The 57,671-nt window shown below is 71.2% G+C and carries 53 protein-coding genes (2 of these 53 cut by a window edge); 18 read left to right on the forward strand and 35 right to left on the reverse strand.

Annotation, left to right across the window (positions count from 1 at the left end; translation table 11 throughout):
- From cysD to BMZ18_RS01355, 3 genes are all read left to right on the forward strand, one after another.
- A protein-coding gene (gene cysD / locus BMZ18_RS01345; RefSeq protein WP_068361772.1) for a sulfate adenylyltransferase subunit CysD crosses the window boundary here: on the forward strand, window positions 1–468 show its 3' portion. Its footprint begins 465 nt before the window's first position; the window shows 468 of its 933 coding nt (coding positions 466–933); its start codon lies off the left edge, out of view; it ends in the stop codon at window positions 466–468.
- Complete coding sequence (locus BMZ18_RS01350; protein WP_068361770.1) at window positions 468–2,183, forward strand: GTP-binding protein; 1,716 nt, start codon at window positions 468–470, stop codon at window positions 2,181–2,183. Before cysD ends, BMZ18_RS01350 begins: the two co-directional genes overlap by 1 nt.
- Window positions 2,184–2,256: 73 nt before the next feature.
- Window positions 2,257–2,820 carry a hypothetical protein gene (locus tag BMZ18_RS01355; protein ID WP_074921683.1) on the forward strand — a complete coding sequence of 188 codons (564 nt, stop codon included), beginning with the start codon at window positions 2,257–2,259 and terminating at the stop codon, window positions 2,818–2,820.
- On the opposite strand, the gene BMZ18_RS01360 is transcribed toward BMZ18_RS01355, so the two are convergent.
- The 6 genes from BMZ18_RS01360 to BMZ18_RS01380 form a co-directional block, all read right to left on the reverse strand.
- A complete protein-coding gene (locus tag BMZ18_RS01360; RefSeq protein ID WP_068361870.1) occupies window positions 2,712–3,722 on the reverse strand; it encodes a sulfate/molybdate ABC transporter ATP-binding protein in 1,011 nt (336 codons plus the stop codon). The genes BMZ18_RS01355 and BMZ18_RS01360 overlap by 109 nt on opposite strands.
- A gap of 53 nt (window positions 3,723–3,775) precedes the next feature.
- Window positions 3,776–4,579: a sulfate ABC transporter permease subunit CysW gene (cysW, locus tag BMZ18_RS01365; protein ID WP_068100200.1), complete on the reverse strand. Its 804-nt coding sequence runs from the start codon at window positions 4,577–4,579 to the stop codon at window positions 3,776–3,778.
- The gene (gene cysT / locus BMZ18_RS01370) at window positions 4,576–5,475 is read right to left on the reverse strand and encodes a sulfate ABC transporter permease subunit CysT (RefSeq protein ID WP_074921684.1); all 900 of its coding nucleotides are present in this window, start codon (window positions 5,473–5,475) and stop codon (window positions 4,576–4,578) included. Before cysT ends, cysW begins: the two co-directional genes overlap by 4 nt.
- 2 nt (window positions 5,476–5,477) lie before the next feature.
- Window positions 5,478–6,503 (reverse strand): sulfate ABC transporter substrate-binding protein, encoded by a 1,026-nt coding sequence (locus BMZ18_RS01375; RefSeq protein ID WP_082894941.1) that lies wholly within the window; start codon window positions 6,501–6,503, stop codon window positions 5,478–5,480.
- Window positions 6,504–6,627: 124 nt separating this feature from the next.
- Entirely contained in the window at window positions 6,628–6,717 is a 90-nt protein-coding gene (locus tag BMZ18_RS20235) for an Ms4533A family Cys-rich leader peptide (RefSeq protein WP_315774172.1), read from the reverse strand.
- A gap of 148 nt (window positions 6,718–6,865) precedes the next feature.
- Window positions 6,866–7,171, reverse strand: a complete 306-nt coding sequence (locus BMZ18_RS01380; protein WP_068361767.1) for a hypothetical protein — start codon at window positions 7,169–7,171, stop codon at window positions 6,866–6,868.
- 146 nt (window positions 7,172–7,317) lie between these two features.
- Between BMZ18_RS01380 and BMZ18_RS01385 the strand changes: the two genes are divergently transcribed.
- Both BMZ18_RS01385 and BMZ18_RS01390 read left to right on the forward strand, forming a co-directional pair.
- Window positions 7,318–9,303 (forward strand): glycoside hydrolase family 15 protein, encoded by a 1,986-nt coding sequence (locus BMZ18_RS01385; RefSeq protein ID WP_308124853.1) that lies wholly within the window; start codon window positions 7,318–7,320, stop codon window positions 9,301–9,303.
- Between the two features lie 252 nt (window positions 9,304–9,555).
- Complete coding sequence (locus tag BMZ18_RS01390) at window positions 9,556–10,434, forward strand: type IV toxin-antitoxin system AbiEi family antitoxin (RefSeq protein WP_139203706.1); 879 nt, start codon at window positions 9,556–9,558, stop codon at window positions 10,432–10,434.
- A 61-nt stretch (window positions 10,435–10,495) separates the two neighbouring features.
- Here the strand turns inward: BMZ18_RS01390 and lepA are convergent, their stop codons facing one another.
- Together lepA and BMZ18_RS01400 are read right to left on the reverse strand one after the other, a co-directional pair.
- Window positions 10,496–12,385, reverse strand: coding sequence for a translation elongation factor 4 (lepA, locus tag BMZ18_RS01395; protein ID WP_139203764.1), 1,890 nt, complete (start codon window positions 12,383–12,385; stop codon window positions 10,496–10,498).
- Between the two features lie 93 nt (window positions 12,386–12,478).
- Window positions 12,479–13,507 (reverse strand): ABC transporter substrate-binding protein, encoded by a 1,029-nt coding sequence (locus tag BMZ18_RS01400; RefSeq protein WP_068361845.1) that lies wholly within the window; start codon window positions 13,505–13,507, stop codon window positions 12,479–12,481.
- Between the two features lie 113 nt (window positions 13,508–13,620).
- Between BMZ18_RS01400 and BMZ18_RS01405 the strand changes: the two genes are divergently transcribed.
- Window positions 13,621–14,178 carry a type II toxin-antitoxin system PemK/MazF family toxin gene (locus BMZ18_RS01405; RefSeq protein ID WP_068361761.1) on the forward strand — a complete coding sequence of 186 codons (558 nt, stop codon included), beginning with the start codon at window positions 13,621–13,623 and terminating at the stop codon, window positions 14,176–14,178.
- A 27-nt stretch (window positions 14,179–14,205) separates the two neighbouring features.
- Here the strand turns inward: BMZ18_RS01405 and BMZ18_RS01410 are convergent, their stop codons facing one another.
- The 3 genes from BMZ18_RS01410 to BMZ18_RS01420 are packed head-to-tail and all read right to left on the reverse strand — an operon-like array spanning window position 14,206 to window position 17,551.
- Entirely contained in the window at window positions 14,206–15,048 is an 843-nt protein-coding gene (locus BMZ18_RS01410; protein ID WP_068100182.1) for a transglutaminase family protein, read from the reverse strand.
- Window positions 15,045–16,016, reverse strand: a complete 972-nt coding sequence (locus BMZ18_RS01415; RefSeq protein ID WP_068361758.1) for an alpha-E domain-containing protein — start codon at window positions 16,014–16,016, stop codon at window positions 15,045–15,047. The genes BMZ18_RS01410 and BMZ18_RS01415 overlap by 4 nt, the downstream gene beginning before the upstream one ends.
- On the reverse strand, window positions 16,016–17,551 hold the full coding sequence (locus tag BMZ18_RS01420) for a circularly permuted type 2 ATP-grasp protein (protein ID WP_244516387.1): 1,536 nt from the start codon (window positions 17,549–17,551) through the stop codon (window positions 16,016–16,018). Before BMZ18_RS01420 ends, BMZ18_RS01415 begins: the two co-directional genes overlap by 1 nt.
- A gap of 454 nt (window positions 17,552–18,005) precedes the next feature.
- On the opposite strand from BMZ18_RS01420, the gene rpsT reads away from it, so the two are divergent.
- On the forward strand, window positions 18,006–18,266 hold the full coding sequence (gene rpsT, locus BMZ18_RS01425) for a 30S ribosomal protein S20 (protein WP_068100178.1): 261 nt from the start codon (window positions 18,006–18,008) through the stop codon (window positions 18,264–18,266).
- Between the two features lie 115 nt (window positions 18,267–18,381).
- On the opposite strand, the gene holA is transcribed toward rpsT, so the two are convergent.
- The 10 genes from holA to BMZ18_RS01475 form a co-directional block, all read right to left on the reverse strand.
- The gene (holA, locus tag BMZ18_RS01430; protein WP_068100176.1) at window positions 18,382–19,359 is read right to left on the reverse strand and encodes a DNA polymerase III subunit delta; all 978 of its coding nucleotides are present in this window, start codon (window positions 19,357–19,359) and stop codon (window positions 18,382–18,384) included.
- Window positions 19,313–20,947 carry a ComEC/Rec2 family competence protein gene (locus BMZ18_RS01435; RefSeq protein ID WP_074921686.1) on the reverse strand — a complete coding sequence of 545 codons (1,635 nt, stop codon included), beginning with the start codon at window positions 20,945–20,947 and terminating at the stop codon, window positions 19,313–19,315. The genes holA and BMZ18_RS01435 overlap by 47 nt, the downstream gene beginning before the upstream one ends.
- Entirely contained in the window at window positions 20,944–21,675 is a 732-nt protein-coding gene (locus BMZ18_RS19215) for a ComEA family DNA-binding protein (RefSeq protein ID WP_074921687.1), read from the reverse strand. The genes BMZ18_RS01435 and BMZ18_RS19215 overlap by 4 nt, the downstream gene beginning before the upstream one ends.
- 84 nt (window positions 21,676–21,759) lie before the next feature.
- A complete protein-coding gene (gene octT, locus BMZ18_RS19220; RefSeq protein ID WP_068365174.1) occupies window positions 21,760–22,467 on the reverse strand; it encodes a diglucosylglycerate octanoyltransferase in 708 nt (235 codons plus the stop codon).
- Window positions 22,464–23,111, reverse strand: coding sequence for a histidine phosphatase family protein (locus BMZ18_RS19225; RefSeq protein WP_068365171.1), 648 nt, complete (start codon window positions 23,109–23,111; stop codon window positions 22,464–22,466). The genes octT and BMZ18_RS19225 overlap by 4 nt, the downstream gene beginning before the upstream one ends.
- Window positions 23,108–23,539 carry a ribosome silencing factor gene (gene rsfS / locus BMZ18_RS01455; protein WP_068100168.1) on the reverse strand — a complete coding sequence of 144 codons (432 nt, stop codon included), beginning with the start codon at window positions 23,537–23,539 and terminating at the stop codon, window positions 23,108–23,110. The genes BMZ18_RS19225 and rsfS overlap by 4 nt, the downstream gene beginning before the upstream one ends.
- On the reverse strand, window positions 23,536–24,192 hold the full coding sequence (nadD, locus tag BMZ18_RS01460) for a nicotinate-nucleotide adenylyltransferase (RefSeq protein ID WP_068100166.1): 657 nt from the start codon (window positions 24,190–24,192) through the stop codon (window positions 23,536–23,538). The genes rsfS and nadD overlap by 4 nt, the downstream gene beginning before the upstream one ends.
- 89 nt (window positions 24,193–24,281) lie before the next feature.
- Window positions 24,282–25,718 carry a vWA domain-containing protein gene (locus tag BMZ18_RS01465; RefSeq protein ID WP_068365169.1) on the reverse strand — a complete coding sequence of 479 codons (1,437 nt, stop codon included), beginning with the start codon at window positions 25,716–25,718 and terminating at the stop codon, window positions 24,282–24,284.
- Window positions 25,718–26,614 (reverse strand): AAA family ATPase, encoded by an 897-nt coding sequence (locus BMZ18_RS01470; protein WP_139203710.1) that lies wholly within the window; start codon window positions 26,612–26,614, stop codon window positions 25,718–25,720. Before BMZ18_RS01470 ends, BMZ18_RS01465 begins: the two co-directional genes overlap by 1 nt.
- Before the next feature lie 35 nt (window positions 26,615–26,649).
- Window positions 26,650–27,939 (reverse strand): glutamate-5-semialdehyde dehydrogenase, encoded by a 1,290-nt coding sequence (locus BMZ18_RS01475; RefSeq protein WP_074921717.1) that lies wholly within the window; start codon window positions 27,937–27,939, stop codon window positions 26,650–26,652.
- A gap of 60 nt (window positions 27,940–27,999) precedes the next feature.
- On the opposite strand from BMZ18_RS01475, the gene BMZ18_RS01480 reads away from it, so the two are divergent.
- A complete protein-coding gene (locus BMZ18_RS01480; protein ID WP_068365163.1) occupies window positions 28,000–29,103 on the forward strand; it encodes an NADH:flavin oxidoreductase/NADH oxidase in 1,104 nt (367 codons plus the stop codon).
- Here the strand turns inward: BMZ18_RS01480 and BMZ18_RS01485 are convergent.
- Window positions 29,097–29,744, reverse strand: coding sequence for a TetR/AcrR family transcriptional regulator (locus BMZ18_RS01485; protein ID WP_068365160.1), 648 nt, complete (start codon window positions 29,742–29,744; stop codon window positions 29,097–29,099). The two genes, BMZ18_RS01480 and BMZ18_RS01485, sit on opposite strands and share 7 nt — an antisense overlap.
- Window positions 29,745–29,853: 109 nt before the next feature.
- Between BMZ18_RS01485 and BMZ18_RS01490 the strand changes: the two genes are divergently transcribed.
- The 4 genes from BMZ18_RS01490 to BMZ18_RS01505 are packed head-to-tail and all read left to right on the forward strand — an operon-like array spanning window position 29,854 to window position 35,879.
- On the forward strand, window positions 29,854–31,173 hold the full coding sequence (locus BMZ18_RS01490) for a DUF3533 domain-containing protein (RefSeq protein ID WP_068365157.1): 1,320 nt from the start codon (window positions 29,854–29,856) through the stop codon (window positions 31,171–31,173).
- Between the two features lie 10 nt (window positions 31,174–31,183).
- Entirely contained in the window at window positions 31,184–32,056 is an 873-nt protein-coding gene (locus BMZ18_RS01495; RefSeq protein ID WP_139203712.1) for a ribokinase, read from the forward strand.
- On the forward strand, window positions 32,053–34,137 hold the full coding sequence (locus tag BMZ18_RS01500; RefSeq protein ID WP_068365153.1) for a RecQ family ATP-dependent DNA helicase: 2,085 nt from the start codon (window positions 32,053–32,055) through the stop codon (window positions 34,135–34,137). Before BMZ18_RS01495 ends, BMZ18_RS01500 begins: the two co-directional genes overlap by 4 nt.
- A complete protein-coding gene (locus tag BMZ18_RS01505) occupies window positions 34,134–35,879 on the forward strand; it encodes an ABC transporter ATP-binding protein (RefSeq protein WP_280141902.1) in 1,746 nt (581 codons plus the stop codon). The genes BMZ18_RS01500 and BMZ18_RS01505 overlap by 4 nt, the downstream gene beginning before the upstream one ends.
- A gap of 15 nt (window positions 35,880–35,894) precedes the next feature.
- Here BMZ18_RS01505 and BMZ18_RS01510 read toward each other — a convergent pair whose 3' ends face one another.
- Both BMZ18_RS01510 and BMZ18_RS01515 read right to left on the reverse strand, forming a co-directional pair.
- Window positions 35,895–36,542, reverse strand: coding sequence for an SDR family NAD(P)-dependent oxidoreductase (locus BMZ18_RS01510; RefSeq protein WP_167322247.1), 648 nt, complete (start codon window positions 36,540–36,542; stop codon window positions 35,895–35,897).
- Window positions 36,543–36,593: 51 nt separating this feature from the next.
- On the reverse strand, window positions 36,594–38,120 hold the full coding sequence (locus tag BMZ18_RS01515; protein ID WP_068365147.1) for a hypothetical protein: 1,527 nt from the start codon (window positions 38,118–38,120) through the stop codon (window positions 36,594–36,596).
- Between the two features lie 200 nt (window positions 38,121–38,320).
- On the opposite strand from BMZ18_RS01515, the gene ectA reads away from it, so the two are divergent.
- The 6 genes from ectA to BMZ18_RS19040 all read left to right on the forward strand — a co-directional run bounded on the left by ectA (window position 38,321) and on the right by BMZ18_RS19040 (window position 42,685).
- Window positions 38,321–38,884, forward strand: coding sequence for a diaminobutyrate acetyltransferase (gene ectA, locus BMZ18_RS01520; protein WP_068365144.1), 564 nt, complete (start codon window positions 38,321–38,323; stop codon window positions 38,882–38,884).
- Window positions 38,881–40,146: a diaminobutyrate--2-oxoglutarate transaminase gene (ectB, locus tag BMZ18_RS01525; RefSeq protein WP_068365141.1), complete on the forward strand. Its 1,266-nt coding sequence runs from the start codon at window positions 38,881–38,883 to the stop codon at window positions 40,144–40,146. The genes ectA and ectB overlap by 4 nt, the downstream gene beginning before the upstream one ends.
- A 33-nt stretch (window positions 40,147–40,179) precedes the next feature.
- On the forward strand, window positions 40,180–40,578 hold the full coding sequence (locus BMZ18_RS01530; RefSeq protein WP_068100146.1) for an ectoine synthase: 399 nt from the start codon (window positions 40,180–40,182) through the stop codon (window positions 40,576–40,578).
- A 131-nt stretch (window positions 40,579–40,709) separates the two neighbouring features.
- On the forward strand, window positions 40,710–41,501 hold the full coding sequence (locus tag BMZ18_RS01535; protein ID WP_235606557.1) for a Sir2 family NAD-dependent protein deacetylase: 792 nt from the start codon (window positions 40,710–40,712) through the stop codon (window positions 41,499–41,501).
- Window positions 41,498–41,890, forward strand: a complete 393-nt coding sequence (locus BMZ18_RS19035) for an MFS transporter (RefSeq protein ID WP_082895143.1) — start codon at window positions 41,498–41,500, stop codon at window positions 41,888–41,890. The genes BMZ18_RS01535 and BMZ18_RS19035 overlap by 4 nt, the downstream gene beginning before the upstream one ends.
- A gap of 54 nt (window positions 41,891–41,944) precedes the next feature.
- On the forward strand, window positions 41,945–42,685 hold the full coding sequence (locus BMZ18_RS19040; RefSeq protein ID WP_139203714.1) for an MFS transporter: 741 nt from the start codon (window positions 41,945–41,947) through the stop codon (window positions 42,683–42,685).
- Here the strand turns inward: BMZ18_RS19040 and BMZ18_RS01545 are convergent.
- The 11 genes from BMZ18_RS01545 to BMZ18_RS01595 form a co-directional block, all read right to left on the reverse strand.
- On the reverse strand, window positions 42,662–43,990 hold the full coding sequence (locus tag BMZ18_RS01545) for an HNH endonuclease (protein WP_244516371.1): 1,329 nt from the start codon (window positions 43,988–43,990) through the stop codon (window positions 42,662–42,664). The genes BMZ18_RS19040 and BMZ18_RS01545 overlap by 24 nt on opposite strands.
- A gap of 82 nt (window positions 43,991–44,072) precedes the next feature.
- On the reverse strand, window positions 44,073–45,176 hold the full coding sequence (proB, locus tag BMZ18_RS01550) for a glutamate 5-kinase (protein WP_068362299.1): 1,104 nt from the start codon (window positions 45,174–45,176) through the stop codon (window positions 44,073–44,075).
- On the reverse strand, window positions 45,173–46,624 hold the full coding sequence (gene obgE, locus BMZ18_RS01555) for a GTPase ObgE (RefSeq protein WP_068100138.1): 1,452 nt from the start codon (window positions 46,622–46,624) through the stop codon (window positions 45,173–45,175). The genes proB and obgE overlap by 4 nt, the downstream gene beginning before the upstream one ends.
- Before the next feature lie 145 nt (window positions 46,625–46,769).
- The gene (rpmA, locus tag BMZ18_RS01560) at window positions 46,770–47,033 is read right to left on the reverse strand and encodes a 50S ribosomal protein L27 (RefSeq protein ID WP_068100135.1); all 264 of its coding nucleotides are present in this window, start codon (window positions 47,031–47,033) and stop codon (window positions 46,770–46,772) included.
- A gap of 46 nt (window positions 47,034–47,079) precedes the next feature.
- Window positions 47,080–47,391, reverse strand: coding sequence for a 50S ribosomal protein L21 (rplU, locus tag BMZ18_RS01565; protein ID WP_068362302.1), 312 nt, complete (start codon window positions 47,389–47,391; stop codon window positions 47,080–47,082).
- Between the two features lie 255 nt (window positions 47,392–47,646).
- Window positions 47,647–51,024: a translation initiation factor IF-2 N-terminal domain-containing protein gene (locus tag BMZ18_RS01570; protein ID WP_074921689.1), complete on the reverse strand. Its 3,378-nt coding sequence runs from the start codon at window positions 51,022–51,024 to the stop codon at window positions 47,647–47,649.
- A gap of 432 nt (window positions 51,025–51,456) precedes the next feature.
- Window positions 51,457–51,870, reverse strand: coding sequence for a nucleoside-diphosphate kinase (gene ndk / locus BMZ18_RS01575; protein WP_068100128.1), 414 nt, complete (start codon window positions 51,868–51,870; stop codon window positions 51,457–51,459).
- 22 nt (window positions 51,871–51,892) lie between these two features.
- Window positions 51,893–52,300, reverse strand: coding sequence for a DUF4233 domain-containing protein (locus tag BMZ18_RS01580; protein ID WP_068362307.1), 408 nt, complete (start codon window positions 52,298–52,300; stop codon window positions 51,893–51,895).
- Window positions 52,297–53,736: a bifunctional tetrahydrofolate synthase/dihydrofolate synthase gene (folC, locus tag BMZ18_RS01585; RefSeq protein WP_068362310.1), complete on the reverse strand. Its 1,440-nt coding sequence runs from the start codon at window positions 53,734–53,736 to the stop codon at window positions 52,297–52,299. Before folC ends, BMZ18_RS01580 begins: the two co-directional genes overlap by 4 nt.
- Window positions 53,733–56,417 carry a valine--tRNA ligase gene (locus BMZ18_RS01590; RefSeq protein WP_068362313.1) on the reverse strand — a complete coding sequence of 895 codons (2,685 nt, stop codon included), beginning with the start codon at window positions 56,415–56,417 and terminating at the stop codon, window positions 53,733–53,735. The genes folC and BMZ18_RS01590 overlap by 4 nt, the downstream gene beginning before the upstream one ends.
- 10 nt (window positions 56,418–56,427) lie before the next feature.
- On the reverse strand, window positions 56,428–57,671 hold the 3' portion of the coding sequence (locus BMZ18_RS01595) for a S9 family peptidase (protein WP_068362316.1). Its footprint extends 811 nt past the window's final position; the window shows 1,244 of its 2,055 coding nt (coding positions 812–2,055); its start codon lies off the right edge, out of view — the gene reads right to left on this strand; the stop codon is at window positions 56,428–56,430.

Genomic DNA, 57,671 nt, shown 5'->3' on the forward strand with positions numbered 1-57,671 from the left:
GTCCTCAGCTTCCGTGACGAGTTCGGGCAGTGGGATCCCCGCGCGCAGCGACCGGAACCGTGGTCGCTCTACAACGGCCGGATCAAGCGCGGCGAGCAGGTGCGAGTGTTCCCGCTGAGCAACTGGACCGAACTCGACATCTGGCGCTACATCGAGCTCGAGCAGCTGGAGCTGCCCTCCATCTACTTCGCGCACGAGCGCGAGGTCTTCGAGCGTGACGGCATCCTGCTCGCCACCTCGGAGCACACCTCCCCGACCGAGCACGAGCAGGCTCGTGTCGAGACCGTGCGCTACCGCACGGTGGGTGACCTGACCATCACCGGGGCGGTGCGGTCGCAGGCCACCGACATCGCGGGCGTGATCCGGGAGATCTCCGCCGCCACCGTCTCCGAGCGCGGGGAGACCCGCGCCGACGACCGCACGTCCAGCGCCGCCATGGAAGATCGCAAACGCGAGGGGTACTTCTGATGACCGTCACCGACGTTCGGCCCGGTGCCGACGCCTCCCCCGACTCCGGCGGCGTGGCCCCGCGCCAACTGCTGCGCATCGCCACCGCCGGGTCGGTCGACGACGGCAAGTCGACGCTCATCGGACGGCTGCTGCACGACACCGACAGCCTGCCGCTGGACCACCTCGAGTCCGTGACGGACGAGGACGGCGTCGCCGACCTCGCCGCGTTGTCGGACGGTCTGCGCGCCGAGCGCGAGCAGGGCATCACCATCGACGTGGCGTACCGGTTCTTCTCCACCCCCACGCGCAGCTACGTCCTCGCGGACACGCCGGGCCACGAGCGGTACACCCGCAACATGTTCACCGGCGCGTCCAACGCCAACGTCGCCATCCTGCTCGTCGACGCGCGCGCGGGAGTGCTACGCCAGACGCGGCGCCACGCCCGCATCGCGACGCTCGTCGGCGTGGACCGGCTGGTGGCCACCGTCAACAAGATGGACATCGTCGGCTATGACGAAGCCCGATTCCGCGCCGTCGAGGCCGAACTGGTCGCTCTCGGCGCGCGCCTGGGCACCGAGATCCTCGTCATCCCCATCGCCGCGAAGCCGGGCGACAACGTCGTCCACCGCTCGGCGGCGATGCCGTGGTACGACGGGCCGACGCTGCTCGATCATCTCGAGGGCATCGACCTGGCCGCCCCGGCTCCGGTGGCGACCGAACTGCGTCTGCCGGTGCAGTGGGTCTCGCGTCCCACGGTCGGTGAGCGCCGCCGCTACACCGGCCGCCTGTCCGCCGGAACGCTGCAGGTCGGCGACCCGGTCGTCGCGCTCCCGTCGGGCTCGCGCAGCGTGGTCACCGCGCTGGACACGCTGGACGAGAACCGCGACGTGGCGGTCGCTCCCCTGAGCGTGTCGGTAGAACTGGCCGACGACATCGACGTCGCGCGCGGCGACGTGCTGGTCAGCGGCCGTGAGGGCGCGCACCTGCCCGTCCTGGCCCGCGAGATCGACGCGACGGTGTGTTGGCTCGGTGAGCAGCCCGTCGCCGTCGGCGATCGCGTGGCTCTCAAACACACGACGACGACGGTGCGGGCCACCGTGCACCGCATCCACTCGCGTCTGGACCCGGAGACCCTCGACGAGACCGCGGGCCCGTCGGCGCTGTCCCTCAACGACATCGCCCGGGTCACGCTGCGCACCAGCGCGGTCGTCGTCAGCGACGACTACGTGGACAATCGCGATGCCGGGGCGTTCATCCTCGTCGACGAACACACCAACGACACCGTCGCCGCCGGCATCGTGGAAGGCGCGCGGGGCATCGCGGACCGAGGCGAGTCGGTCGCGTGGACGCCCTCGGCCCTGCCCGCCGACGACCGTGCCGCCCGTACGGGCCAACGCGGTGCCGTCCTGCTGCTGGTGAATCCGGACGGCGTCGCCGCGTCGGCCGCCGGCATCGAGGACGCGCTCACCGCGCGCGGACGCAACGCGTACGCACTCGACGGCGCAGCACTGCGCAGTGCGCTCGATCTGTCCCCCGACGCCCGCTCCGCGGCGATCCACCTCGCTCGGGTCGCGCGGCTGCTCGCCGACGCGGGCGTGGTGGCCGTGCTCGCCCTCGACGCCGCGGATCCGGCCGTCCTGGCGGCCGTCCACCAGGAGATCGACGCTGCGGGCGTGGAGCGGCACGACGTCACGGACGCGGACGCCGCGCTCCGGGTGCTCGGTCTGGCGTAGAGATCGGCCGCCCGGCCGTCAAGACCGCGTCAGCGCGGTGACGGCCGGGCTACCGAGCGGGCAGTCTCGCGGGGTGACCTTGCGTGAGACGCTCCCCTCGCTCCTGTCCGACACCGCGGACCTGTTGTGGCCCAGCGATGTTCACTACCGCTCCGGTGTCCTGGCCGCGCGGGGCTCGGACAGTGACCACCTGCTCCCGGACCTCGTCGACCGCGCCGGCGACGCCGCCGTGGTGCGGACCGCGTCGGGCACTCTGGTGGCGGTCGTCCGCGCGGTGGCCGTCGTGCACGACCACGGACTGCTGCGCGTGGTCACCACTGGAACCCCCAGCGGCAGTCGTCCCGCGCGTGCGCGGGTGGCGTCGCGCCACGCCCTCGCTCGGCCCGTTCCGGTCCGCCTCTGCACCGCGGGAGTCTGCCTGTGCCCCGCCGTCGACCTCGCCGCCGACGTGCGCGCCGGCGACGTCCTGGCTCTGGTGTCCGCCGCCGGCGGGGCCCCGATCGCGGGACCGGTGATCGATCTCGGTATTCAGCCGAGGGGCGCGGAACCGGTGATGGTCGGAACGCGCGTCGCTCGCACGTACACCGTCTCGCCGCTGGTCAGGCCGAGCGCCTCGTTGTCGCCGCGGGTGATCTGAGCGAAGAAGAGCTCACCCGTGGCCGCGTTGCGCAGCTCCACTCGTACCTCGAAACCGAGGTGGACGACGCGCTCGACGGTCGCCCGCAGCACGCCGGCGCTCTCCGCAGTGCCTTCCTCCTGAGCCCGAGCCAGATCCGGTGTCCGACCGACTCTGATGTCGTGGGGACGCACCATCTGACCGTTCACGCGGGAGACGTCGCCGAGGAAGGACATGACGAAGTCGTTGGCCGGCCGGTCGTACAGATCGCGGGGCGTCCCAACCTGCTCGATGCGCCCGGCGTTCATCACGGCGATCCGATCGGCGACGTCGAGCGCCTCTTGCTGGTCGTGGGTCACGAGCACCGTGGTGACGTGGACGTCGTCGTGCAACCGGCGCAGCCAGGTCCGTAGGTCCGCGCGGACCTTGGCATCGAGCGCTCCGAAGGGCTCGTCCAGCAGCAATACTCGGGGGTCGACGGCGAGCGCACGCGCGAGCGCCATGCGTTGGCGCTGCCCACCGGACAGCTGCGCCGGAAATCGCGTCTGAAAACCGGTGAGACCGACGATATCGAGCAGCTGGTCGACCCGGTCGTCGATCTCGGCCTTCGGGCGCTTGCGGATCTCCAGTCCGAAGGCCACGTTCTTGCGCACGGTGAGGTGCTTGAACGCGGCGTAGTGCTGGAAGACGAAGCCGATGTCGCGCTTCTGCGGGCTGACGCTGGTGACGTCGTCACCGGCGATCACCACCGCTCCGCCGTCCAGCTCCTCGAGCCCGGCAATGGACCGCAGTAGCGTCGACTTGCCCGACCCGGACGGGCCGAGCAGCGCGGTCAGCGAGCCGGACGGGATGTCCAGCGAGACGTCGTCGAGAGCGACGAAATCGCCGTACTGCTTCCGCGCGTCGCGGACGGAGATCTCGATGGCGGCGGCCGTGGTGGCCGTGGTGGACGTGGCCGAGTCTGAGCTCACGGTGGTCACTCCTTGGTTCGCTTCCGGTCCAGGACCGTCATCAAGAGCAGGACGACGACGGCGACGGCCATCAGCAGCGTCGACGCCGCGTAGGCGCCGGCCTGGTTGAAGTCCTCGTAGCGGGCGTTCACCAACAGGGTCAACGTCTGCGAGATGCCGGGCAGGTTGGTCGAGACGATGATGACGGCGCCGAACTCACCCAGCGCACGGGCGACGGTGAGGACGACGCCGTAGGTCAGGCCCCAGCGAATGGCCGGCAGGGTGATGCGCCAGAACGTCTGCCAGGACGTCGCGCCCAGCGTCGCGGCGGCTTCTTCCTGTTCCTGGCCGATCTCGTGCAGCACCGGTTCGACCTCGCGGACGACGAACGGCAGGGTGACGAAGATGGTGGCCAGCACCATGCCCGGCAGCGCGAAGATGACGGTGATGCCCCATCCGGCGAGTGCGCCGAACCATCCGCCCGCACCCCACAGCAGGATGAGGGCGACGCCCACGATGACCGGCGACACCGCGAACGGGAGATCCACCACGGCGTGCAGAAGTCCCTTGCCGCGGAAGTTGCCGCGGGCCAGGGCGAGCGCCGTGACCACCCCGAACACCACGTTCAGCGGAACGACGATCGCCACGATGAGCAGCGACAGCTGCAGGGCCGACTGCGCGGCGGGCGTGGTGATCAGCTGGAAGAACTCGACGACGCCGTTCTCGAACGTGCGGTAGAGGATCGCCGCGAGCGGGAAGACGACGAGGATGCCGAGGTAGAGCAGCGCGACCGTGCGCAGCCCGATGCGTGTCCCGGGTGCAAGCTTCATCGCTGCGCCTCCCGTCGAGCGAGGCGGTTGCCGGACACCCGCAACACGAACAACACCACGAACGCGATGGCCAGCAGCACCACCGAGATGGCGGCGGCGTCGACCGGCTGATCGGTCTCGATCTGTTCACGGATGAGCTGCGAGGCGATCTGTGTGTCGCCGGGGATGTTCCCGCCGATCAGCACCACGGAGCCGAACTCGCCGAGAGCGCGGGAGAACGCGAGCCCCGCACCCGAGAGGATCGACGGCAGCAGCACGGGCAGCACCACCCGCCGGAAGACGACGAGGTTGTTCGCCCCGAGGGACGCGGCTGCCTCCTCCACCTCGCGGTCGAGTTCGATCAGCACCGGCTGTACCGCCCGCACCACGAAGGGCAGCGTCACGAACGCGAGCGCCACGATCACGCCCGCCTTGGTGGCGTTCAGGGTGATGCCGACCGGGCTCATGGGTCCGTAGAGCGAGAGCAGGACGAGCGACGCGACGATGGTCGGCAAGGCGAACGGCAGGTCGATGAGGGCGTTGACGATGCCCTTGCCGGGGAAGTCGTCGCGCACGAGCACCCAGGCGATGAGGGTGCCCATCACGACGTTCACCGCCGTCGCGGCGACCGACACCTGCACCGTGACGCGCAACGTCGCCAGGGCTCGGGGGTCGGTCACCGCGTCGAGGAACGCGCCCGGTCCGTCGGAGAGCGAGCGGCTCGCCACCGCGGCGAGCGGGAGCAGAACGATGATCGAGAGCCAGAGGAGGACGGTGCCGAGCGTCAGGGGGCCACCGGGCAGGCCGGAGGCCGGTCGCTTCCTACCGGGCAGGCCGGAGGCCGGTCGCCTTCTCCCGGGCAGGCCGGAGGCCGGTTTTCTACGGCGTCCGACACTGGACCTCTCCGTGGTGCTCATGGTCAGCTCGACGCCTTGTAGATCGCGTTGATGGCACCGTTCTCGCCGAACAGGTCCGCGTCGACCGCGGTCCAGCCACCGAGCTGGTCGATGGTGTACAGCGTGCCGGGCGTCGGGAACTTGTCGGCGAATTCGGCGGCGACACCGGGATCGACCGGCCGGAAGCCGGACTCGGCCCAGATGCGCTGTCCCTCTTCGGTGTACAAGAACTCGTTGAGGGCGTTGGCCTGCTGCAGATTGGCACTCCCCTCGACGACGGCGACAGGGTTGTCGATGCGGAAGGTCTGCTCGGGCACGAAGTGCTCGACGGCCTGACCCTGGCTCTCGAGGAGCAGCGCCTCGTTCTCGTAGCTCAGGAGCACGTCGCCCTGACCCTGCAGGAAGGCTTCCGACGCGGAGCGTCCGGAGTCCGGCTGCACCGGGAAGCGCTCGACGAGCTGGGTGATGTAGTCGAGGCCGGCCTGCCGGTTCTGGCCGCCGTTGCTCACCGCGGCGTAGGGGGCGAGGAGGTTCCACTTGGCCGAGCCGGAGCTGAGAGGGCTGGGGCTGATGACCGACACGTCGGGCCGGATCAGGTCCTCCCAGGTGCGAATGTTCTTCGGGTTCCCCGGGCGCACGACGAACGAGACGACCGAACCGAACGGAACGCCGCCGGTGGCGCTCGCGTTCCAGTCCTCGCTCACCTTGCCCGCCTTGACCAGACGCGTGACGTCGGGCTCCACGGAGAAGTTGACGATGTCCGCGGGCGCGCCGTCGGCGACCTTGCGGGACTGGTTGCCCGAGGCGCCGTAGTCGGCGTTGATCGTGACGTTCTCGCCGGATTCGGTGGCGCGGAACGCTTCTCCGATCGCGTCCCACCCGTTCTTGGGGACGGCGTAGCCGACGAGCGTGAGCGACGGGCCGGAGGTGGTGGCGGCGGATTCACCGACGGTGTCCGACGAGCCGGTGGAGCACGCGGTGAGCGTGAGAGCGGCCACGGCGGCGGTGACGGTGACGGTGAGCAGGCGAACGCGACGAGATCGGAACACGGGGTGAGAACCTCTCGGGAACGGCACGGGGCGCGCGGGCGGCGACGACCGTGGGGCACGACGGGGAGGAAAGGCGAAGCGACCGAGGATGCGTCGGCACGGACACGGCCGAACGCGAAGAGTGTCAGCGACAGTCGACGTCGGCGACGGCCAGCATGCCGACAGCGATCAACGCCAACTGGTGGCGGATCGGTGCGGGCGCGGCGTCGAACACAGCCGAGAATCTAGCAGAGGACTCCGACGTGCCCGTTCTCGACGTGATGCAGACCACGCGGGCCATCACCGCGTGAGCAGCCACGCCACCAGGACGAGCAGCACCAACACGATCAGGGTCAACGTCACACGCGAGCGGGGCACGCTTCTCACTCTCGACTCTCGGTGGCCGCGGGGACGGCACCGGTGGGGCGATCCTCGCCGATCACGCGGCCGGGGTGATCCTTGCCGACCACGCGGCCGGGGTGATCCTTGCCGACCACGCGGCCGGGGCGATCCTTGCCGACCACGCGGCGGCGGGCGTCGAACAGCGCCGACAACACCACGTCGGCCACCACCGCGACCACGGCCGCGGCCGGAACCACCACGGCCAGCACGACGGCGACCTGGGGGACGAACGGCAGCCCGGCGATCCAGAGTTCCACTCCGTCCCACCACGAGGCCACCGCGTTCATCGGTCTGAGCCTAGCCCTCGTGGCACGACGACAGGATCGCCCCTGCGCGTCACCTGGACGCCCGGCCCCCTCGCACCGATGATGTGTCGATGAGCCCGTTCGACGAACAGTCCGCCGTTCCTCGCGTCGCGACGGCCGGAGAGGCGGTGTTCGGTCCGGCCAGTCCGGACGGCGGCGACGAGGGTGGGGCGCTCGACGCGGTCCCCCAGACCACGGCGGGGTGGGCGCCGCATCGCTCGGCCTTCCCGCCCATCGACGACTACGCGTTCCTCTCGGACTGCGAGACGACGTGCCTGATCGCCCGGAACGGGTCGGTGGAGTGGATGTGCGTGCCGCGCCCCGACTCCCCCAGCGTCTTCGGCGCGATCCTGGACCGCGGCGCCGGTCACTTCCGGATCGGCCCGTACGGACAGAACGTGCCGGCCGCGCGTCGCTACCTGCCCGGTGGCCTGATCGTCGAGACCACGTGGCAGACGGAGACGGGCTGGCTGATCGTGCGCGACGCCCTCCTCATGGGGCCCTGGCACAACACCGACGAGCGCTCCCGGACCCACAAGCGGGCGCCGTCGGACTGGGATGCCGAGCACTGCCTGCTGCGCAGCGTCAAATGCGTCAGCGGCACCGTGGAGCTCGAGATGAGCTGCGAGCCCGCCTTCGACTACCACCGCAAGCAGACCGTCTGGGAGTACACCGGCGACGTCTACGAGGAGGCCACCGCCACCGCCCGACCCGAGAATGGTGACCAGCCGACGCTCAAGCTGACGACGAACCTGCGCATCGGGATCGAGGGCCGGGAAGCTCGTGCTCGCACCCGCATGAGCGAGGGCGACAACGTCTTCGTCGCGCTGTCGTGGTCGAGCCTCGAGCCGCCGCGCACCTTCGACGAGGCCGCCGACAAGATGTGGCAGACCGCGGAGTGCTGGCGACAGTGGATCACCATCGGCCGCTTCCCGGACCATCCGTGGCGCGGATTCCTCCAGCGCAGCGCGCTGACTCTGAAAGGCCTGGCCTACGCACCCACCGGCGCGCTGCTCGCTGCCAGCACGACGTCGTTGCCGGAGACCCCCGGCGGTGCCCGTAACTGGGACTACCGGTACGCCTGGGTGCGGGATTCGACCTTCGCCCTCTGGGGTCTCTACACCCTCGGGCTCGATCGTGAGGCGAACGACTTCTTCTCCTTCATCTCCGACGTCACCGGCAACGCCGACGGAGAACCCGTTCCCCTGCAGGTGATGTACGGCATCGGCGGGGAGCGCACCCTCGAGGAGGAGGAACTGAACCACCTCTCGGGATACGACGGCGCGAGCCCCGTCCGCGTCGGCAACGGTGCGTACAACCAACGCCAGCACGACATCTGGGGCACCATGCTCGACTCGGTGTACCTCCACGTCCGCTCGCGTGAGCACGTTCCCGAGTCGCTGTGGCCCCTGCTGAAGCGTCAGGTGGACGAGGCGAAGAAGCACTGGCGGGAGCCCGACCGCGGCATCTGGGAGGTGCGCGGCGAACCCCAGCACTTCACGTCGTCGAAAGTGATGTGCTGGGTCGCCCTCGACCGCGGCGCGAAACTCGCTCTGCTGCACGGGGAGCGTGGGTACGCCGAGGAGTGGAGCGCCGTCGCCGACGAGATCAAGGCCGACATCCTCGAGCACGGCGTCGACGACCGCGGGGTCTTCACGCAGCGTTACGGCGACGACTCGCTGGACGCGTCGCTGCTCCTGGTCGTCCTGCTGCGATTCCTCCCCGCGGACGACGAGCGGGTCCGCGCGACCGTGCTCGCCATCGCCGACGAACTCACCCAGGACGGACTGGTCCTGCGCTACCGCGTCGACACCACCGACGACGGCCTGTCCGGCGAGGAAGGCACCTTCACCATCTGCTCGTTCTGGCTGGTGTCGGCGCTCGTGGAGATCGGGGAACTGCACCGCGCCAAGCGCCTGTGCGAGCGGCTGCTCGGGTACGCCAGCCCCCTCAAGCTCTACGCCGAGGAGATCGACACCACCACCGGCCGCCACCTGGGCAACTTCCCCCAGGCCTTCACCCACCTCGCGCTGATCAACGCGGTCGTGCACGTCATCCGGGCCGAGGAGGCGGCGCAGTCGGGGCAGTTCCAGCCCGCCCACGGCCACTCCTGACTCTTCCTCCGGCCTTCCCGCCGTTTCCGACCGGCCTCCGGCCTTCCCGCCGTTTCCGACCGGCCTCCGGCCTTCCCGCCGTTTCCGACCGGCCTCCGGCCTTCCCGCTGCCCCTTCCTGCGTTCGCGGACCGTGCACCGTCCGCGAACGCAGGAAACGCCCGCGGGAACGGGTGGGGACAGCGGCCCGGACTGTGGACAACCGCGGCTCGACGGACACGTCCGGGTTGGGGCTCGGGTCAGGATCGTGTTCGTGACCCTCTACCACCGCCGCACCGGCGACCACACCGACCGGCAACTGCACGGACTCGTCCGCGACGGCTCCTTGGCGCGGGTTCGGCGCGGCACCTACACCGACGGCAAACTGTGGCGCAGCGCATCCGACGCGGACCGGTACCGCCTCGCGGTCCACGCCGCGATGACCTGTCGCGCGCAGGCCGTCGCCAGCCACGACAGCGCAGCCGCACTGCTGGGTCTGCCGGTGCTCGCGCCCCGCCGCGACCGAGTGCACGTCACCGTCGACGGCCGTGGCGGCGGGAAGACGACGGCGGCGACCGTCGAACACCGGGTGCCCCTGTCCGACGTCGACGTGACCGTCGTCGACGGCGTTCGGGTCACGACGCCGGCCCGCACCGCCCTCGACCTCGCGTGCGTTCGGCCGGCCGTACACGGACTGTGCGCCGTCGAGTCGTCGCTCCGGCTCGGCGCCGAGGACCTACCGGGTGTCCTGAGGCGGATGGGTCGCCGCCACGGGATCCAACTCGCCCGCCGCGCCGTGGAACGGGCCAGTCCGCTCACCGAGAGTCTCGGCGAGTCCTTCTCCCGCGCACTCATACTGGGCTGGCCCGAGATCCCCGAGCCGCGACTGCAGCACGAGTTCCGCGACGAGCACGGACTTTTCGTGGCCCGCACCGACTTCGATTGGGACGGCAGACTGGTCGGCGAGTTCGACGGCGCCGTGAAGTACGAGGGCGGCGGCCTGACCGTGGTCCAGGAGAAGCTCCGCGAGGACGCGCTCCGGGCCCTCGGGGTTCACGTGGTTCGCTGGACCTGGCAGGACCTGCTGCACCCGGAGCGGCTGCGCGCGATCCTCACCAAAGCCCTCGCCCGAGCAATCCGGCCTTCCCGCTGACCCCTCCCGCGTTCGCTGACAGTGCACCGTCAGCACACGCAGGAACGGTCCGCGGGAAGGACTACTTCTTCGGCTTGTCCGACGCCGCGTCGGAGGACAGTGCTGCCACGAAGGCTTCCTGGGGGACGTCCACGCGACCGATGGTCTTCATGCGCTTCTTACCCTCCTTCTGCTTCTCGAGGAGCTTGCGCTTACGGCTGATGTCGCCGCCGTAGCACTTGGCCAGCACGTCCTTGCGAATGGCGCGGATGTTCTCGCGGGAGATGATCTTGGAGCCGATGGCCGCCTGGATGGGCACCTCGAACTGCTGACGCGGAATGAGGTCCTTGAGTTTGCCGGTCATCTTGTTGCCGTAGGCCGCGGCGGCGTCCTTGTGCACGATGGCGCTGAACGCGTCGACGGCCTCGCCCTGCAGGAGGATGTCCACCTTGACCAGGGCCGCGACCTGCTCACCGGACTCCTCGTAATCGAGGGAGGCGTAGCCGCGGGTGCGGGACTTCAGCGAGTCGAAGAAGTCGAAGATGATCTCCGCCATCGGCATCGTGTACCGCATCTCGACGCGCGTCTCGGACAGATAGTCCATGCCACCGAGCTCGCCGCGACGGCTCTGGCACAGCTCCATGATCGAACCGATGAACTCGCTCGGCGAGATGATCGTGCACTTGACGATCGGCTCGAAGATGTTGCGCGCCTTGCCCTCCGGCCAGTACGACGGGTTGGTGACGACGTGCTCGCTCCCGTCCTCGAGCTCCACGCGGTAGACCACGTTGGGCGAGGTGGAGATGAGGTCGAGGTCGAACTCCCGCTCGAGCCGCTCGCGGGTGATCTCCATGTGCAGCAGACCCAGGAACCCGCAGCGGAAGCCGAATCCGAGCGCGACGGACGTCTCCGGCTCGTACGTCAGCGCCGCATCGTTGAGCTGGAGCTTGTCCAGCGCATCGCGCAGATTGGGGTAGTCGGACCCGTCCACCGGGTAGAGCCCGGAGTAGACCATCGGCCGCGGCTCGCGGTACCCGGTCAGCGGGTCGGTCGCGCCGTGCCGGGCGGTGGTGACGGTGTCACCCACCTTCGACATACGGACGTCCTTGACGCCCGTGATGAGGTACCCCACCTCGCCGACGCCGAGGCCCGTCGTCGCCTTGGGCTCGGGCGAGACGATGCCCACCTCGAGCAGCTCGTGGGTGGTGCCCGTCGACATCATCTTGATCTTCTCGCGGGGGACGACACGGCCGTCGACCACACGCACGTACGTGACGACGCCGCGATACGTGTCGTAGACCGAGTCGAAGATCATGGCGCGCGCCGGGCCGTCGGCGTCGCCCACCGGGGCGGGCACGCGCTGAACGACACGATCGAGCAGCGCCTCGACGCCCTCGCCGGTCTTGCCGGAGACCCGCAGCACGTCGTCGGCGTCGCACCCGACGATGTGGGCGATCTCGGCGGCGTAGCGGTCCGGATCGGCGGCGGGCAGGTCGATCTTGTTCAGGACCGGGATGATCTCGAGGTCCTTGTCCAGCGCCAGGTACAGGTTGGCCAGGGTCTGCGCCTCGATGCCCTGCGCGGCGTCGACCAGCAGGACCGCTCCCTCGCACGCCTCGAGCGCGCGCGAGACCTCGTACGTGAAGTCGACGTGGCCTGGCGTGTCGATGAGGTGCAGCACGTGCTCGGTGTCGCCCACCTTCCACGGTAGCCGCACGTTCTGGGCCTTGATGGTGATGCCGCGTTCGCGCTCGATGTCCATGCGGTCGAGGTACTGCGCACGCATCGACCGGTCGTCGATCACCCCCGTGAGCTGCAGCATCCGGTCCGCCAACGTCGACTTGCCGTGGTCGATGTGGGCGATGATGCAGAAGTTACGGATGCGGGCGGGATCCGTGAACGTCGTGTCCGCGAAACTGGCGATGGGAAACTCCTCGAGACGAGCGTGGTCCGCAGGTGTCGGACGGCGCACCGCCCAGAATATCCGCACCCGCGACGCGCGGCGGACGTCGGTGGTCACCGACGCCCGCCACGCGAGCGAATCAGGCCGGCGCCGCTGTCACGATCAGGCCGGCCCGGCCGCGGTGGCGGGCCCGTCCCCCGCCAGCGTCGACGACAGCGCGGGCACCAGCGCGTCGAGCAGGTACGGCAGCGACAGCGGCGAGGTGAAGTAGATGGCGCCGGCGACGACACCGTCGGTGAAGACCACCCGGTTCTCGCGGACCTCCTGCAGCGACGCGTAGACGGGGTCCGCCTCGAGCGCCGTGCGGTCGTCCGTGTCCTCGGTGCCCCAGATCAGGACGTCGGCGGCGTCGAGGACGGACAGGTTCTCGAGCGGGATGTAGGCCTGGGCGTCCTGGGCGGTGACGAACGAATCGAGCTCGTCCGGGATGGTGAAGCCGAGCGAGGTGAGGAAGTCGGTGCTCAGCCCGTCCTGGTAGGCGATGGCGTTGCCGTCGTAGAACGCGTTCTGCAGAAACACCGCCTTGGTGTCCGCGAACTCGGGGTGCTGTGCGGCGGCGTCGCGGTAGCGGTCCTGCACACCGCGCACGAGCGCGTCGGCCTCGTCGGGCTTGCCGACGGCGGCGCCGATGGTGCGTACCTGCTGGTCCCAGGGCTCGAAGTACGGCAAGTCGGGGTCGCTGTGCGCGATGGTGGGCGCGATGGCGCTCAGGCGCGCGTAGTCGTCGGCGCTCATTCCGGCGTTGGTGCCGATGATGAGGTCCGGCTCGAGGGCGCTCACCTTCTCGAACTGGATGCCGTCGACCTGGCTCAGCACCTCCGGCGTGGCGTCCCCGAGCAGGTCGCGGGCCCACGGCCAAGTGGCGTACGGCTGATCGCCGTACCACTCGGTCACGCCGACCGGCACGATCCCGAGCGCGAGCAGGGTGTCCTGCTCGGTCAGCCCCACCGACACCACGCGCTGCGGGTTCGCCGGGACCACCGTGTCGCCGAACGCGTGCGTCACCGTCGTCTCCCCCACCGCGTCGCCTTCGCCGCCGGACGAGCACCCCGTCAGGACGAGCAGGCACGCAGCAGCGACGGCGACCAGCAGACGACTCCGTCGTCGCGGTCGATGTTCGGTGGTTCTCATCATCACTCCCTGGATCGCCCGGTTCGCCCGGTTCCTCCGGGACGGGGTGAGGGTAGCCGAACCTAATCTCGCGTGGGTGAGTCACGATCGTCGGACTCGGTAATCTGAATCCCATGCCAACGCTGGGACAGATCGGGAAGAAGCTGGGCCGCCTCGCCGTCGCGGAGGGGCCGCGCCTGTTCCGTCAGTTGCAGCGATCCGGCGCTCTCGACCGCGTCCAGGAACAGCTCGCGGGACGTCGCCCGAGCGCGCCGTCCGCACCCGCCGGGCGTCCGGTGAGCACCACGTCCGCCCCGACGGCGGCGCGTGCCCGCCGCATCGAGTACGCCCCCGCGCTCGACGGCGCCGCGGACCCCGGCGAGATCGTCTGGACCTGGGTCGCCTACGAGGAGGACCCGTCGCAGGGCAAGGACCGGCCGGTGCTCGTCGTCGGCCGCGACGGCGCGACGCTGCTCGGCCTCATGCTCTCCAGCAAGAACCACGACGGCGACCGTGACTGGCTCGCCGTCGGTTCCGGCCCCTGGGACGCGCAGGGTCGACCCAGCTGGCTGCGCCTGGACCGCGTCCTCGACGTGCCCGAGGCCGGCATCCGCCGCGAGGGCGCGATCTTCCCGCGCGAGAAGTTCGACGCCGTCGCCACCCGACTGAAGTCCCAGTTCTCCTGGCACTGAGCCGGATTCACGGCCACCCGGCCGCGGTCACGCCAGCCGGGTGATCTCCACGACCACGTCGAGCTCGGTGGATCCGCCGCCGGAGAAGATGCCCTTGAGCGGCGGCACGTCCGCGTAGTCACGCCCGATGCCCACCGAGACGTGCTGTTCGCGCACCGGCACGGCGTTGGTCGGGTCGTATCCCCACCATGATCCGGTCCAGGCCTCCACCCACGCGTGGGACTGCCCTTCCACCGACTCCCCCACCACCGCGTCGGCGGTCGGGTGCAGGTACCCGGACACGTACCGCGCCGGAATCCCGATGCTGCGCAGCATGAGCAGGGTCAGGTGGGCGTAGTCCTGGCAGACGCCCTTCTTCTCCGCGTACGCCTCGACGGCGGAGGTGTGCACACCCGTGGTGCCGGGAACGTAGGCCATCTCGGCGTGCACCCACTCGGCCACCGCGGTCACGGCCTCGTAGGGCGTGCGGTCCTTGGCCAGCTTCTTGGCGACGGACGCCAACTGGCGGTTGGCGGGCACGTAGGTGCTGGTCCCGAGCAGCTCGTCGAACCGGTCGGTCACCGAGTCCGCGTGCAGGTCACCCCACTCCGACGGCTCCGCGGGCGGGGTGAACGCGTCGGTCTCGACGACCGAGGAGCCCACCACCTCGAGCGACGTGTGCGGGGCATGGAGGTCGAACGCCGTGACCGCGGTGCCCCAGTAGTCCGTGTAGCGATAGGAGCGCGTCGCCGGATCCGTCTCGACGCGGTTCAGGATGACGTTCTGGCGATTGTCGCTCCGAGGGGTCAATCGCGCCTCGTTGTACGACGACGTCACCGGGGCGTCGTAGTTGTAGCCCGTGGTGTGCACCACGCGCAGTCGCCAGCTCACAGCTCTCCCCCCACCTGCGCGACGTCCGTGCGCGCTCCGGCATCCGTCCACGCCACCCAGGGCGCCGCGTGGAAGTACTGCGTCGAGATCGCGTCGCCGACGTCGCTGCACACGCTCTGCAGGGCCATCAGACGATCCTGCAGGTCCTCGAGCAGCGCTCCCGGCTGCAGGAACTCGAGTTCGCTGCGGGCGCGGCCGAGCAGACGCTGCGCCTCCGCGGTCGAGCCCACGCGACTGTCCGGCCGGTGGTCGAGCTCGTCGAGCGACGCCTCCGCCTGACTCAAGGCGTAGAAGATCGAACGCGGGAACAGTCGATCGAGAACCATGAACTCGAGCACCCGCTGGGCGTCCAGTGCGCCCCGATAGGTTCGCAGGTAGGTGTCGTGCGCTCCGGCCGAGCGCAGCACCGTGACCCACGCCGGCGACGACGGCCGGTCACCCGCGCGGGCGAGCAGGAGTCGGACCGTCATGTCCACCCGTTCGACGGACCGGCCCAACAGGAGGAAGCGGTACCCGTCGTCACGGCTGAGCGTGGAGTCCGCCAACCCGGCGAACATCGCGGCCCGCTCCTCGATGAAGCTGAAGAACTCGTGCGGTCCGAGCCGCTTCGAGGCGCGGATGCGATCGTTCAGCGCGTTGTAGGTGGTGTTGAGGCACTCCCACATCTCGCTGGACGTGACTTCCCGTGCGCCGCGGGCATTCTCGCGAGCGCTCGACAGCGAGTCGACGATCGATCCCGTCCCGTTGCGCGAGAAGGCGACCAGTTCGGTCAGCGACCACACGTCGAGTCGTTCGGTGGGAAGCTCGAAACCCAACACGCGCAACAGGACTCGGGACGCGTGGTCGGGATCGACCGTGGCGTCCTCGAGCAGCTGATGCACCGTGACGTCGAGAATCCGAGCGGTGTCGTCGGCACGCTCGACGTAGCGCCCGATCCAGTACAGCGATTCCGCGTTGCGCGCCAACATCACTCGGCCCCCGTTCCGGTGGTGTCCGTGCGGCCCTGCTGCTGCTGTTGGATCTGCGACGATGTCAGCTCGGGACCCTGCGGCGCGGTCGGTGACGACGGCGGTTCGCTCACGATCTCCTGACCGCCCAGTTCGCGTTCCTCGGACGAACTCCGGCTCGCGAGCACCCAGGTGTCCTTGCTGCCGCCGCCCTGGCTGGAGTTCACCACCAGCGACCCTTCGGGCAGCGCGACGCGCGTCAGTCCGCCGGGCAGCACCCACACGTCGTCGCCGTCGTTGACCGCGAACGGCCGCAGGTCCACGTGGCGAGGTACCAGCTGATCGCCGATCTTGGTGGGCACCGTCGACAGTTGCACCACCGGCTGGGCGATCCAGCCCCGCGGATCGGCCTTGATCTTGCGCGTGATCGCGTTCAGCTCCTTCGCACTGGCGTCGGGACCGAAGACGATGCCGTAGCCGCCGGATCCCTCGACCGGCTTGATCACCAACTCGTCCACGCGGTCGAGGACTTCCTCGCACTCCTCCGGGAGCCAGCAGCGGTAGGTGTCGACGTTGGCCAGCAGCGGCTTCTCGTGCAGGTAGTACTCGATGATCGTCGGCACGTACGTGTAGGTGAGTTTGTCGTCGCCGACGCCGTTGCCCACCGCGCTGGAGATGACGACGTTGCCGGCGCGCGCCGCGTTGACGAGCCCGGCCACTCCCAGCACCGAATCGGGCCGGAACTGCATGGGGTCCAGGTAATCGTCGTCGATGCGGCGGTAGATGACGTCGACCTGCCGCTCGCCCTCGGTGGTGCGCATGTAGACGACGTTGTCGCGGCAGAACAGGTCGCGGCCCTCGACGAGCTCGACGCCCATCAACCGGGCGAGCAGCGAGTGCTCGAAGTACGCGGAATTGGCGACGCCCGGAGTCAGGACGACGATGGTGGGGTCCGCCTCGTTGATGGCGGCCGCAGCGCGCAGGGCCCGCAACAGATGGGTCGCGTAGTCCCCCACCGCGCGCACCCGGTGACTCGCGAAGAGGTCGGGGAAGACCCGCGCCATGGTGCGCCGGTTCTCCATGACGTAGCTGACGCCGGACGGTGAGCGGAGGTTGTCCTCGAGCACGCGGAACGTGCCCTCCGCGTCGCGCACCAGGTCGATGCCGGCGACGTGGATGCGCACGCCGTTGGGAGGCACGATGCCGAACGCCTCGCGGTGGAAGTGCTCGCAGGAGGTCACCAGCCGCTTGGGCACGACACCGTCGCGCAGGATCTCCTGGTCGCCGTAGATGTCCGCCAGGAACATCTCCAGCGCCTTGACGCGCTGGGTGATGCCGCGCTCGAGCTTGTTCCACTCGGCCGCGGCGATGACGCGGGGCACCAGGTCCAGCGGGAACGGCCGCTCCTGACCGGACAGCGAGAAGGTGATGCCCTGGTCGACGAAGGCGCGGCCGAGCGCGTCCGAGCGGGCCTCGAGCTCACCGGCGTCGGAGGGAGCCAACGCCTTGTGGATGCCCTTGTACGGTCCGCGCAGGCCACCGTCGCCGTCGAACATCTCGTCGAACGCGAGCCCGTACCGGCCCACGTCGCTGTACCCGCCGAACACCCCGTCGGTCGTCGACGAGCGAGCGGTCGACCGGGACGACCGTGCCGTCGATTTCTGCGACTGCGCGGATTTCGACGTCGTCTTCGCCGGCTTGTCCGGCTTCTCCGTCGCGGTGGACCGTGGGCTCATGGCGTCATGGTGCCTCACCGGGTGCGTCCTGGCACGGGGGACACGACAATTATCGTCGGTCACAAGAGCCCCGGCCGTCACACTCGTCGGGCGACGGTGTCCCCCGGCGGCGGGCGAATTGGGTTCACGGTCCGTCGCTGGTAGTCTCGACCGTCGGGCGTGGGCACGTCATCCGTGCCCGCCGCATGCTTAGCACGAGCACAGCACGTCACGGCCAGGATCGTTCCCCGGAGCCAGCCGTCCCGGACCGAGTAGAAGCGAAGGATATTTCAGCGTGGCCAACATCAAGTCCCAGGTGAAGCGCATTGCCACCAACGAGCGTCAGCGTCTGCGCAATCAGTCGGTGAAGTCGTCGCTGCGCACCGCCGTCCGGTCGTTCCGTGAGGCTGCTGCCGCCGGCGACAAGGACAAGGCCGAGACCCTCCTGCAGTCGACCAGCCGTCAGCTCGACAAGGCTGCCAGCAAGGGCGTCATCCACAAGAACCAGGCCGCAAACAAGAAGTCGGCGCTCTCCCTGGCGTTCAACAAGCTCTGATTCGCGCCACGGTCCGCTTCCCTCGGGGAGCGACGCGCCGTGCCGTGCCCACCACACCCCGGTCGCCCTCGGCGGCCGGGGTGTGGTGCGTTCCCTGGGTCGAGCACCGGCCGACCTACCGCGCCGCGGCCAACCCCGCGACGACGGTGACCGCCCGCTCCACCGCGTAGTCCGCGTCGGCGGCCTGCCCCTTCACGTCCGCGTTCAGCGCGGCTACCACCTGCAGCGCCGCGGCGATGCGCTCGGGATCCCAGTGCCGGGCCTGCGCCTGCGCCTTCTTCACCTTCCACGGCGGCATCCCGAGTTCCGGCGCCATCCGGAACGGGTCGCCGCGGCCCGCCGACCCGACGCGGGCGACCGTGTGCACGGCGTCGGCCAGGGCGTCCGCCAGCAGGACGTGCGGCGCACCGCCCAGCATCGCCCATCGCAGCGCCTCGAGCGCCGCTGCCTTCTCCCCCGCGACCGCCTTGTCCGCGATGTCGAACCCCGTCACCTCGGCGCGGCCCGAGTAGTACCGCTTCACGGCGGCGACGTCGACCTTCCCGCCGGTGTCCGACACCAGCTGGGAACTCGCGGCGGCGAGCTCGCGCAGGTCCGAACCGACGGCGTCCACCAGGGCCGCGATGGCGTCCGGTGCCACCCGCACGTCGTGACGGCGGAACTCCCCGCGCACGAAGTCGATGCGGTCCGAGGCCTTGGTGATCTTGGCGCAGTCGTGCACCACCGCACCCGCCTTCTGCAGCACCCCGACCATCGACTTCGCCCGTCCCCCACCGGAATGCAGGATCACGAGCACCACCCCGTCGATCGGTGACGACGCCGCGTCCTGCAGCAGCGTGACCGCGTCCTTGCCCGCCTCGGCCGCGGCCTCGAAAATCACGGCCCGGTCCTCGGCGAACAGCGAGGGACTGAGCAGCTCCGCCAACTCGGCCGTGGTGGTGTCCCCGGCCCGGATGGTGTCGACGGGGAGATCCGCGCCCCCGCCGGCCGCCCGACGCAGCGCCGACACGATGGACGAGACGGCACGCTCGACGAGCAGCTCCTCGTCACCCAGGACGAGATGAAGGGGCTCGGGGCGGGTCGCTGCACTCACCGGACGATCGTGCCACGGGCGACCGACAGCCCCGACCCTCCCGACCCCCTCGCGCCCGGACCCACCACCACACGCCGATCGCACCCACCGCGATCGCGCCCACCACCAGCGCACCGGCGAGCCCGTCGGGGGTGGGAATCACCGCGCCGGGCGCCGACGCGCACACGCGCGCGACCTCGACGAGCCACGCGAGGGGAAGCCGCGTCACCCCCGCCACCAGTGCGCCGACGTCGACGTCGACCACGGCGATCAGGGCCGCCGCGGCGCCCACCACCGTGACCGGACCGACCACGGGCGCCGCGAGCACGTTCGCGACGACCGCGTAGAGGCTCGACCGGCCCGCCATCGCCGCCACGATCGGCGCGGTCACCAGATGGGCGGCCACCGCGACCACGACGGCGCCCCGCACCGGCGACCGCGCGGGCCGACCGTCCGGCGCATCGGGATCTCCGACCCACCAGCGCAGCAGCACGGGCGCCAGCAGCACCAGCGCCGCGGTCGCCGTGACCGACAACGCGAAACCCCACGACACCGCCAACGCCGGGTCCACCGCGAGCATCACGATCACAGCGGTGGCGAGCGCCGGCATCGCGTGGCGTCGTCGCCCCGTCAGCAGCGCGAGCAGGCCGAGCACCCCCATCACCGCCGCCCGCAGCACGCTCGGCGACGGACGGGCGATCACCACGAACGCCACCAGCGCGAGCCCGGCGAGCAGCACGGTCACGCGCGGACCCAGCGTGCACGCCCGCGCCAGCAGCACCACCGCACCCACGAGGAACGCGAAGTTGGCGCCCGACACCGCCGTCAGATGCGACATGCCGGCCTCGGTGAAGTCTTCCTCCACATCGGGCAGCAGCCCCGATCGGTCGCCCACCACGATGCCCGGCAGCAGACCTGCGGACTCGGGTGGCAACGCCCGCTCCGACGCGGCGGTCAGCGCGCCCCGGACGGCGGTGGCCGCCGCCGCCCACCACGGCGGGTCGCCCGGGCTCGGCGGGCCGGTCGGGCGTGCCACGGCGGCGACGAGGCCCGGTCGGTCCGGCACGGCCAGGCGGGCCCGGAACGTCACGGGCGTCCCGTACGCCACCCGCATCCACTCGGCTCCGGTGGCGAGAACGGTCAGATCCGCCGGGCCGGTCACCGCGTCGCGGCCCGACGCCACCCGATGCGCCCGCACGGACAGCACCACGAGAGACGCACCGGCGCCGTCGATTTCGCGGGGATCCTCGCTGACGGTGCCGTCGACGCCGACGAACCGTCCGGCCTCGGCGTAGGCGCGCACCGGCCCGGTGTCGACCGTGTCGACACGCAGCGCGGCCGTCCCAGCGAACGCGGCGGTCACCACGAGCGCGGCCGACGCCACCGTGACGATTCGCCGCCGGGAGCCCATGGCGGCGGTCCACAGACCACACCCGGCGGCCATCGTCACGCACGCGACCGCCAGGACCACCGCGGCGGACGCCCCCGCCCCGACCCCGAGTCCGCACGCGATCCACGCCCCCACCGCCGACGGCACCAGGCGCAGGTCCGGAACGGTCGAATCCTGCTGTTCCGCAGCGTCGTCGGCCCCGCCGGGGTCGTCCGTCACGGCACCACCAACTCCGTCAGCTTCTCCAGACGTGCCGGCCCGATGCCGGTCACCTCGGCCAGCTGCTCGACACTCGCGAAGGGGCCGTTCTCCTCCCGCCACGCCACGATCGCGGCCGCGGTGACGGGACCGACGCCCGGCAGGGCGTCGAGGTCGGCCTCGGTGGCGGAATTGAGCGAGACCCGTCCCGGTGCGGCAGCCTCGCCCAGAGCCCCGGCGGTCGGCGGCGCTCCGTCCGCGGTCAGCACCCCACCGACCGGGGCCGTACCGCCGACCCCCACCACCACCTGCTCGCCGTCGGCGACGGGCCGGGCCCAGTTCAGGGTGAGCATGTCGGCCTCGGGCCGATGACCGCCGGCCGCGGCCACGGCGTCGGCAACGCGGGAGCCGGCCGGCACGGTGACCAGTCCGGGCCGCAGCACGGCGCCGACCACGCTGACGACCATCGACCCGGGCGGGTCGGGCTCGGCAGAGGGAACCGACTCCACGGCCGGTCCCGCCACGGACGGGAGCGGCGGCACCGCGACCACCTCGGGCGCGTCGCGCATCAGCAACCCGGCCGTCCCGAGAACCAGCACGACCCCCACCACCACGAGCGCCCGCAATCCCCGCGAGCCGAGATCGAGCCGGACGCCCCGCAGGCGCGGCGTCGGTCGCTCGGGCCGCACCGGACGGTCGTCGAAGCCGGGCCCGTCGGCGAGATCGGACGCGAGGTCGGATGACGTCATGCCCGCGACGCTAGGGTCCGGCGTCGACGCGACCTCCGCATCGGAACGAACCCGGGGACAACCTCGGACCCGGGGATGGACGACTCAGGTGCCCCGCAGCACCCGCAGCATCGCCTCCGCGACCCGCTCGTGCGAGGCCCAACCCCAGTGGATGCCATCGGGATTGGTGGTGCCGGCGCGGAAGTCGTCGATCACCGCGGCCTTCAGATCGACCAGGGGAACGTTCGCCGAGCGAGCCCACGCGGTGGTCGCCCGCACGGCGGGCTCGCGGCCCGCGTGCACCCGTCCGTAGGCGTCGCACTCGTGGACGGACGGCAGGGTCGCCACCATCGGTAGGTCCGGCCGCACCGCGGCCACCGCACCCCGGATCTGCTCGAGGTAGTCGACGGACAGCGCGGGCGGCAGCGCCACCGGACGGCCGAGTCGCGACAACCGGGGTTGCGCCCATCCGTATCCCGCGCGGACGGCCCGTCGCAGCGCCGGCGGCCGGACGTACCGGATCTGCTCGCGGAGGGCGGTCGGCAGCGGCGAGGGCAACGAGTCCATGCCGCTCGTGCCCACCACCAGCGCCCCGGCACGAGGTATCGCCGCCCAGACCCGCGGATCCTGGGTGAGCGCCCACCACGCGTCGCGACAGGTCCAGCCGATGCGGGCGACCAGCTCGACGTCCCAGCCGAGTTGGCGGCCCACGAGCGACGGCCAGATGCGCGGATCGTCGGCGGGCAGCCCGCCCTCGGGCCCGTAGTACGACAGCGAGTCGGCCAGGACCAGCAGCACCGGCCGCTCGGTCACAGCACGTCTCCGGCGACGGCCGCGGTGGCGTTCCAGATGTCCAGGCGCCAGGGCGGCTCGGACTCGTAGCGGGAGAGCTGAACCCAGCTCGCGTTGCCGAGCCCGCCGAGCACGGGCCACGACTCCACCGGCAGCGCGAGCAACGACGCCGTGAGCGCGGCGATGGTGCCGCCGTGTGCGACGAGCACCACCGGGTCCGCGGTCCATGCCGCGTCGCTCAGCAACTCCTCGACGAGAGGCCGGGCGCGGGCGGCGACGTCCAGGCGCGATTCACCGCCGGGCGGACGGAACTCGGAGTCGCTGCGCCAGGTCTCCCGAATACCGGGCGACGACGCGTCGATGTCGGTGTGCGACAGGCCCTGCCAGTCCCCGAGGTGCGTCTCGCGCAACCGCGGATCGGTCTCGACCGGCACCTCGGCGTGCGTGCCCAGGGCGCGGGCGGTGTCGTGCGCACGGCGCAGATCGGAGGTGACGATGCGATGCGGACGCAGCGTCGCGAGCTCGCGCGCCGCGAGGTCGGCCTGCCGACGCCCGAGGTCGGTGAGGTCGGTGTCGAGGTGACCCTGCATGCGCCCGGCCGCGTTGTACTCGGTCTGACCGTGCCGGAGCAGCACCAGCCGACGCACCGGCAGCGGAGCACTCACGCCGTCGGGGCGCTTCCGTTCGGCTCGTCGTGGCCCTCGTCGGTGCCGTACGTGGTGCGCTCTTCGGACCGCACGCCCTCGATCTCGAGCACGGGGCAGTCCTTCCACAGCCGCTCGAGGGCGTAGAAGTGGCGCTCGTCGTTATGAAGGACGTGGACCACGACGTCGACGTAGTCGAGCAGCGCCCAGCGTCCCTCGCGGGTGCCCTCACGGCGCACCGGCTGGTGGCCCGCCTCGCGCAGCTTCTCCTCGATGTTCTCGACGATCGCGTTGACCTGACGCTCGTTGGGCGCCGACGCGATCACGAAGCAGTCGGTGATGACGAGCTGTTCCGAGACGTCGATGACCATGACGTCGGCGGCCAACTTGTCGTCGGCGGCGCGGGCGGCGACGGTCGCGATCGCGACGGCATCGGATGTGGCACTCACTGCGGAACTCCCGGGTGTTCGGTGGACGACGGTGCCGGTTCGGAGACGGTGTCTCGTCCCCCGGCTCCCGCCGAGCGATAGAGGTTGCGTTTGGAGATGTACTGCACGACGCCGTCGGGTACGAGATACCAGACGGGTCGCCCCTCGGCGGACCGCCGACGGCACTCCGTCGACGAGATGGCGAGGGCGGGGATCTCGACGAGCGTGAGCACGTCGCGGGGCAGCCGGGCGAGGTAGTCCGCCAGGTGGTCCGCCTCGAGCTCGTACCCCGGCCGGGACACCCCGACGAAGCGCGCCAGACCGAACAGTTCCTGCCAGTCCTGCCAACCGAGAATGCTGCCCAGCGCGTCCGCCCCGGTGATGAAGTAGAGCTCGTCCCCGGGGTGCTGGCGTGCGAGGTCACGCAGCGTGTCGACGGTGTACGTGGGCTTGCCCCGGTCGATGTCGACGCGGCTGACGGAGAACCGCGGGTTCGACGCCGTCGCGACGACGGTCATGAGGTACCGGTCCTCCGGCGGGCTCACGCTGCGGTCGTTCTTCTGCCACGGTCGACCCGTGGGCACGAAGATGACCTCGTCGAGATCGAACCGATCCGCCACCTCACTGGCCGCCACGAGGTGGCCGTGGTGGATCGGATCGAAGGTGCCGCCCATGACGCCGAGCCTGCGCGGACGCGGCTCGGACCCGGACGGCCGCGAGGGCCCGTCCGGAGAGGTCGGCGCTGGGTGCACGAGCGTCGACTCTACGTGGCCGGGAGCAGGCGCCCGACCACGTCCGCCAGTTGCGACGCCGAGCGGCACTCGTGCATGGGGATCACCCGGCGGTAGACCTCGGCCGCGGAGTCCCCGGTGCCCCACTGGGCCCGCGGTTCCGGGTTGAGCCAGTGCGCGTGCCGGGCGACGGCGACCGCGCGGGCGAGGGACTCGACCCGAGGGTCCCGGAAGTTGGTGCGGGCGTCGCCCAGGACGAGCACCGACGACCGCGGCGTCACGACGGACAGGTGCCGCATCGCGAACGATTCGAACGAGTGCCCGTAGTCCGAGTGGCCGTCGTAGGAGACGAGGTCGGCCTCGGCGATCATGCGGCTCACCGCGTCGGTCACCCCTGCCGACGCGGGCCCGGAGAAGAACCGGGTGACCTCATCGACGGTGTCGACGAACGCGAACACCCGCACGCGCGAGAACTGCTCGCGCAGGGTGTGGACCAGCGACAACGTGAACTGACTGAAGCCGGCGACGGACCCGGACACGTCGCAGAGAACGATCAGGTCGGGTCGGGCACGGCGCGGCGCCTTGGTCACCAGCGTCACCGGCACCCCGCCCGTCGACATGGACCGCCGCAGCGTGCGCCGCAGGTCGATCGACCCGGCGCGGGACCGACGACGACGCACGGCCAGCCGCCCGGCGAGAATGCGGGCGAGCGGGACCATCGATCGTCGCAACGCGGCGAGTTCCGCCTCCGACGCGCGCAGGAAGTCGACGTCCTCGGCGGCGCGGGGAACGCCGTACGACGCCACCCGCTCGCGGCCGAGCACCTCGGCCGTGCGGCGTCGTACCTCCTTCTCGATCATCGAGCGGAACTCCGCGACCCGCACCGCCGCGGTGCGGCGGACGAGCTCGCTCTCGAAGTCGCCCGACGTGGGCGCGCCGGGGTCGCTGGTGCGTCCGCGCAGGCCCTCGACGATGCGGGCGAGCAGCGTCTCCGGGGCGACCTCACGCAATGTCTGGTACTCGGAGAAGGAGTCGCCGCGGGCGGTGGAGTACTTGCCGTACGTCTCGACGACGTCGCCAACCAGGCGTCGCACCTCCGCCATCGCCTCGTCGGACCCGTCCGCGAGGAGATCGGCCAGCACGTGCTTGAGGGCGTCGAGATCGACGCTTCCGTTGTCCCGCCGCGGCGGGGTGACGACGGCATCCTCGTCGGCCGTGCGGGCCCCGATCGCGGCCGGGAACCACAGGTCGAAGAGGGCGTCGAACGCGGGCCGGTGCGACGGCCGTCGCACCAGGGAGCAGGCCAGTCCCTCGCGGACGGCCTCGCGGTCGAGCAGATCGAGCACCGCGAGCACGGCACCGGCGTCGACGGTCTCGGACGGGCCGACCGCGATGCCCCGACGGCGCAGAGCCTCGACGAAGCCGACCAGGTGCGCCGGAATTCCGGCGACGTCGGCGGCGGCCGTCATCAGCCCAGGCGCAGTTCGGCGACGGCCCGCTCGGTGTCGGAGCGGTGCTTGAGCACCACGCCCAACGTCGACTTCACGACGGAATCGTCGACCGAGTCGACCCCCAGCGCGAGCAGCGTGCGGCCCCAGTCGATGGTCTCGGCCACCGAGGGCACCTTCTGCAGCTGCATGTCCCGGAGCACCTGGACGATGCGGACGATCTGCTCGGCCATCGCGTCGGGCAGCTCGGGGACCCGGCTCGCGAGGATGCGGCGTTCGAGGGCCGCGTCGGGGAAGTCGAGGTGCAGGAACAGGCAGCGCCGCTTGAGCGCCTCGGTGAGCTCACGGGTCGCGTTGGACGTGAGGACGGTGAACGGCCGGCGCGTCGCGGTGACGGTACCGAGCTCGGGAACCGTGACGGCGAAATCGCTGAGCACCTCGAGGAGAAGCCCCTCGATCTCCACGTCCGCCTTGTCCGTCTCGTCGATGAGCAGAACCGTCGGGTCGCTGCGCCGGATCGCGGTGAGCAGCGGCCGCGGCAGGAGGAACTCCTCGGAGAACACGTCGTGCCGCGTGGCGTCCCACCCGGACCCCTGATCGGCCTGGATGCGCAGGATCTGCTTGGCGTGGTTCCACTCGTAGAGTGCGCGGGCCTCGTCGACGCCCTCGTAGCACTGCAGCCGCACCAGTTCCGCGCCGGTGGCCTGCGCGACGGCCCGCGCCAACTCGGTCTTGCCGACTCCGGCCGGCCCCTCGACCAGCAACGGCTTGCCGAGCCGGTCGGCGAGGAAGACCGCGGTGGCCGTCGCCTTGTCGGCGAGGTAGCCGGTGGTCGCGAGCCGGGCGACGACGTCGTCGACGTCGGTGAAGACGGGCACGATGTTCGCGGCAGCGGAGTTCGGCGGGGCAGAAGTCACCAGGAAGCCTCTTCGGTCGTTGTGGTGGAGGTCGGTCAGGACGGACGGACGTGTCCGTCGCCCCACACGATCCACTTGGACGAGGTGAGCTCCCGCAGGCCCATCGGTCCTCGGGCGTGGAGCTTCTGCGTGGAGATGCCGATCTCGGCGCCGAAACCGAACTGCTCGCCGTCGGTGAAGGCCGTCGAGGCGTTGACCATGACGGCCGCGGCGTCGACGCGCGCGGTGAACGTCCGCGCGGCCGCGACGTCGCGAGCGACGATGGCCTCGGTGTGGCCGGTGCCGTAGCGGTCGATGTGCTCGATCGCCCCGTCGACGCCGTCCACCACGGCGAGCGCGATGTCGTGCGAGAGGTACTCCTGCTCCCAGTCCGCCGCGGTGGCCGGGATCAGGCCGGGCAGGTCGCCGTGGACGCGGACGTCGTGCTCCTCCAGTGCTGCCACCAGCCGCGGGACGGCCGCGTCGGCGACCGCGCGGTCGATCAGGACGGTCTCGGCCGCGTTGCACACGCTGACGCGACGGGTCTTGGCGTTGAGGACGATGCGTTCGGCGACGTCGAGGTCCGCCGAGGCGTCGACGTACACGTGGCAGTTGCCGACGCCGGTCTCGATGGTCGGCACCGTCGCGTCCCGCACCACGGCGGAGATGAGGCCGGCTCCGCCGCGCGGAACGACGACGTCGACCAGCCCGCGCGCACGGATGAGATGCGTGACGGTGGCGCGGTCCTCCGACGAGAGCAACTGGACGGCGTCGGCGGGCAGCCCGACGGCGACCAGTGCGGCGCGCAGCACGTCCACCAACGCCGCGTTGGTGCGTGCGGCGGACGACGAGCCGCGCAGCAGCACGGCGTTGCCGGACTTCAGCGTGAGACCGAAGGCGTCGACCGTGACGTTGGGCCGCGCCTCGTAGATCATGCCGACGACGCCCAGCGGGACGCTCACCCGACGAGTCTCGAGTCCGTTGGGCAGGGTGGTGCCCTCGAGCGTCACGCCCACCGGGTCCGGCAGACCCGCCACCTGCCGCAGGCCCGAGGCGATGCCGTCGATGCGGTCGGACGTCAGGCGCAGCCGATCGAGCACCGAATCCGGAGTGCCGTCCGCCGCGGCGGCCGCGACGTCCTCGGCGTTCGCCGCCAGCACCGGGTCCGCCGCGGCGAGCAGCGCGTCGGCCGCGGCATGGAGCGCCCGGTCCTTGTCCGCCGTGGTGGTCTGTGCGAGGACGCGCGCCGCGAGCCGGGCGCGCCGGGCCGCCGCGTGGACGGCCTCCTCGAGGGAGACGGATGCGGGAGAGACAGCGGTCACGAGCCCAGGGTAAACGCCGGGAATAGTTCGCCGCCGAGCCGGTTGGCCACGAACGAGAAGCGAGTCGAGACGAGGAGTGGACCGATGAGCGTGCTGTTCGAGCCCCTGACCCTGCGGGAACTGACCGTCCCCAACCGCATCTGGATGTCGCCGATGTGCCAGTACTCGGCCGACGCCGAGGGGGCCGCGGTGGGCGCGATGACCGCCTGGCACCGGACGCACCTGATCTCGCGGGCCGTGGGCGGCGCCGGGCTGATCGTGACCGAGGCGACGTCGGTGTCCCCCGAAGGCCGGATCAGCCCGTGGGACCTTGGCCTGTGGACCGACGAGCAGGAGCGGGCGCTCACCGAGGTCGTCGCCGAGATCGTCGCGCACGGCAGCGTCCCGGCGGTCCAGCTGGCGCACGCCGGTCGTAAGGCGTCCACCGACGCACCGTGGCGCGGCGGCAAGCCGTTGCCGGCGGACAACCCGCTGCACTGGGAGACCCTCGGCCCGAGCGCGGTCCCGTTCGGCCACTACCCGGCTCCGCGGGAGATGTCGGCCGACGACATCGATGCGGTCGTCGACGACTTCCGGGCAGCGGCGACGCGCGCCCACCGCGCCGGCGTCGAGGTGGTCGAGATCCATGCGGCGCACGGCTACCTCCTGCACCAGTTCCTCTCCCCCGCGAGCAACCACCGCACCGACGAGTACGGCGGCGACTTCGACGGTCGTGCCCGGTTCCTGCTGCGCGTCGTCGACGCCGTGCGCGAGGTCTGGCCGGCCGACCGCCCCGTGTTCGTGCGCGTCAGCGCGACCGACTGGACCGGCGAGGACCGCGGCGTCGATTCCGACGCTTGGACCCCGGATCAGACGATCCTGCTGACAGAACGGCTGCAGGATCACGGGGTCGACCTGATCGACGTCTCCACCGGCGGCAACGTCGCCAAGGCGGAGATTCCGGTCGCGCCGGGCTACCAGGTGCCGTTCGCGCGGCGGATCCAGAGCGAGACCACCGTTCCCGCCGCCGCCGTCGGGCTGATCGACGAGGCCAAGCAGGCCGAGGACGTCGTCGCCTCCGGGGACGCGGTCGCCGTCCTGCTCGGCCGCGCGCTGCTGCGCGATCCGTACTGGCCGCGCCGAGCCGCGCAGGAGCTCGGGGTCACGATGACGCCGGCGACGCCGCCGCAGTACGAGCGGGCCTACTGACCTCGCACCGGGCGTGAGCGATCCCAGACGATCGCCGCGACGAGCTCGAGCGCGAGCCGTCGCGGCGTCGGGTCGTCGGGCTCGATCATCGCCTGCGACATGGCGCCGTCGTACACGGCCACGACGCTGCGACCCAGGGTGTCCTCGTCGACGGCGGGTTCGCGCCCGAACGCGGCCAGCACGCGCACGATCATGGGCAGCAACGCGTGGCGCAGCGCCGCGCGGTGCTCGACGATCACCGCGGCGACCTCGGGACGGCGGGCGGCGTACGCGGAGAACTCGGCCGTGAGGACGTGCCAGGAGACGTCGGCGGTGAGTCCCGACAGCCCGTCGACGACGGTCGCGGTGAAGGCGCGGTCGACGGACGTGCCGGCGGGGGCCGTCACCTGCACGTCGTCGACCGCCGCGCGCAGTCTCTGGACGAGGGCGTTCGCCTGACGTTGCCAGAGGGCGAGGAACACCTCGTCCATCGAGCCGAAGTTCGAGTAGAAGGCACCGCGGGTGAAGCCGGCGCGCTCGCAGATCTGCTCCGGGGTCGAGCGTCCGAAACCGCGTTCGGCGAAGACGGCCAGGGCGCCGTCCAGTACACGTTCGCGCGTCGCGGCGCGGCTGCGTTTCGGCCGGGCTGTCTCGGTGGTCACGGAAGTCGGTCCTTGTCGGTCGGGAGTTCGATGCACTACTGTATCGAACTGCCACTCGATACAGTAGTGAATCGAGCACGGCCACCGACTCCGTCGAGAGGGACCTGCCATGTCCACCGAGATCGCACCACGTCCGTCGGCGTTCCGCCGCCCCCTCACCTGGGCCGTGCCGGTCGTCGTCGTGTCGGTGCTGATGTCGCTGCTCGCCGCGCTCTATCTCGGCGGGGTGGCGGACCCGCAGAAGAACCTGCGCCACTTCCCCCTCGCGCTCGTCCAGAACGACGAAGGCGACCTCCTGCCGAACGGACAGCAGGCGAACCTCGGCGCCTCCATCGCCGACGGCATCGAGAAGGGCCTCGACGCCGACCGGTTCGACCTCCGCGTGGTCGGCATCGCACAGGCTCAGGAAATGCTCGCGAACGGTGACGTCTACGCCGCCGTGGTGATCCCCAGCGATTTCACCAAGCGCGTCACCGTGCTCGCCGAGGCCGCGGCCGTGCCAGGCGACGTCGAGAAACCGATCGTCACCGTCATGACCAACCCCCGCGCCGGCACCCTGGGGTCGACGCTGGCGAGCACCGTCGCCGATCGCGCACTCGCGGAGGCGAATTCGACGGTCGGGTCACAGCTCGTCGACCAGGTCACCGCCGGTCTACCGGAGGGAACGGTCCTGACCGGTACCGCCGCGATCACCCTCGCCCAGCCCATCGACGTCGTGGTCGCGCCGTACGACCCCCTGCCCGACGGTACCGGACTCGGCCTGTCCGCCTTCTACTACGCGCTGCTGCTCGTCCTCGCCGGCTTCACCGGCGCCACCATCGCCAACGCGCTCGTCGACGGGGCCATCGGCTACCTGCCGCTCGAGTACGGACCGTTCTTCCGGCAGAAGCCGGCGGTCCCGGTGAGCCGCCTGCGCACCCTGGTGGCGAAGTGGCTGACCATGGTCGTCGTCGGTGCCGTCGTGTCCGGGCTGTACCTGGCCATCGCCGCCGCACTGGGGATGCCCACCCCGCACGCCCTGCTGCTCTGGCTCTACGGTGCGCTCGCGATCAGCGCCGTCGGCATCACGGCCATGTCCGTCGTGGCGGTCCTCGGCACACCGGGTCTGGTGATCAACCTCGTGCTCTTCGTCATCCTCGGACTGCCGTCCGCCGGCGCCACCATCCCCCTCGAGGCCACTCCCCGACTGTTCGGATTTCTCGCGACGTTCGAGCCGATGCACCAGGTCTACCTCGCCGTCCGCGCGATCCTCTACTTCGACGGACGGTGGTCGGCCGGCCTCGCACACGGGCTGACGATGACCTTGATCGGTCTCGCCCTGGGGCTCGTGGTCGGCGCCGCGGTCGCCGCGCTGTACGACCGGCGTGGCCGTCGACGTGCCGTCACCGCTCCGTCCGCACGAGGCGAGGCTGTCGGTACCGACGATTAGTGTCGGCGTCGTGGCCCCTCCGGAACCCCCGCGCATCACCGTCGTCGGCAGCATCAACATGGACGTCTCGGCGCGGACGCCGTCGCTGCCCGCCCCCGGTGAGACGGTCGCCGGCACCGACCTGGTCCTCGGCCGCGGCGGCAAGGGCGCCAATCAGGCGGTGGCCGCCGCGCGCGCCGGCGGACACGTGCGCTTCGTCGGCGCGGTGGGTGACGACGCGTTCGCGCCGGACCTGCGGACGAGCCTGCGGACCGAGGGTGTCGACGTCGCCACCCTGCGGACTGCGCCCGGGGCCAGCGGCGTCGCCGTGGTCACGGTGGACGACGCGGCCGAGAACACCATCGTCGTCGTCGCCGGGGCGAACGACGCCCTGACCGAGCTGGGAGCGGACGACGTCGCGGCGATCGAGGGTGCCGACGTCCTGCTGCTGCAACTGGAGATTCCCGTGCCCACCGTCGTGGCCGCGGCCGAGGCCGCCCGCCGCGGCGGCACCACCGTCTTCCTCAATCCGTCGCCCGTCCGGCCGGTGCCCGACGCCCTTCTCGACGCCGTCGATGTCCTGGTGGTCAACGAGAGCGAACATCACGCACTCGGTGACGCCGTCGACCGCACCCCGCACGTCGTCACCACCCTGGGCGCGCGCGGTGCCCGCCATCGGGGCCCGGACGGGGCCGTCGTCGAGGTGCCCGCGCCCCGGGTTCGCGCCGTCGACACCACCGGCGCCGGCGACGCGTTCACCGGCGCCCTCGCCGTGGCGTGGCGCGACGGGCCCGAGGCAGCGGTGCGACGCGCGGTCGTCGGCGGAGCGCTCGCGACCACCCGATCGGGTATCGCCGCGCCGACGGCCGCCGACATCGACGCCGCCGCGGGAGAGCTCGCGTGAGCACTCGCGAGCGCGCGCAGGAATTGCTCGCGGACCTGGCCGGCCCGTCGGCGGTGCTCCGGGACGATCAGTGGACGGCCATCGAGGCGCTGGTGGTGCACAAGCGACGCGCCCTGGTGGTCCAGCGCACCGGCTGGGGCAAGTCCGCCGTCTACTTCATCGCCGCGCGGTTGCTGCGCGAGCAGGGGCTCGGGCCGACGGTCATCGTCTCCCCGTTGTTGGCGCTCATGCGCAACCAGGTGGCGGCCGCCGAGCGCGCCGGTGTCACGGCGGCGACCATCAACTCGGGCAACGTCACCGAGTGGGACGACGTGCATGCCCGCGTCGCGGCCGGGGAGCTCGACGTGCTCCTCGTCAGCCCGGAACGGTTGAACAATCCGGACTTTCGTGACCAGGTGCTGCCCTCGCTGTCCGCCGATGCCGGTCTCGTGGTGGTGGACGAGGCGCACTGCGTGTCCGACTGGGGGCACGACTTCCGGCCCGACTACCGCCGCATCCGCTCCCTGATCGCCGAACTGCGTGACGGGGTTCCCGTGCTCGCCACCACCGCCACGGCCAACGACCGGGTCGTCGCCGACGTCGCTGCGCAGCTGGGCGTGGGCGGTGCCGACACCGAGGTGCTGCGCGGCGGTCTCGGCCGCGACTCCCTCCACCTCGCGGTGGTGCGCATTCCGGACCCCACCGCTCGTCTCGCGTGGCTGGCCGACCGGCTCGAGTCGCTCCCGGGTTCGGGCATCGTGTACTCGCTGACCGTCGCCGGCGCCACCGACCTCGCGGCACTGCTGGCCGAGCGGGGTGTCGCCGTCGCCGCCTACACGGGCCAGACCGACCCCACCGAGCGCGAAGCGGCGGAACAGGATCTGCTGGCGAACCGCGTGAAGGCACTGGTGGCCACCTCGGCCCTCGGCATGGGATTCGACAAGCCGGACCTCGGGTTCGTGGTCCACGTGGGGGCGCCGTCCTCCCCCATCTCGTACTACCAGCAGGTCGGTCGCGCCGGCCGCGCCACCGAGCGCGCGGAGGTGATCCTGCTGCCCGGCCCGGAGGACCGGGAGATCTGGAGCTACTTCGCCTCGGTCGCGTTCCCCCGCGAACACGTGGTGCGCCGCGTTCTCGAGGTGCTCGACACCGAGCGACCCCAGTCCACCCCGGCGCTCGAACCCCTCGTCGAACTCGGCCGTACCCGTCTCGAGATGGTCCTCAAGGTGCTCGACGTCGACGGCGCCGTCCGCCGCGTCAAGGGCGGGTGGCTCTCGACGGGTGCCGAGTGGACGTACGACCGCGAGCGCTACGAGCGTCTCGACGCGGCGCGCGCCGCCGAGCAGCAGGCCATGCTGGACTATCAGACCACCGACGAGTGCCGCATGGCCTTCCTGCGGCGGCAGCTCGACGACCCGTCGCTCACCGGTGACGCGGACGTCGATCGCTGCGGGAAGTGTGACAACTGCACGGGCACCCCGCTGTCGGCGGACGTCGACGCCGAGACCGTCGACCGCACCCGTACCCGGCTGGACCGCCCCGGTCTCGATCTCGCCCCGCGCAAGCAGTGGCCCACCGGGCTGGCCAAGGTGGGGGTGTCCCTCTCGGGCCGCATCACCGACGGGCCCGAGCCCGGCCGCGTGCTCGGCCGGCTCACCGATCCAGTGTGGGGACCGCGACTGCGCGCCCTCGTGGACGGCGACGACGGTCCGGCGCCCGACGCGCTCGAGCAGGCCTGCATCGCGGTCCTCGCCGGGTGGACCTGGGCGAAGCGTCCCACCGGAGTCGTGGTGATGGAGACGTCGCGGCCCGTGCTGATGGAGGACCTCGGCGACCGACTCGCCCGCGTCGGGCGACTGGCGCCCCTCGGCGTGCTGCGTCGCCGTCCGGACGCCCGGCCCGTGTCGGGTGCCAACTCCGCGTTCCGGGTGGCGAGCCTGGTCGACGCGTTCGACACCCCCGACCTGACGGCGCACGACGGGCCTGTCCTGCTCCTCGACCTGCTCACCGACACCGGGTGGACCACCACGGTCGCCGCCCGTGCTCTGCGCGCGGCCGGGGCGGACGCCGTCCTCCCCTTCGTGCTGGCGGCGCGGGCGTGACCGATCGCGCGTCGCTGCGATGGCCCAACCTGCGTCTGCTGTGGACGTTCGTCAGGCCGCATCGGCGCATGTTCGTCGGAGGCCTGCTGCTCGGGCTGCTGGCGACCGGCTCGTCGCTCGCGACTCCCCTGGTGACCAAACGACTGCTCGACTCGTTCGAGGTGCCCGGCGCCACCACGTCCGCGGTGACGGTGCTGGTGATCCTGCTTCTGGTGGGCATCGTCGTCGGCTTCGCGCAGCGGCTGTTGCTCGGCACGATGGCCGAGCGGGTGGTCCTGGAAGCCCGCTCGTCGATGGTGAGCCGGTTCTTCGGCGCCACCGTGCCGGCCGTCACCGCGCGCCCGGCGGGCGAGATGCTCACCCGCGTCACGTCCGACACGGTGCTACTGCGCGAAGCGTCGTCGTGGGCGCTCGTGGAGATCGTCAACGGCACCATCGCGATCGTCGGCGTGGTGATCCTCATGGCCACGCTCGACCTTCCCCTGCTCGGGACGGCTCTGCTCGGCATCGCCGGCATCGGTGTCGCCGCCGGACTGCTCATGCCGAAAGTAGCTGCGGCGCAACGCGACGCGCAGGCCGCGATGGGACGGCTGGGCGGCATGCTCGAGGGTGCTCTGCGCGCGGTCCGCACCGTCAAGGCCAGTCGAGCCGAGGACCGCGAGGGCGACCGGATCGTCGACGAGGCGCGAGTGTCGGCCTCGTTCGGCATCCGGTCCGTCCGACTCGAGGCGTGGGCCTGGACCATCACCGGCAGCGGCATCCAGCTCACCATCATCGCCGTGCTCGGCGTGGGCGCGTACCGCGTGTCCTCCGGTGCGCTCGCGGTGTCGTCGCTGGTGGCCTTCCTGCTCTACGCGTTCCAGCTCGTCGGACCGGTCGCGCAGTTGACGCTCTACGTCGCCCAGCTGCAACGCGGTGTCGCGGCCGCCGCCCGTATCCGCGAGGTGCAGCTCATGGAGCCGGAGCCCGACGCGCCCGCCACCGTGGCCGTTCTCCCCACCCGCATCGAGGACGCCCCGTCCGCGCTGGAGTTGCGCGGCGTCACCGCCGGGTACGGCGACGACCGGTCGGCCGTCCACGCGATCGACCTCACCGTGGCGGCCCGCGGCCACACGGCGCTGGTCGGCCCGTCCGGCGCCGGGAAGACCACCCTGTTCTCCCTGCTGCTCCGGTTCCTCGAACCGCGCGACGGCGAGCTGATCCTCGGCGGTGTTCCCTACGCGGCGCTGTCCCACCGACAGATCCGCCAGCGCATCGGCTACGTCGAGCAGGCCACGCCCACCCTGCCGGGGACCATCGCGCAGAACCTGCGCCTGACGCATCCCGACGCCTCGGACGACGAACTCTGGGCAGCGCTGAGCCGCGTGCGGCTCGCCGAGAAGATGGAGTCGTTGCCCGCCGGTCTGGACACCGAGTTGCGGGACACCGCGGTGTCCGGGGGCGAGCGTCAGCGCATCGCCCTCGCGCGGGCCATCGTGCGGCCGCCCGACATCCTGCTGCTCGACGAGGCCACTGCTCAGGTCGACGGCATCACCGAGGCCGCGATCCACGAGGTGATCCGCGACCTGTCCGCTCGGGGCGCCGTGGTCACCATCGCGCACCGACTGTCGACGGTGATCGACGCCGACACGATCGTCGTCCTGGAGCAGGGCCGCGTCCGCGCGCAGGGCTCGCACACGGCGCTGCTGACCTCGGACACCCTGTACCGCGACCTGGTGGAGGCGCTGCGGATCGCGACCTGAGCGGCGAGACGTGGCTCAGACGGCGGCGAGCGTCGGATCCCCACCGGTGACGGCGTCCACCACCCGGCGTCCCACGTCCGCGGCGTCGCCCCCGGCCGCCTGCTCGAGGTCCACCGCGCGCACCGTGACACCCGACGCCGCGAGTTGCGCGGCCAATTGCTCCGCCAGTCGGTCCAGCAGGGCCGCCGCGAGCGATGCGCCGTCCAGACCTGCGGTGACGGCCGCCCGGTGCGGCACCAGGATGATGCCGGAGTGCTGACACATCATGTGCCGGGCGGCGGCACGGGCGGTGATGAAGTGGGATCGCAAGGCCCCGAGAACGGGACCTTCCAACTCGGCCAGTTCGGTGTAGTCGACGCGGCGGTGAGTCTGCTCGGCGACGGGTGTGGGACCCACCAGGTCCACCGAGATGTCGATGCTCCCCGAGCACGCCGCGACGACGTCGACGTACTCGTCGACGTCCACCTCGTCGAGAACGTCGAGCACCTGCGCCTCGGCCTGTCCGCCGAGGTCGGTGATCCGCCGCACGACGGCGTCCAACCGGGTGCGGGAGCGGCCGACCAGGTGCACGCGCGCTCCACCGCGGGCGAGAGCCGACGCGACGGCGCTGCCCACCACACCACCTGCGCCGTAGACCACGGCGTTGGCACCGGACAGCAGCACGTCGCCTCCTCGTACCCGCTCGCCCGACACGGACTCTCGCGGATCGTGGCCTCAGGGTACTGAGACGACGTCCTCGTCGTCGGCCTTTTCGGCGGCCGGAGCGTCGGGTTCGTCGGACGTCGCGGCTTCGCTCGGGGTCTCACCGCGGCGCACGACGACCGACGCCACCGCCAGGGTGGCGAGCGCCGCGAGCACCGCGACGAGGGTCGGCAGGCCTGCTCCGCCCACCGCATCGGTCAGCGCCCGCACGATCTGACCGACCGGGGTGACGTCGGCCGCCTGCGCCAACAGCCCACTCGCGCCGCGCAGCACCGCGCCACCGAGGATCACCTGCACCAATCCGAGCAGCGCGAGCACGGCCGCGCCGACCACGGGACCGAGGACGAGCCGCACCGCGCGGCACGCCGTGACCACCGCGGCGACCCAGAGGCCGACGGTCACGGTGGCGACCGCCGATCCCGCCAACGAGGCACCGGTGTCGACGAACGTCAGGGCCAGGACCATCGCCGCGGCCGCACCGACGGCGCCGATCACCGCGGCCCGCGCCCGCGGGACCAGGAACCCGACCAGCGCGGCCGCCAGGACGGCGAACACCGCGGTCAGGTACGGCCAGCTCTCGACAGCAGGTCGCACGACGAAGGACGACCCGGTCGGGTCCACTTCGGTCGACGCCGCGGCGGGGAGGGACGAGGACGCCTTGTCGACGTTGGAGCGCAGCGTGGTGAACATCCCTTCCATCGGTCCGACGCCGTCGCGCAGACGCGTCGTGCCGTCGACCAGCAGGACGCCGCCGTCGTCGAGCTGGACCAGACCGTCGCGCAGCTGCGCCGACCCGTCCGTGGCCCGGACGATGCCGTCGACGAACGGCGACGACGGATCCGACAGCTGGTAGGACACCTGCCGGGCGCCGTCGCGGAGCCGTTCCAGGTCGGCGAGAACCCCGCCGTTCAGGCCCTGGGTCCGCAGGAGGTCGAGGACCGTACGCAGCTGATCGGCGGTGGCCGCCGCCGCGGGGTCGGTGGACGCGGCCACGGAGTCGAGTGTCTGCTGCACGATCACCTCGATCTGCCCCTGGGCGGCGCCCACCCCGGTCAGCGCGCCGACGACCCGGTCGACGCCGCCGCTGACCTGCGTGGACCCGTCGCCCAGCTGCCACAGTCCCTGCCGCAGCTGGGTCATGCCGTCGGCCAGCTGATCGCCGCCGTCGCGGGCCTGCCCGAGCCCGTCGGCCAGTCGATGTGCGCCGTCGTCGAGTTCGACACTGCCGTCGGTCAGTTCGGTCATGCCGCCGGTGAGGATCTGCAGCGGGAGCGCCGTGTTGCCGAGCGCGCCGCGCGTCGCGGCGAGAGGGTCGCTCGCCTGCGACGCAGGAACGACGCGCGTGGGTCCGCCGGCGGACCCGTCGTCGTCGGTCGTCGCCGCGACGACGACCCCCGCCGCGAGAGTGGGCACCATCAGCGCCAGCAGCAGCCCGGCCGCGGCGCGGCTCCGCCTCGAGGGCCGCAGAGGCAGCCGAGGCCGCGAACCCCCCGAACGCGCCGGGACCAGGCGGGACAGCGAGGACGACACGCGCATCATGGCCGGACGATAACGAGAAATGGCTGGAAAAGGTGGGTGCCATGCCGCAGCGAGCAGCGCGAATCGGCTCGAGAGAGACGGACCGACGTGTGACCACCTTCACACAGCCGCTGCATACAGGGGATTGACGGGGTTCCTCCGGCCCGTCTCCGTCATGGCGCCTGACTTCCCGCGGCGTCCTTGTTACGTTCGATTGCCATATGACGCCCGTGTTACAGAGCGCGACCTCGACCCCGCCCGATCTCGACTCCCGACACGAATACCGTCCACCGACGGTCGACGACGGTGTCCGCCTCTGGGAAATGGCCCGCGATTCCGAGGTGCTCGACGTCAATTCCAGTTACTCGTACCTGTTGTGGTGCCGCGACTTCGCGGCGACGTCCGTCGTCGCGGTCGACGGTGGCGATCGACCCGTCGGTTTCGTGACCGGTTACCTCCGACCGGACGCCCCGCACACGGTGTTCGTCTGGCAGGTCGCCGTCGACGCCGCTCACCGCGGCCGAGGACTCGCCCGCGGCATGCTCGACTCCCTCGTCGACCGGGTCGTCTCCGAGCACGGCGTCACCACCCTGGAAACCACGGTCAGCCCCGACAACGCGGCGTCGATCGCCACGTTCACCTCGCTCGCGCGGCGGCGGGGCACCGGCATCGTCCGCTCGGACCTGTTCGCCGCCGGGTCGTTCCCGGACGCGCATCAGCCGGAAGACCTCTACACCGTCGGCCCCTTCGCGGCCCCCACCACCGATTCTCAGGAGACCTCATGAACCAGATCACCCCCACCCCGGACGTGTTCGAGAACCACGAGTCGCAGGTCCGCAGCTACAGCCGCCAGTGGCCCGCCGTGTTCGACACCGCGCAGGGCTCGTGGATCACCGACGAGAACGGCAAGCGTTACCTCGACTTCTTCGCCGGCGCCGGTGCGCTGAACTACGGCCACAACCACCCGGTCCTCAAGACCGCACTGGTGGACTACATCATGCGCGACGGCATCACCCACGGCCTCGACATGTCCACCGTGGCCAAGCGCGACTTCCTGGCCACCTTCACCGAGAAGATCCTGGCGCCGCGTGGACTCGACTACAAGGTGCAGTTCCCCGGACCCACCGGGACCAACACCGTCGAGGCCGCCCTCAAGCTCGCCCGCAAGGTGACCGGTCGCTCGTCGGTCATCAACTTCACCAACGCTTTTCACGGAATGACGCTCGGCGCCCTGTCGGTCACCGGCAATTCCATGAAGCGCGCCGGCGCCGGCATTCCCCTGGTGCACGCGACCCCGATGCCGTTCGACAACTACTTCGGCGGCGCCACCGACGACTTCCAGTGGATGGAACGGGTGCTCGACGATTCCGGCAGCGGCATCAACCGTCCCGCCGCGGTCATCGTCGAGACCATCCAGGGTGAGGGCGGCGTGAACGTCGCCCGCGCCGAGTGGCTGCAGGCCCTCGCCGAGCTGCTGAAGCGCCGCGACATCCTGCTCATCGTCGACGACGTCCAGATGGGCGTCGGCCGCACCGGCCAGTTCTTCTCGTTCGAAGAGGCCGGCATCGTGCCGGACATCGTCACGCTGTCGAAGTCCATCGGCGGCTACGGAATGCCCATGGCGCTCACCTTGATCCGCCCCGACCTCGACGTGTGGGGGCCGGGCGAGCACAACGGCACGTTCCGCGGCAACAACCCCGCTTTCGTCACCAGCGCCGCGGCGATCGAGCATTTCTGGTCCGACGACACCTTCGAGAAGGAGATTCTCGCGAAGGGCGAGCGCATCCGGGCCGCGTTCACCGACCTCGCCGATCGCTTCGAGGGCGTGAGCACCCGCGGCCGCGGCATGGTGCACGGGCTGGTCTTCGCCGACGGTGACCTCGCCGGCAAGGTGACCTCCATGGCTTACGACCAGGGTCTGCTCGCGGAGACGTCCGGCCCGTCGGACGAGGTGGTCAAGCTGCTCCCGCCGCTGACCATCTCCGAGGAGGATCTCGACCACGGTCTGTCGATCCTGCGCCAGGCCACCGAGACCGTCTGCTCCTGACCCACGTCGACCCAGCGAAAGGATCCGATTTCCATGATCGTGCGCACCACCGACGAGATCACCGGCACCGAACGGGACATCGCCAGCGAGGACGGCCAGTGGCGGTCCAAGCGCATCGTCCTCGGCGGCGACCGGGTGGGCTTCTCCTTCCACGAGACCACCATCGAGCCGAACACGGTGAACAACTTCCACTACGCCAACCACGTCGAGGCCGTCTGGCTCATCGAAGGCGAAGGCACGCTCACCGACCGTGAGACCGGCGAGACCTACCCGCTCGGGCCCGGCAGCATGTACCTGCTGAACGGACACGAGCGACACACCGTCGAGACCACCACGCGCATGCGCATGCTGTGCGTCTTCAACCCGCCCGTCGTCGGCGACGAGCGGCACGACGAGAACGGTGTCTACCCGCTCATCGAGGTCCCTGCCTGACCGCCCGCGGCACGGGCCTTCTGGCTCGGGCCCGACCCCGGCATCGCCGAACGAGACCGCGCGAGCGACCTATCCTGGACGAGGTGACCTCCGTTTCCCCGTTCTCACCGTCGCAGCGCGGTCTCGTCTCGTTGGACGACGTCCTGTCCCGCGGGAACGTCGTCGCCCTCACCGGTGCGGGCATGTCCACCGACTCCGGAATCCCGGACTACCGCGGCCCCGACTCGCCGCCCCGTAACCCCATGACCTTCCAGCAGTTCATCGGGGACGACGAGTTCCGTCGCCACTACTGGGCCCGTAACCACGTCGGATGGCGGCACATGGACGCGACCCGGCCGAACGCCGGCCACCGCGCGCTCGCCGAACTCGAACGGCGCGGGGTCGTGTCCGGCGTCATCACCCAGAACGTCGACATGCTCCACACCAAGGCCGGCAGCCGGAACGTCATAGACCTGCACGGCGTCTACGGCCGGGTGCGGTGCCTGTCCTGCGAGACGCTGATCTCCCGCGTCGCTCTCGACGAGCGGTTGACCGCCGTCAACCCCGGGTTCACCGAGTCCGTCGTCGGTGCGGACGGAGTCGAGATCGCACCCGACGCGGACGCGGAGATCTCCAGCACGGCGCACTTCCGCATGGTCGACTGCGACCGGTGCGGCGGCATTCTCAAGCCGGACATCGTCTACTTCGGTGAGAGCGTGCCCAAGCCCCGCGTGCGCGCGGCGTACGACATGGTCGACGACGCCGCCGCACTGGTCGTTCTCGGATCGTCTCTGACAGTCATGTCGGGCCTGCGCTTCGTCCGCCACGCGGCGAAGCACGACAAGCCCGTCGTCATCGTCAATCGCGGCACCACCCGCGGCGACGAGTTCGCGGACGACACCCTGCACGCCGGGTGCTCGGAGGTGTTGACGTCGTACCTGTGACGGCGGTCGCCGCGGTCTTCTTCGTCAACGGCGCCGTCCTCGGGAACTGGGGCCCGCGCATTCCGGCGATCGCGGCCGATCTCTCCCTCGACGCGGCCACGCTGGGCCTCGCGCTGGCCGGGATGGGCACGGGCGGCTTGCTGGCCACCCCGCTCGCGGCGCTGGCCATTCGCGCCCGCGGCAGCCGCTCGACCACGGTGGCCTCGGCCACGCTGCTGTCCGTCGCCATCGTGCTGCCGGCACTGGCGGGTACCTGGTGGTCGCTCGGCCTCGCCGTGATGGTTCTCGGTGCCGCCGACGGCGTGATGGACGTCGCGATGAACGCGCAGGGCGTCCTGGTCGAGAAACGATGTGACCGGTCGATCCTGAACCGTCTCCACGCGGGATAGAGCGCCGGCGCCGTCACCGGTGGGCTGATCGGCGCGGGTGCCGCGGCACTCGCCGTGCCCGTCGGGGTCCACTTCGCCGTGGTCGCCGCGGTCCTGCTCGCTCTCACCGCGCTCACCGCGCGCCACCTCGAGCCGGACACCGGGCACCGCGAACCCGACAGCCCGGACCGCCCCGGGCAGCCCGATCTCGCGGGACCGCCGCGTCGTTCGGTCCTCCCGGGCCGGTCGGGTCCGGCCGCGGCCCTCGCTCTGCTCGGCGCACTCGTGTTCGTTTCCTCGCTCGTCGAGGACCTCCCCCAGTCCTGGGGCGCGCTGTACGCGACCGACCTCGGGGCGACGCCCGGACCCGCCGGACTCACCGTGGTCGCATTCTCGACGGCGATGTTCATCGGCCGCCTCGTCGGCGACGCCGTCGTGGACCGCGCGGGCCGCCACCGCGTTCTGATCGGCGGGTCCGTGGCCATCGCCTCGGCTTTCCTCGCTGCACCGTGGGTCACCTCCCCCACCCTCGCGGTGGTGATGTTCGCGGTGGCCGGCCTCGGTGCCGCACCGATCTTCCCGGCGGTGTTCGGCATGGCGGGCCGGCTCCCCGGCATCGCTGCGGGCACCGCGCTGTCGGTGGTCTCGCTGGTGGCCCGCATCGGCATCCTCGTGGCCCCGATCGGATTCGGCACCCTCGCCGGGCAGCTCGGATACGGCTGGGCGCTCTGGTCCATGGTGGTGGCGGGCCTCACCGTCGCCGCCCTGGCCACCGTGTTGCGAAAACGCACGTCAACTCACGTGCCGCAGGGGTAGCGGCTGCGGCGGTGGGGTCGATCGGTAGGTGTGGCCGGTGGGGGTGCGGAACTCCACGGTGTGCACGTCGCTGCCGTCGGTGTCGTCGGGGTCGTCGGTTCTGGTGGTGGTCCAGCCGTCGCCTTGTTTGGCGTGGTTGCAGGCCGCGCAGAGGCCGAGGCCGTTGTCGGCGGTGGTCGGTCCGCCGTCCTCGTGCGGGGTGATGTGGTCGTGGTGGCGGATTGGGGCGTCGCACCACGGGGTGCGGCAGGTGCGGTCCCGCAGGTCGATCAACCGGGCCAGACCGGTGGGGAAGCAACGGGGGACCGACTCCACCGCAGTGAGGTGGCCGTCGGCGGGGCGGGCGTAGAGCTTGCGGAGCGTCACCTCGGTGTCGGTGTCGGTGTCGACGGCGTCGTGGATCCATGCCCGTGCCGCGGCGGCGGGAATCGGCCCGTACCCGGGCACCTCGGCGGGGACGTTGCTGCCGCCGAGGAGACTCTGGTCGGAGATGACGACCTGCACCGCCACCGGTGGGCCCATGGTGGGGGCGAGACCGACGGTCCGCTCGACGAGCAGGTCCGCCATGATCTGATCGCGGGTGCGCCCGTCGGCGTCGCCGGTGGCGACAATGGTGTCCGCATCCCGGCGCAGGGTGGCCCAGACGCAGACGGCGCGGTCCATCGGCAGCAGCGCGCCGAGGTGGCCCATGAACTCCGGGGCGGGGCGGACGGTGACGCGGCGCTGCTGGGCGGCGCGGGCCTTGCGGCGGGCGACGGCGGCGGCGTCGAGTTCGGCGGCCAGCCGTGCGGCCATCGCCGCGACGGTGCTGTCGCCCTGGCCGGCCAGGGTGGCGGGGTCGGCGCAGAGGCGGGTGTCGACGAGCCGTCGGTCCTCGGCGGTGAGGCAGGCGGTTTCGCGGACCAGCAGGGTGGCCCGCCATTCGGAGAGGTCCCCGCGGCGCAGTTGGCCGAGGGTGTGGGGCATCTCGGTGGTGAGGGCGCGGGCGAGGCCGAGGTGGGTGCTGCCGCGGTGCGGTGAGTCCTTCCGGGCGAGGCCGATCTGGGTGGCGATGCCGGTGTTCCACCGGGCGGCGGGGCGCCCGGCCTCCCTGCGTTGCTGTCGGATGGTGTCGGCCACCAGGGTCGTCAACACCGCCTGGGCGCCGGCCGCGGCGGCTTTCAACTCCTCGAGCGCGGTGATGGTCTCGATCGCCGCGGCCCCACCGTCCCGGACTGCCTTGTCGACGGTGATGGTCGCGATGCGTGTCAGAAATCGTCGAATATCGTTCGGCGACAACTCGTCACCGCACAGATGTTTCTCCACGTGAATCCCCCCGAATTCGTGTCACCGACACCATGACACAGGGGTACGACACGAACGCCCGGCCGATGAACGCGACCGCCGGTCAGACGGCGACGAGATCGTCGGCGTGCACCACCGGCCGCCGCGCGTCGGGCGCGAGGTCGCTCGTCGACTTCCCGAGCATCCCCGCCAGCTCGGCCGAGTCGTAGGCGACCACCCCCCGCGCGACCGGGGTGCCGTCGTCGGCGTGCAGCGAGACCACGTCACCGGCATCGAAAGTCCCTGTGACGGAGGTGATTCCGGCGGACAGCAGCGATCGCCGACGCCCGACGACGGCCTCGACCGCACCGGCGTCGAGGGTGAGTCCCCCACTGGTGTCGGCGGCATGACGCACCCAGAATCGTCGCGCCGACAGCCGCGTCGGTCGCGCGGCGAACACGGTGCCCGTCGTCCCACCGGCCAACGCGGAGGCCGCGTCCGACGCCGCGGCCAGCAGGACGGGAACGCCGGCGTCCGCCGCGAGCCGCGCCGCGGACAGCTTGGAGGCCATTCCGCCGGTCCCCAGCGCGCCACCCGATCCGGCGACCACCCCGTCCAGGTCTTCGGGTCCGTCGACCTCCGGGATCAGCCTCGCGGCGGGATCCTTGCGGGGGTCACCGTCGTAGAGCCCGTCGACGTCGGAGAGCAGAACCAACGCGTCCGCACCCACGAGGTGTGCGACCAGCGCCGCCAGCCGGTCGTTGTCGCCGAAGCGGATCTCGGTGGTCGCCACGGTGTCGTTCTCGTTGACCACGGCCACCGCGCCGAGCGAACGCAATCGGTCGAGCGTCCGCTGCGCGTTGCGGTGGTTCGCGCGGCGGGCGATGTCCTCGGCCGTCAGCAGAACCTGGCCGACGGTCCGCCCGTGCCGGGCGAAGGACGTTCCCCACGCATGCGCCAACGCCAACTGCCCCACACTGGCCGCCGCCTGCTTCGTCGCCAGGTCCTGCGGGCGTCGTCGCAACCCCAGCGGAGCCATGCCCGCCCCGATCGCACCGGACGAGACGACCACCACGTCCGAGCCGCGTCGCATCCGCGCCTCGATGGCGTCGGCCAGCGCGTCGAGACGAGAGACGTCGAGGCCCTCGGCCATCGAGGTGAGCGCCGACGATCCGATCTTCACCACCACGGACCGTGCGGCCGCGATGGTCTCCCGCGTTCCGGTCACTGCTCGTCGGTCTCCAGACCTCGGCGGACCCGACGCGCATGCTTGCGCTCGGCCGCGCCGATGCGCTCCACCTGGTCGATACGCGAGTCGGTGCCGCGACCGGTGAGGGTGACCTCGACACCCGCGGGGGTCTGCGGTTCCCAGTCGAAGCTGACGTCACCGATGGTGACGGGAGCGCCGGGCTGCGCACCCTGCTTGACCAACTCGTCCTCGACGCCGAGCCGCGCGAGCCGGTCCGCGAGGTAGCCCACGGCCTCGTCGTTGTCGAACGCGGTCTGCTTGACCCACCGCTCGGGACGCTCTCCGCGCACGATGAAGCCGCCTGGCTCGTCGGGATCGGCGATGACGCTGAAGCCCGCACGATCCGTCGCGACGGGCCGGATGACCTGCCGACGCGGCGCCGCCTTCGGGTGGTCGCGCCGGTACTGCGCCACCAGCTCGGCCAGCGCGAAGGTCAACGGGCGCAGGCCTTCTCGACTCACGGCCGAGATGGTGAACACCGGCCAGCCCTTGGCCTCGAAGTCGGGGCGGACCATGTCCGCCAGTTCCGCGGCCTCGGGCACGTCCACCTTGTTCAGCACGACGATGCGCGGCCGGTCCGCCAGATCGCCCAGGCTCGCGTCGCCCGACAGCGCCGGCACGTACGCCGCCAACTCGGCTTCCAGCGCCTCCACGTCGGACACCGGGTCACGCCCCGGATCGAGGGTGGCGCAGTCGACCACGTGGGCCAGCACGGCGCACCGCTCGAGGTGACGCAGGAAGTCGAGGCCGAGCCCCTTGCCCTGACTGGCACCCGGAATCAGACCCGGCACGTCGGCGACGGTGAAGGTGGTCTCGCCGCTCGAGACGACGCCGAGGTTCGGCACCAACGTGGTGAACGGGTAGTCCGCGATCTTCGGCTTGGCCGCCGACAGCACCGAGACGAGCGACGACTTCCCGGCGCTGGGAAATCCGACCAGGCCGACGTCCGCGACGGACTTCAGCTCGAGAACCAGGTCGCGTTCCTCGCCGTCCTCGCCGAGCAGGGCGAAGCCGGGCGCCTTGCGGGCGCGCGAGGCGAGAGCGGCGTTCCCGAGGCCACCGCGACCGCCGGCCGCCGCCTCGAACCGGGTGCCCTCCCCGATCATGTCGGCGAGGATCCGACCGTCCTTGTCCAGCACGACGGTGCCGTCCGGCACGCGCAGGATCAGGTCCTCACCGATGGCCCCGTCGCGGTTGCTTCCAGCACCCTGCGTGCCGTTGCCGCCCTTCGCGTACGGGTGGAAGTGGAAGTCGAGGAGGGTGTGCACGCCGGAGTCGACGACGAGCACGACGTTGCCGCCGCGCCCACCGTTACCGCCGTCGGGGCCGCCGAGGGGCTTGAACTTCTCCCGGTGCACGGACGAGCATCCGTTGCCGCCCTTTCCTGCACTGACGTGCAGTGTGACGCGGTCGACGAAGCGCGACATGGGAGAGGTCCTTCCGAGCGGTGATGCAGGTGGTGAGTGGTGAAACGCCGACAGGGGCGGCCGGAGAGCACAAGCCCTCCGAGCCGCCCCTGCCGGGAACGTGTCGGTCAGCGGGAAGCATGCTTCCCGCAGTGCCGCAGGAGGATCAGACCTCTGCGGCGGCCGGAACGATGTTGACGGTCTTGCGGCCACGCTTGGTGCCGAACAGGACCGAGCCCGCAGCGAGGGCGAAGAGCGTGTCGTCGCCACCACGGCCGACGTTCACGCCGGGGTGGAAGTGCGTGCCACGCTGACGGACCAGGATTTCGCCTGCGTTGACGTCCTGGCCGCCGAAGCGCTTGACGCCGAGTCGCTGAGCGTTGGAATCGCGACCGTTGCGTGAGCTGGACGCGCCCTTCTTGTGTGCCATGAGAAACCCTCCGGGGTCGGTAGAGAGATCAGAACGTCGGACGACGTCAGTTGATGCCGGTGACCTTGAGGACGGTCAGCTTCTGCCGGTGTCCCTGACGCTTGTGGTAGCCGGTCTTGTTCTTGAACTTGTGGATGCGGATCTTCGGGCCCTTGGTGTGCTCGACGATCTCGCCGGCGACCGACACCGTGGCCAGCTTGTCGGCGTCGGTGGTCAGCTCGGCGCCGTCGACGACGAGAACCGGGTCAAGCGAGACGGCCGTGCCGGGCTCTCCCTCGATCTTCTCGACCTTGACGAGGTCACCCACTGCGACCTTGTACTGCTTTCCGCCGGTCTTGACGATCGCGTACGTTGCCATCGGACGGCTACCCCTTGCTTGTCGAACGTGTTCGCTCCCCGTGTGGGGGCGACTGGTCTCTCGGCGCGACACGACCTCCGGCGAACCGGGGGGCCGTCGCATCCAGTGATGATCTGCTGGCCGGCACAGCGGGCGGGACCCACCCGAGAGATGGGCACGACACGGCCGCGTCGCCGACAGCGACCGTCCAAGATTACGGGAGAGCGTCGTGCCGGGTCAAACCGGTGACGCCCCACCTCCCGGACCTACCCTTCCCTACTCCTCCACCGGCGGACCGGCGGGGCGACCTGCGGCGCGACGTCGGGGACGACGCACCGGCGTGGCCGCCGAGGCGGACGCCGCTCCCCCGGTGGTGACCGACGCCTCGGGCGCGGACTCCCCGGACGCTGCAGTATCCGAGTTCTCCGACGCTGATCCGTCGGCCGACGAGCCCGCGACCGGGCCCCCAGCCGAACCCACGGCCGCATCCTGAGCCGGGACGACGATCACGGTGCCGGCCGAATCCCCGGCCGGCGCGGCCGCCGCCCGTGCGACCCGGCGGGCGCGACGCGGGCGGGCTGCCGGCTTCTCGGGCTCAGCGGGCTGCTCGGGCTCTGCCGGCGCTACGGGCTGCTCGGGCTCCGCCGGCGCCACGGGCTGCTCGGCGTCGGCCTGCACCGGCTCGACCGATGCAGCGGTCTCGGCCTCCCGCACCGCCTCGACGGCTGCTTCGGCATCCGCGACGGGGTCGCCCGCCACCTCGGCGACGGGGTCGCCTTCCGCCTCGGCGACGGGGTCGCCCTGTACGACGGCGACGGGGTCACCCGCAGGCTCGTCCTGGTGGTGGTGAGCGGCCATCGCGAGGGCGACGGGATGCGGCTGGCGCGGCGCGACCTTCGCCTCCGAGGCAGCCGACTCCGCGGCGTCACCGGAGTCGGTTTCGCCGGTGGTGTCGCTCTCGGTGTCCGACGACTTGTCGCGGTCGGCGGACCGGCCGCCACGCTTGCGTCGCGACCCACCCTGCTGATCGCGCGATCCGCGCCCGCCGTCGTCCTTGGCCGTCTCGACCGGGAACTGGTGGACGACGATGCCGCGGCCGTGGCAGTGCTCGCAGGTGGTCGAGAACGCCTCGATCAGTCCGGTGCCCATGCGCTTGCGGGTCATCTGGACCAGGCCGAGGGAGGTCACCTCGGACACCTGGTGGCGCGTGCGATCCCGGCCGAGCGCCTCGGTGAGGCGACGCAGAACCAGGTCACGGTTGGATTCGAGGACCATGTCGATGAAGTCGACGACGATCATTCCGCCGATGTCGCGCAGCCGCATCTGGCGCACGACCTCCTCGGCCGCCTCCAGGTTGTTCCGCGTGACGGTCTCCTCGAGGTTGCCGCCCTCGCCGGTGAACTTGCCGGTGTTGACGTCGACCACGGTCATCGCCTCGGTGCGGTCGATCACGAGGGTGCCGCCGGACGGCAGCCACACCTTGCGGTCGAGCGCCTTGGCCAGTTGCTCGTCGATGCGGTACGCGGCGAAGACGTCCACGTCCTTGGACGTCGACTCGTAGCGCGTCACCCGCGGCAGCATGTCCGGAGCCACGGCCTCGATGTAGCTCTGCACGGTCGACCACGCGCGTTCGCCCTCGATGACCAGACCCGAGAAGTCCTCGTTGAACAGGTCGCGCACGACCTTGACCAGAAGATCCGGCTCCTCGTACAGGGTGACCGGCGACGATCCCTTGCTCGATTCGGCGTTCGACGACCGCTCCTGGATGGCCGCCCACTGCGACTGCAGCCGGGTGACGTCGCGCTCGAGCTCCTCGGCACTGACGCCCTCGGACGCGGTGCGGATGATGACCCCGGCATCGGCGGGAACGATGTCGCGCAGGATGTCCTTGAGCCGTTTGCGCTCGTTGTCGGGCAGCTTGCGGCTGATGCCCGTGGACGACCCGCCCGGCACGTACACGAGGAAGCGTCCGGCCAACGAGATCTGCGTGGTGAGGCGCGCACCCTTGTGACCCACCGGGTCCTTGGAGACCTGCACCAGCACCTGGTCGCCCGACTTCAGCGCCTGCTCGATCTTGCGACTGTTGCCGCCCAGACCTGCGGCGTCCCAGTCGACTTCGCCGGCGTAGAGCACACCGTTGCGCCCCTTGCCGATGTCGATGAACGCCGCTTCCATGCTGGGCAGCACGTTCTGCACGCGCCCCAGGTAGATGTTGCCGACGATCGAGCCCGACGACGTACTGGTCACGAAGTGCTCGACCAGAACGCCGTCCTCGAGCACCCCCACCTGCGTCAGATCGGGGTGGCCGGCGAGCGACTTCTCCCGGACGACCATGGTGCGGTCGACCGATTCCCGGCGCGCGAGGAACTCGGACTCGGTGAGAATCGGCGGACGGCGACGTCCCGCGTCCCGTCCGTCCCGACGACGCTGCCGCTTGGCCTCGAGTCGGGTCGACCCCGAGATGCCCTGAACCTCGTCCTTCTTGGCCCGCTGGCGCGGCTCGCGCTCGTGGACGACCGTGTTCGGCGGATCGTCCTCGCTGGTGGTGTCGTCTCCGTCGCCACCGCCGCTCTTGCGGCGGCGCCGACGGCGTCGACGACGGCTGGCCGACTCCCCGCCGGTCTCGTCGGATTCGGCGGTGCCGTCCTGCGAATCGTCGGACTTGTCGGACTCGTCGGACGCTGCCGTGTCGGCGGTCTCCGTGGACGCGGCGTCGGTGCTGCCTGTCGACTCCTCGGCGGTGTCGGCAGTGTCTGCGGCGTCGGCATTCTTCTGCCCGCCGCGACGGCTGCGGCGACGGCCACGCTTGGGGGCGTCGGTCGAGTCGGCACCCTCGGTGGCCGCTGCATCGTCGTCGGCTCCACTGCCGTCGGCAGCGGACTCGTCGGACGTCGTGTCGGTGGCGGTGTCCGCCCCGCCGGTCGTCGGCGTGTCGGTGGCGTCGTCGCCCGACTCTCCGCCGTTCTCACCGGTGTCGTCGTTCCCGGCGTCACCACGGCCACGGCCACGGCCTCGCCGTCCGCGACGACGGCGACGCGGTCCGCTGCCGGACTCGCTGTCGTCCTGATCGGACTCGCTGCGGGGACCGTCGGTCGGCGCGGCGTCCTTCTGCGCGGCATCGGCCGGTGCGGAGTCCGCCTGTCCGGCCTCGGCCGTCGCGGCGTCGACCTGCTCGGCATCGGCCACCGGCTCCGGCGCGGCGGGCTCGGCCGGGGCAGCCTTGCGCGTGGACGCACGACGCCGACGCGGCGCCTCCGGTGCGGGCTCGGGCTGGAGGAAGAGCGGGACGTCCGCCGGCCGCACCTCGGGAGCGGGCGCCTCGGACTCGTCCGGCGTCGTCGGCGCAGGGGCCGACGTGAAGAGGTCGGGCTCGGTGACGGACGCCGGGCTCTCGTCGGCAGTGGAGGCTCCGGCCTGCTCCTCGGCGGGAACGTCGGCCGGGTCGACGGCAGCCGCCTCGCCGGCCGGCGCGTCGAGCGCGCTGGCCACCGTCTCGGCGTCCTCACGCACGACGCTGGACTGCACGCTGCGGACGTCCTTGCCCATCTCGGCGAGCTGAGCGACGACCTGCTTGCTGGTCACTCCGAGGAGCTTGGCCAGGGCGTGAACGCGGATGCGCTCGGGGAAGTTTCTGGGCGGCTCGTGATCGGCCACGTGTTCTCCTCGGGGCCCCGGGCGCGGTCGTCGCGAACGGTCGGCCCCTGGTGGGGGCGTCGTCCGTCGACACGAACCGCGGCCACGCGGGTGCCTTGGTCTGTTCGCGGAACCCGGGCGGGTTCGACGAGGTCGGGTCGCATCTCGGCCCGTCGCCGACCGGAACGGTCGTCGACGGGTACCGCGAATGCCTGGGCGGATGGCCGGTCCGAGCGCCTCGTCCTCAGCGTCGCCGTCCGTCGAGGTGCCGGAGGGCACGACGACCGACGCGCGGTCCGCGATGACGGGCACCGGGTGCCGTGGATGTCATCCGGTCGCCTGCGCGTGGTGCGCGCCGCGACCTCCGTCAGTATCCCACACGGATGTGTTCACCCACGCCACCCGTGGCCGGAACGGTCGCCCGAGGTGTCGACCGTTCCGGGGCCGGCGGCATCAGCCCAGTTCGGGGAACCAGATCGCGATCTCCCGGGCGGCGGATTCCGGCGAATCCGATCCGTGCACCAGGTTCTGCTGGCCGTCGAGCGCGAGGTCGGCACGGATGGTGCCGGGCACGGCCTTGGCCACCGGGTCGGTTCCGCCGGCGATCTGCCGGAACGCGGCGATGGCGCGCGGCCCCTCGAGCACGGCGGCGACCAGGGGGCCCGACGTGATGAACCCCAGGAGCTCGGGGAAGAAGGACTTCTCGGCGTGCTCGGCGTAGTGCGCGGTCGCGTCCTCCTCGGACACGGTGAGCAGCTTCAGGGCGACGATGTCCAGGCCCTTGCGTTCGACCCGGCCGAGGATCTCTCCGACGAACTTGCGGGCGACGCCGTCGGGCTTGATCAGTACGAGAGTGCGTTCGGTCACGCGGCAGAGCCTAGCGTCCTGGTCACTCGCGCTGACTGGGCAGGCGTCCCTCCGCGATGCGCTTGCGCAGATCGCGGCGGAGGTAGATGAGGTACGCCCACACGCAGGAGAAGAGCAGCCCGACGATCGCGATCGACGGATGCGCCAGGAATCCCACGATCACCAGCACCTGCAGGGCGACGTTGAACTGCAACGCCCACGGTCGCCCCTGGAGGCCGGCGCCGAGCAGCATGACGATGCCGAGTCCGACGATGTAGGTCCCGCTGATCCAGGACAGCCCCCCGCCGACGGTCGCGACGACGGGCAACGCCAGAAAGACGACGATGGCCTCGAGCACCAGGGTGCCGGCGCAGACGCCGCGGAACCCCTTCCACGGATCGCGCGCGGGCGGCGGAACGGACCCGCCCTCGGGGGTCGGAGCGGTGGTCATGCTGGGTCCTTCCCGAAGAGAGTGCGCGCGGCTCCGGCGGTGACCACAGACCCGGTGACGACGACGCCCGCACCGGACACCGCCTCCCCTTCGTCCGCGACGTCCTCGGCGATGCCGATGGCGATCTCGAGGGCGTCGGGCAGGGTCTCGGCGACCACGACGCGTTCGTCGCCGAACTTGGCGACCGCCGCGTCGGCGAGAGCGTCGACCTCGAGGCCGCGGGGCGAGCCGTTCGTGGTCACGACGATCTCGTCGAAGACCGGTTCGAGGGCGGTGAGAATGCCGTCGACGTCCTTGTCCTTCATGACGGCGACGACGCCGACGAGCTTGCGGAAATCGAATTCCTCGCCGAGCGTCGTCGCGAGCGCCGCGGCACCGTGCGGGTTGTGGGCGGCGTCGACGAAGACGGTGGGGGCGTTCCGCACCCGCTCGAGCCGACCCGGATTGACGACGGTGGCGAATCCCTCGCGGACGGTGTCGAGGTCGAGGCCGTGGTCGGCACCCGCCCCGAAGAACGCCTCGACGGCCGCGAGGGCGACGGACGCGTTCCGGGCCTGATGAGCGCCGTGCAACGGCAGGAAGATGTCGTCGTAGACCCCGCCGAGCCCGCGGAGTTCGAGCTGCTGACCGCCGACGGCGACGCGGCGCGAGAGCACGACGAATTCCGACCCGGCGCGGGCGACGGCGGCGTCGGACTCGACGGCGCGGCGCAGGATCACCTCCATCGCCTCGGGCTGCTGCTCGTCGACGATCACGACGGTGTCGACGGGGTCGAGCCGCTCGGGCGCGCGCTTGACGATGCCCGCCTTCTCCCCTGCGATGGACGCGAGATCCTCACCGAGGTACTCGGTGTGGTCCATCCCGACCGGGGTGATGACGGCGACCTGGGCGTCGACGACGTTGGTGGCGTCCCACGTCCCGCCCAGTCCGACCTCGACGACGGCGACGTCGACCGGTGCCTCCGCGAACGCGGCGAACGCCATCGCGGTCAGCACCTCGAACTTGCTCATCGCGGGTCCGCCGGCGGCCTGGCTGCGCTCGTCGATCATCTCCACGTACGGCAGGACGTCGCGGTAGGTGTCGACGTACTGGCGAGGCGTCAGCGGCACCCCGTCGATCGCGATGCGTTCGGTGGCGAGCTGCAGATGTGGGCTGGTGGTCCGGCCCGTCCGGCGGTGGAACGCCCGCAGCAGAGACTCGATCATGCGCGTGACCGACGTCTTGCCGTTGGTGCCGGCGACGTGGATGGCGGGGTAGCTCGCCTGCGGCGAGCCGAGCAGGTCCATCAGAGCCCGAATGCGGGTGAGCGACGGCTCGATGGTGGTCTCGCCCCAGCGGCGGTCCAGCTCCGACTCCACCAGGGTGAACTCGGCGAGGTCCACCGGCGACGGGGCGGCGGGGGTGCCGTCCGCCGCGCCGTCGACCGGGCCGCTCACGCGGAGCCCAGGTCGCCGAGGCGCTTGGTCAGCCGCTCGACCTCGTCGCGCGCCAGCTGCTGCCGGGCGGTGATCTTCTGTACGACGGCCTCGGGAGCCTTGGCGACGAACGCCTCGTTGCCGAGCTTCGCCGTGGTGGTCTCGAGCTCCTTGCGCGCGGCCGCGAGATCCTTCTCCGCGCGCTTGATCTCGGCCGCGACGTCGACGGTGCCGGACGTGTCGACGGCCACCGTCACGGTCGCCCGCGACAGTCGCACCTCGATGGACGCGGACTCGGTGAACCCGGCGTCGGCCTCGGGCTCGGTGAGGAACGCGAGCGCCTGCACGGCCGGCACCAGCGAGGTCAGCTCCGCGTCGTCCGTTCCCACCAGGCGTGCGGGCACCCGCTGCTTGGGCTTGACGCCCTGGTCGCTCCGGAAGCGCCGCACCTCGGTGATGAGCTTCTGGGCGTCGGCGACGCGCTGCTGCGCCACCGGATCGGCGCCCACGCCGGTCTCCTTGGGCCACTCCGCGACGACGACGGATTCACCGCCGGTGAGGGCGGTCCACAACGTCTCGGTGACGAACGGGATCACCGGATGCAGCAGGCGCAGCACGGAATCGAGCACGGTGCCGAGCACGAGCCGGGTCGCCGCGGCCCGGTCCTCGGTGTCGGCGGCAGTCCCGGCCGGCCCGGCGAACTGCACCTTGGCCAGCTCGAGGTACCAGTCGCAGACCTCGTCCCAGACGAAGTGGTAGAGCGCCTCGCAGGCCTTGCCGAACTCGTACCGGTCCAGGGCGTCGTCGACCTCGGCGCGGACCGTCGCGAGACGGTCGAGGATCCACCGGTCGGCGTCGGTCAGCGTGTCCCGCGCGGGCAACTCCCCCACCGTCGCGCCGTTCATGAGCGCGAACTTGGTCGCGTTGAACAGCTTGGTGGCGAAGTTGCGCGAGGACTGTGCGTTGTCCTCGCCGACCGACAGATCACCGCCGGGGTGCGCGCCGCGGGCGAGCGTGAAGCGCAGGGCGTCGGCGCCGAACCGGTCCACCCAGTCGAGCGGATCGATGCCGTTGCCCTTGGACTTGCTCATCTTGCGGCCATGCTCGTCGCGAACGAGCCCGTGCAGGAACACGTCTCGGAACGGGACGGGGCCGGGCACCGAGTCCGCGATCGCGGTGCCGAACATCATCATCCGGGCCACCCAGAAGAACAGGATGTCGTAGCCGGTGACCAGGACGGAGGTCGGATAGAACTTCTCGAGGTCCGGGGTCCGCTCGGGCCATCCCATGGTCGAGAAGGGCCACAGGCCCGACGAGAACCACGTGTCCAGCACGTCGGGATCCTGCGTCCAGCCCTCGGGCGCGGTCTCGTCCGGACCGAGGCAGACGGTCTCGCCGTCGGGGCCGTACCAGATGGGAATGCGGTGGCCCCACCACAATTGGCGAGAGATGCACCAGTCGTGCATGTCGTCGACCCACGAGAACCAGCGCGGCTCCTGGCTGGTCGGGTGGATCGTGGTCTCCCCCGAGCGCACGGCGTCACCGGCCGCGGCGGCGAGCGAGGACACGTCCACCCACCACTGCAGGGACAGGCGCGGCTCGATGGGTTCTCCACTGCGCTCGGAGTGCCCGACGATGTGCGTGTAGGGCCGCTTCTCGGCGACGACGCGGCCCTGCTCGGCGAGCGCCTCGCGGACCTTCACGCGGGCCTCGAACCGGTCGAGACCGTCGAACTGCGTTCCCGTGCCGGTGATGCGGCCCTCGGTGTCCATGATCGACGGCATGGGCAGCGAGTGCCGCACGCCCATCTCGAAGTCGTTGGGGTCGTGTGCGGGGGTGATCTTCACCGCGCCCGTACCGAACTCGGGGTCGACGTAGTCGTCGGCGATGACGGGAATCTCGCGGTCCAGGAACGGATGCGGGAGCGTGGTGCCGACGAGGTCGCGGTACCGCTCGTCGTCGGGATGCACGGCGACGGCGGTGTCTCCGAGCATCGTCTCGACGCGGGTGGTGGCGACCACGACGTGCGGCTCGTCGTCGTTCAGCGAGCCGTAGCGCAGCGAGACCAACTCGCCGTCGACGTCCTCGTACTTGACCTCGATGTCGGAGATGGCGGTCTGCAGCACGGGCGACCAGTTGACCAGTCGCTCGGCGCGGTAGATGAGTCCGCGGTCGTAGAGTTCCTTGAAGATGGTCTGCACCGCGCGCGAGAGACCCTCGTCCATGGTGAACCGCTCGCGGCTCCAGTCGACACCGTCACCGAGCCGACGCATCTGCTCGCCGATGGTGCCGCCGGACTCACGCTTCCATTGCCACACCCGCTCGACGAACGCCTCGCGGCCCAGCTCGTCGCGCGTGGTGCCCTCGGCCGCGAGCTGCTTCTCCACCAGCGACTGCGTCGCGATGCCGGCGTGATCCATGCCGGGCAGCCACAGCACCTCGTAGCCCTGCATCCGCTTGCGCCGCGAGAGCACGTCCATCAGCGTGTGGTCGAGAGCGTGGCCCATGTGCAGGCTGCCGGTGACGTTGGGCGGCGGCAGCACGATCGAGTAGCCGGGTCGCGCGCTGTCCGGATCGGCGGTGAAGTATCCGGCGTCGACCCAGCCCTGGTAGAGGTCGGCCTCGACGTCGCCGGGGTTCCACGCCTTCGGCAGGCGGTCGGCGGGAGTCGGGTCGGACGCAGTCGACGCAGTATCGGTCACTCGGTCGATTCTAGTTCTCGTCCGATGCGCCGGTTCTGCCCGGTCGGACGCCCAGCGCCGCGGGCATGGGCAGCTCGCGACCGAGCACGTGCGTCGAGAGGAAGGCCAGCACCGCGCCGTACCAGACGGCGATGTGGGGTGGCTTCAGGATCCAGTGGTTCTCGTCCGGGAAGTACAGGAACCGGTGCACGGTCTCCCCGTTCCCGTCGGCGGGCGAGGCGGACTCGGAGAGCAACTCCCACCACAGCCGGAGCGACTCGCCGATCGGGACGCGGAAGTCCTTGTCGCCGTGTGTGATCAGCATGGGCGTGATGATCTCGGCCACCGACAGATGCGGGGAGTTCTCGAAGGCCATCTCGGGCGTCATCTCGTGCGCCCAGTACGACGCCTCGTCCGTGGTCGGCCCGAACTGATCCAGCGCCCACAGCCCCGCGTGCGAGACGATGGCGCGGAACCGATCCGTGTGGCCCGCCATCCAGTTGGCCATGTACCCGCCGAACGAGCCGCCCATCATGGCCGTGCGCGTGCTGTCGATGTCCGGCCGGTCGATCACGGCGTCGGTGATGGTGGTCAGGTCGGTGTAGACCTCGGCGCCCCAGCGGCCCCACCCGCGCTGGACGAACTGCTGCCCGTACCCGGTGGAGAGTGCCGGGTCGGGCATCAGCACCGCGTAGCCGGCGGCGACGAGCATCCACGGGTTCCACCGCCACGACCACGTGTTCCAGCTGCCCAGCGGGCCGCCGTGCACCCAGAGCACCAGGGGCGCCTGCCATTCCGGCGACGTCCCCTCCGGGAGCGCCAGCCACGCCCGCACGCGGGTGCCGTCCGCGACGAGCACGTCGACGTCCTCCAGAAAACCCGGCAGCGTCGGCAGCGGGGCGGGCGCCGGCAGCGCGGTGACCGTGCCGTCGGTCAGCGAGAGGCGCACGGGGTGCGGCGGGGCCAGATACGACGCCCGCAGGGCGAACACGACATCTCCCCCGGGCGCGACCTGCAGGTCCGTGAACGCACCCTCGTCGGTCAGACGCGTCGCCGACGCGCGGTCGACGCGAAAGACCGGGGCGTGACCGTGGTCGTCCGCCGTGGCCAGCAACGCCGACGAGTCGGCGGTCCACGCGAGTGCGGTGGGCCACCGGTCCCAGTCCCCACCCCAGCGTTCGCTGCGGCCGGTGGCGAGGTCGAGCACCTGCGCGGTGACCCGGGGAGCCGCATCCGGTTCCGGATGCTCGGTCCGCAGGTAGGCCACCCGCGCGC

The sequence above is a fragment of the Rhodococcoides kroppenstedtii genome (assembly GCF_900111805.1).
GTDB lineage: Bacteria > Actinomycetota > Actinomycetes > Mycobacteriales > Mycobacteriaceae > Rhodococcoides > Rhodococcoides kroppenstedtii.

Coding starts and splice junctions, on each gene's coding strand:
- cysT (WP_074921684.1), bottom strand. CDS start 5,475: ATGAGCACCACGGAGAGGTCCAGTGTCGGACGCCGTAGAAAACCGGCC.
- rpmA (WP_068100135.1), bottom strand. CDS start 47,033: ATGGCACACAAGAAGGGCGCGTCCAGCTCACGCAACGGTCGCGATTCC.
- ectB (WP_068365141.1), top strand. CDS start 38,881: ATGAACCAGATCACCCCCACCCCGGACGTGTTCGAGAACCACGAGTCG.
- BMZ18_RS01415 (WP_068361758.1), bottom strand. CDS start 16,016: ATGTTGGCGCGCAACGCGGAATCGCTGTACTGGATCGGGCGCTACGTC.
- BMZ18_RS01580 (WP_068362307.1), bottom strand. CDS start 52,300: ATGACCACCGCTCCGACCCCCGAGGGCGGGTCCGTTCCGCCGCCCGCG.
- rplU (WP_068362302.1), bottom strand. CDS start 47,391: ATGGCAACGTACGCGATCGTCAAGACCGGCGGAAAGCAGTACAAGGTC.
- BMZ18_RS01405 (WP_068361761.1), top strand. CDS start 13,621: ATGCCAACGCTGGGACAGATCGGGAAGAAGCTGGGCCGCCTCGCCGTC.
- cysW (WP_068100200.1), bottom strand. CDS start 4,579: ATGAAGCTTGCACCCGGGACACGCATCGGGCTGCGCACGGTCGCGCTG.
- obgE (WP_068100138.1), bottom strand. CDS start 46,624: ATGTCGCGCTTCGTCGACCGCGTCACACTGCACGTCAGTGCAGGAAAG.
- BMZ18_RS01515 (WP_068365147.1), bottom strand. CDS start 38,120: ATGATGCGCGTGTCGTCCTCGCTGTCCCGCCTGGTCCCGGCGCGTTCG.
- BMZ18_RS01530 (WP_068100146.1), top strand. CDS start 40,180: ATGATCGTGCGCACCACCGACGAGATCACCGGCACCGAACGGGACATC.
- BMZ18_RS01380 (WP_068361767.1), bottom strand. CDS start 7,171: ATGAACGCGGTGGCCTCGTGGTGGGACGGAGTGGAACTCTGGATCGCC.
- ectA (WP_068365144.1), top strand. CDS start 38,321: ATGACGCCCGTGTTACAGAGCGCGACCTCGACCCCGCCCGATCTCGAC.
- BMZ18_RS01400 (WP_068361845.1), bottom strand. CDS start 13,507: ATGAGAACCACCGAACATCGACCGCGACGACGGAGTCGTCTGCTGGTC.
- BMZ18_RS19215 (WP_074921687.1), bottom strand. CDS start 21,675: ATGACGTCATCCGACCTCGCGTCCGATCTCGCCGACGGGCCCGGCTTC.
- nadD (WP_068100166.1), bottom strand. CDS start 24,192: ATGGGCGGCACCTTCGATCCGATCCACCACGGCCACCTCGTGGCGGCC.
- BMZ18_RS01420 (WP_244516387.1), bottom strand. CDS start 17,551: ATGTTCGACGGCGACGGTGGCCTGCGCGGACCGTACAAGGGCATCCAC.
- BMZ18_RS01350 (WP_068361770.1), top strand. CDS start 468: ATGACCGTCACCGACGTTCGGCCCGGTGCCGACGCCTCCCCCGACTCC.
- BMZ18_RS01465 (WP_068365169.1), bottom strand. CDS start 25,718: ATGACGGCCGCCGCCGACGTCGCCGGAATTCCGGCGCACCTGGTCGGC.
- BMZ18_RS01480 (WP_068365163.1), top strand. CDS start 28,000: ATGAGCGTGCTGTTCGAGCCCCTGACCCTGCGGGAACTGACCGTCCCC.
- BMZ18_RS01490 (WP_068365157.1), top strand. CDS start 29,854: ATGTCCACCGAGATCGCACCACGTCCGTCGGCGTTCCGCCGCCCCCTC.